Origin of the sequence: Streptomyces actuosus, from assembly GCF_016921115.1 — a bacterium.
Lineage (GTDB): Bacteria > Actinomycetota > Actinomycetes > Streptomycetales > Streptomycetaceae > Streptomyces > Streptomyces actuosus_A.
The window spans coordinates 1-55,959 of sequence record NZ_JAFFZS010000026.1 but is presented as its reverse complement, the minus strand read 5'-3'; the positions used below and the strand labels follow the sequence as shown (position 1 = coordinate 55,959).

Annotated in this window: 53 protein-coding genes (1 of these 53 only partly in view); 23 read left to right on the top strand and 30 right to left on the bottom strand. The window is 73.5% G+C overall.

The features are described 5' to 3' along the window. Together JS756_RS26075 and bioB are read right to left on the bottom strand one after the other, a co-directional pair. Positions 1-334 carry the start of an adenosylmethionine--8-amino-7-oxononanoate transaminase gene (locus JS756_RS26075; RefSeq protein WP_205385647.1) on the bottom strand. The gene continues 947 nt to the left of window position 1, outside the view, so 334 of the gene's 1,281 nt are visible here — the first part of the coding sequence; it begins with the start codon at positions 332-334; the stop codon falls past the left edge of the window. After that, the gene (gene bioB, locus JS756_RS26070; protein WP_205385646.1) at positions 327-1,544 is read right to left on the bottom strand and encodes a biotin synthase BioB; all 1,218 of its coding nucleotides are present in this window, start codon (positions 1,542-1,544) and stop codon (positions 327-329) included. The genes JS756_RS26075 and bioB overlap by 8 nt, the downstream gene beginning before the upstream one ends. Positions 1,545-1,693: 149 nt before the next feature. Between bioB and JS756_RS26065 the strand changes: the two genes are divergently transcribed. Continuing rightward, positions 1,694-2,821 carry an 8-amino-7-oxononanoate synthase gene (locus tag JS756_RS26065; protein WP_205385645.1) on the top strand — a complete coding sequence of 376 codons (1,128 nt, stop codon included), beginning with the start codon at positions 1,694-1,696 and terminating at the stop codon, positions 2,819-2,821. Between the two features lie 51 nt (positions 2,822-2,872). On the opposite strand, the gene JS756_RS26060 is transcribed toward JS756_RS26065, so the two are convergent. Beyond that, positions 2,873-3,103 (bottom strand): DUF397 domain-containing protein, encoded by a 231-nt coding sequence (locus JS756_RS26060; protein ID WP_205385644.1) that lies wholly within the window; start codon positions 3,101-3,103, stop codon positions 2,873-2,875. Positions 3,104-3,112: 9 nt separating this feature from the next. After that, positions 3,113-3,970, bottom strand: coding sequence for a helix-turn-helix domain-containing protein (locus JS756_RS26055; protein WP_205385643.1), 858 nt, complete (start codon positions 3,968-3,970; stop codon positions 3,113-3,115). A 214-nt stretch (positions 3,971-4,184) separates the two neighbouring features. Here JS756_RS26055 and JS756_RS26050 point away from each other — a divergent pair, with 214 nt between their 5' ends. Further along, positions 4,185-4,646 (top strand): ATP-binding protein, encoded by a 462-nt coding sequence (locus tag JS756_RS26050; protein WP_205385642.1) that lies wholly within the window; start codon positions 4,185-4,187, stop codon positions 4,644-4,646. 1,053 nt (positions 4,647-5,699) lie between these two features. On the opposite strand, the gene JS756_RS26045 is transcribed toward JS756_RS26050, so the two are convergent. Then, entirely contained in the window at positions 5,700-6,173 is a 474-nt protein-coding gene (locus tag JS756_RS26045) for a C40 family peptidase (RefSeq protein WP_205385641.1), read from the bottom strand. Positions 6,174-7,548: 1,375 nt separating this feature from the next. Here JS756_RS26045 and JS756_RS26040 point away from each other — a divergent pair. The 7 genes from JS756_RS26040 (at position 7,549) to JS756_RS26010 (ending at position 13,846) form a co-directional block, all read left to right on the top strand. Beyond that, complete coding sequence (locus JS756_RS26040) at positions 7,549-7,851, top strand: urease subunit gamma (protein ID WP_205385640.1); 303 nt, start codon at positions 7,549-7,551, stop codon at positions 7,849-7,851. An 11-nt stretch (positions 7,852-7,862) separates the two neighbouring features. After that, a complete protein-coding gene (locus tag JS756_RS26035) occupies positions 7,863-8,174 on the top strand; it encodes an urease subunit beta (protein WP_205385639.1) in 312 nt (103 codons plus the stop codon). After that, entirely contained in the window at positions 8,167-9,888 is a 1,722-nt protein-coding gene (locus JS756_RS26030; protein ID WP_205385638.1) for an urease subunit alpha, read from the top strand. Before JS756_RS26035 ends, JS756_RS26030 begins: the two co-directional genes overlap by 8 nt. A gap of 20 nt (positions 9,889-9,908) precedes the next feature. Further along, complete coding sequence (locus tag JS756_RS26025) at positions 9,909-10,583, top strand: urease accessory protein UreF (RefSeq protein WP_205385637.1); 675 nt, start codon at positions 9,909-9,911, stop codon at positions 10,581-10,583. 100 nt (positions 10,584-10,683) lie between these two features. Next, positions 10,684-11,361, top strand: coding sequence for an urease accessory protein UreG (gene ureG / locus JS756_RS26020; protein ID WP_205385636.1), 678 nt, complete (start codon positions 10,684-10,686; stop codon positions 11,359-11,361). Further along, positions 11,349-12,140, top strand: coding sequence for an urease accessory protein UreD (locus JS756_RS26015; protein ID WP_205385635.1), 792 nt, complete (start codon positions 11,349-11,351; stop codon positions 12,138-12,140). Before ureG ends, JS756_RS26015 begins: the two co-directional genes overlap by 13 nt. Before the next feature lie 110 nt (positions 12,141-12,250). Further along, complete coding sequence (locus JS756_RS26010; protein WP_205385634.1) at positions 12,251-13,846, top strand: alpha/beta hydrolase; 1,596 nt, start codon at positions 12,251-12,253, stop codon at positions 13,844-13,846. Positions 13,847-13,910: 64 nt separating this feature from the next. Here JS756_RS26010 and JS756_RS26005 read toward each other — a convergent pair whose 3' ends face one another. From JS756_RS26005 to JS756_RS25980, 6 genes are all read right to left on the bottom strand, one after another. Next, the gene (locus JS756_RS26005) at positions 13,911-14,630 is read right to left on the bottom strand and encodes a lysophospholipid acyltransferase family protein (RefSeq protein ID WP_205385633.1); all 720 of its coding nucleotides are present in this window, start codon (positions 14,628-14,630) and stop codon (positions 13,911-13,913) included. Between the two features lie 185 nt (positions 14,631-14,815). After that, positions 14,816-16,045, bottom strand: coding sequence for a PP2C family protein-serine/threonine phosphatase (locus JS756_RS26000; RefSeq protein WP_205385632.1), 1,230 nt, complete (start codon positions 16,043-16,045; stop codon positions 14,816-14,818). Positions 16,046-16,115: 70 nt separating this feature from the next. Further along, positions 16,116-18,560, bottom strand: coding sequence for a SpoIIE family protein phosphatase (locus JS756_RS25995; RefSeq protein WP_205385631.1), 2,445 nt, complete (start codon positions 18,558-18,560; stop codon positions 16,116-16,118). 409 nt (positions 18,561-18,969) lie between these two features. Beyond that, a complete protein-coding gene (gene rocD / locus JS756_RS25990) occupies positions 18,970-20,196 on the bottom strand; it encodes an ornithine--oxo-acid transaminase (protein WP_205385630.1) in 1,227 nt (408 codons plus the stop codon). Continuing rightward, the gene (gene ddaH / locus JS756_RS25985) at positions 20,193-21,014 is read right to left on the bottom strand and encodes a dimethylargininase (protein ID WP_205385629.1); all 822 of its coding nucleotides are present in this window, start codon (positions 21,012-21,014) and stop codon (positions 20,193-20,195) included. The genes rocD and ddaH overlap by 4 nt, the downstream gene beginning before the upstream one ends. Positions 21,015-21,134: 120 nt before the next feature. Next, on the bottom strand, positions 21,135-21,638 hold the full coding sequence (locus JS756_RS25980) for an Lrp/AsnC family transcriptional regulator (protein ID WP_205385628.1): 504 nt from the start codon (positions 21,636-21,638) through the stop codon (positions 21,135-21,137). An 88-nt stretch (positions 21,639-21,726) separates the two neighbouring features. On the opposite strand from JS756_RS25980, the gene JS756_RS25975 reads away from it, so the two are divergent. The 4 genes from JS756_RS25975 to JS756_RS25960 are packed head-to-tail and all read left to right on the top strand — an operon-like array spanning position 21,727 to position 25,772. Beyond that, positions 21,727-22,476 carry a LytR/AlgR family response regulator transcription factor gene (locus JS756_RS25975; RefSeq protein ID WP_205385627.1) on the top strand — a complete coding sequence of 250 codons (750 nt, stop codon included), beginning with the start codon at positions 21,727-21,729 and terminating at the stop codon, positions 22,474-22,476. Between the two features lie 2 nt (positions 22,477-22,478). Further along, on the top strand, positions 22,479-22,838 hold the full coding sequence (locus JS756_RS25970) for a hypothetical protein (RefSeq protein WP_205385626.1): 360 nt from the start codon (positions 22,479-22,481) through the stop codon (positions 22,836-22,838). Between the two features lie 16 nt (positions 22,839-22,854). After that, positions 22,855-24,570 carry a sodium/solute symporter gene (locus JS756_RS25965; RefSeq protein ID WP_205385625.1) on the top strand — a complete coding sequence of 572 codons (1,716 nt, stop codon included), beginning with the start codon at positions 22,855-22,857 and terminating at the stop codon, positions 24,568-24,570. Further along, positions 24,567-25,772, top strand: a complete 1,206-nt coding sequence (locus JS756_RS25960; RefSeq protein ID WP_205385624.1) for a sensor histidine kinase — start codon at positions 24,567-24,569, stop codon at positions 25,770-25,772. The genes JS756_RS25965 and JS756_RS25960 overlap by 4 nt, the downstream gene beginning before the upstream one ends. A gap of 6 nt (positions 25,773-25,778) precedes the next feature. Here JS756_RS25960 and JS756_RS25955 read toward each other — a convergent pair whose 3' ends face one another. The 7 genes from JS756_RS25955 to JS756_RS25925 all read right to left on the bottom strand — a co-directional run bounded on the left by JS756_RS25955 (position 25,779) and on the right by JS756_RS25925 (position 33,855). Beyond that, the gene (locus JS756_RS25955; RefSeq protein WP_205385623.1) at positions 25,779-25,949 is read right to left on the bottom strand and encodes a hypothetical protein; all 171 of its coding nucleotides are present in this window, start codon (positions 25,947-25,949) and stop codon (positions 25,779-25,781) included. 13 nt (positions 25,950-25,962) lie between these two features. Then, positions 25,963-27,846 carry a serine/threonine-protein kinase gene (locus JS756_RS25950; RefSeq protein WP_205385622.1) on the bottom strand — a complete coding sequence of 628 codons (1,884 nt, stop codon included), beginning with the start codon at positions 27,844-27,846 and terminating at the stop codon, positions 25,963-25,965. A gap of 29 nt (positions 27,847-27,875) precedes the next feature. Beyond that, a complete protein-coding gene (locus tag JS756_RS25945) occupies positions 27,876-29,288 on the bottom strand; it encodes a DUF6777 domain-containing protein (protein WP_307791076.1) in 1,413 nt (470 codons plus the stop codon). A gap of 133 nt (positions 29,289-29,421) precedes the next feature. Further along, positions 29,422-30,372, bottom strand: a complete 951-nt coding sequence (locus JS756_RS25940; protein WP_205385620.1) for a cytochrome c oxidase assembly protein — start codon at positions 30,370-30,372, stop codon at positions 29,422-29,424. Between the two features lie 177 nt (positions 30,373-30,549). Continuing rightward, the gene (locus tag JS756_RS25935; protein WP_205385619.1) at positions 30,550-31,575 is read right to left on the bottom strand and encodes a 6-phosphofructokinase; all 1,026 of its coding nucleotides are present in this window, start codon (positions 31,573-31,575) and stop codon (positions 30,550-30,552) included. A 295-nt stretch (positions 31,576-31,870) separates the two neighbouring features. After that, positions 31,871-32,599 carry a type 1 glutamine amidotransferase gene (locus tag JS756_RS25930; RefSeq protein ID WP_205385618.1) on the bottom strand — a complete coding sequence of 243 codons (729 nt, stop codon included), beginning with the start codon at positions 32,597-32,599 and terminating at the stop codon, positions 31,871-31,873. 17 nt (positions 32,600-32,616) lie between these two features. Then, positions 32,617-33,855, bottom strand: a complete 1,239-nt coding sequence (locus JS756_RS25925; protein ID WP_205385617.1) for a MurT ligase domain-containing protein — start codon at positions 33,853-33,855, stop codon at positions 32,617-32,619. Between the two features lie 147 nt (positions 33,856-34,002). On the opposite strand from JS756_RS25925, the gene def reads away from it, so the two are divergent. Next, positions 34,003-34,548 carry a peptide deformylase gene (gene def / locus JS756_RS25920; RefSeq protein ID WP_205385616.1) on the top strand — a complete coding sequence of 182 codons (546 nt, stop codon included), beginning with the start codon at positions 34,003-34,005 and terminating at the stop codon, positions 34,546-34,548. A gap of 44 nt (positions 34,549-34,592) precedes the next feature. Here the strand turns inward: def and JS756_RS25915 are convergent, their stop codons facing one another. Next, positions 34,593-35,237: a TetR/AcrR family transcriptional regulator gene (locus tag JS756_RS25915; RefSeq protein WP_205385615.1), complete on the bottom strand. Its 645-nt coding sequence runs from the start codon at positions 35,235-35,237 to the stop codon at positions 34,593-34,595. A 169-nt stretch (positions 35,238-35,406) separates the two neighbouring features. Here JS756_RS25915 and JS756_RS25910 point away from each other — a divergent pair, with 169 nt between their 5' ends. Beyond that, positions 35,407-36,636 carry an acyl-CoA dehydrogenase family protein gene (locus tag JS756_RS25910; protein WP_205385614.1) on the top strand — a complete coding sequence of 410 codons (1,230 nt, stop codon included), beginning with the start codon at positions 35,407-35,409 and terminating at the stop codon, positions 36,634-36,636. Between the two features lie 228 nt (positions 36,637-36,864). On the opposite strand, the gene JS756_RS25905 is transcribed toward JS756_RS25910, so the two are convergent. The 5 genes from JS756_RS25905 to JS756_RS25885 form a co-directional block, all read right to left on the bottom strand. Next, a complete protein-coding gene (locus JS756_RS25905) occupies positions 36,865-37,098 on the bottom strand; it encodes a DUF6213 family protein (protein WP_205385613.1) in 234 nt (77 codons plus the stop codon). 25 nt (positions 37,099-37,123) lie between these two features. Further along, on the bottom strand, positions 37,124-38,518 hold the full coding sequence (locus JS756_RS25900; protein ID WP_205385612.1) for an NADP-dependent succinic semialdehyde dehydrogenase: 1,395 nt from the start codon (positions 38,516-38,518) through the stop codon (positions 37,124-37,126). Between the two features lie 76 nt (positions 38,519-38,594). Then, positions 38,595-39,062 carry an NUDIX hydrolase gene (locus tag JS756_RS25895; protein ID WP_205385611.1) on the bottom strand — a complete coding sequence of 156 codons (468 nt, stop codon included), beginning with the start codon at positions 39,060-39,062 and terminating at the stop codon, positions 38,595-38,597. Then, on the bottom strand, positions 39,059-40,597 hold the full coding sequence (locus JS756_RS25890) for an ATP-dependent DNA ligase (RefSeq protein WP_205385610.1): 1,539 nt from the start codon (positions 40,595-40,597) through the stop codon (positions 39,059-39,061). The genes JS756_RS25895 and JS756_RS25890 overlap by 4 nt, the downstream gene beginning before the upstream one ends. Positions 40,598-41,105: 508 nt before the next feature. Further along, positions 41,106-42,098: an NAD(P)/FAD-dependent oxidoreductase gene (locus tag JS756_RS25885; RefSeq protein WP_205385696.1), complete on the bottom strand. Its 993-nt coding sequence runs from the start codon at positions 42,096-42,098 to the stop codon at positions 41,106-41,108. A gap of 239 nt (positions 42,099-42,337) precedes the next feature. Here JS756_RS25885 and JS756_RS25880 point away from each other — a divergent pair, with 239 nt between their 5' ends. The 5 genes from JS756_RS25880 to JS756_RS25860 all read left to right on the top strand — a co-directional run bounded on the left by JS756_RS25880 (position 42,338) and on the right by JS756_RS25860 (position 46,717). After that, positions 42,338-42,910, top strand: coding sequence for a helix-turn-helix domain-containing protein (locus JS756_RS25880; RefSeq protein WP_205385609.1), 573 nt, complete (start codon positions 42,338-42,340; stop codon positions 42,908-42,910). Between the two features lie 85 nt (positions 42,911-42,995). Further along, the gene (locus tag JS756_RS25875; RefSeq protein WP_205385608.1) at positions 42,996-43,967 is read left to right on the top strand and encodes an NADPH:quinone oxidoreductase family protein; all 972 of its coding nucleotides are present in this window, start codon (positions 42,996-42,998) and stop codon (positions 43,965-43,967) included. Continuing rightward, on the top strand, positions 43,964-45,145 hold the full coding sequence (locus JS756_RS25870; protein WP_205385607.1) for an acyl-CoA dehydrogenase family protein: 1,182 nt from the start codon (positions 43,964-43,966) through the stop codon (positions 45,143-45,145). Before JS756_RS25875 ends, JS756_RS25870 begins: the two co-directional genes overlap by 4 nt. Continuing rightward, positions 45,142-46,227, top strand: coding sequence for an acyl-CoA dehydrogenase family protein (locus JS756_RS25865; RefSeq protein ID WP_205385606.1), 1,086 nt, complete (start codon positions 45,142-45,144; stop codon positions 46,225-46,227). The genes JS756_RS25870 and JS756_RS25865 overlap by 4 nt, the downstream gene beginning before the upstream one ends. Positions 46,228-46,522: 295 nt before the next feature. Then, a complete protein-coding gene (locus tag JS756_RS25860) occupies positions 46,523-46,717 on the top strand; it encodes a hypothetical protein (RefSeq protein ID WP_205385605.1) in 195 nt (64 codons plus the stop codon). Positions 46,718-46,858: 141 nt separating this feature from the next. On the opposite strand, the gene JS756_RS25855 is transcribed toward JS756_RS25860, so the two are convergent. The 4 genes from JS756_RS25855 to xylB all read right to left on the bottom strand — a co-directional run bounded on the left by JS756_RS25855 (position 46,859) and on the right by xylB (position 51,554). Beyond that, a complete protein-coding gene (locus tag JS756_RS25855; RefSeq protein WP_205385604.1) occupies positions 46,859-48,115 on the bottom strand; it encodes a phosphodiester glycosidase family protein in 1,257 nt (418 codons plus the stop codon). A gap of 141 nt (positions 48,116-48,256) precedes the next feature. Further along, positions 48,257-48,652, bottom strand: coding sequence for a PaaI family thioesterase (locus JS756_RS25850; RefSeq protein ID WP_205385695.1), 396 nt, complete (start codon positions 48,650-48,652; stop codon positions 48,257-48,259). Between the two features lie 218 nt (positions 48,653-48,870). Beyond that, positions 48,871-50,079, bottom strand: a complete 1,209-nt coding sequence (locus JS756_RS25845; protein ID WP_205385603.1) for an ROK family transcriptional regulator — start codon at positions 50,077-50,079, stop codon at positions 48,871-48,873. An 8-nt stretch (positions 50,080-50,087) separates the two neighbouring features. Then, a complete protein-coding gene (gene xylB / locus JS756_RS25840; protein WP_205385602.1) occupies positions 50,088-51,554 on the bottom strand; it encodes a xylulokinase in 1,467 nt (488 codons plus the stop codon). Between the two features lie 119 nt (positions 51,555-51,673). On the opposite strand from xylB, the gene xylA reads away from it, so the two are divergent. Next, positions 51,674-52,840 (top strand): xylose isomerase, encoded by a 1,167-nt coding sequence (gene xylA / locus JS756_RS25835; RefSeq protein ID WP_205385601.1) that lies wholly within the window; start codon positions 51,674-51,676, stop codon positions 52,838-52,840. Between the two features lie 282 nt (positions 52,841-53,122). Here the strand turns inward: xylA and JS756_RS25830 are convergent, their stop codons facing one another. Both JS756_RS25830 and JS756_RS25825 read right to left on the bottom strand, forming a co-directional pair. After that, positions 53,123-53,971, bottom strand: a complete 849-nt coding sequence (locus JS756_RS25830) for a hypothetical protein (RefSeq protein ID WP_205385600.1) — start codon at positions 53,969-53,971, stop codon at positions 53,123-53,125. Between the two features lie 7 nt (positions 53,972-53,978). Beyond that, the gene (locus tag JS756_RS25825) at positions 53,979-54,464 is read right to left on the bottom strand and encodes a plastocyanin/azurin family copper-binding protein (protein WP_205385599.1); all 486 of its coding nucleotides are present in this window, start codon (positions 54,462-54,464) and stop codon (positions 53,979-53,981) included. Positions 54,465-54,586: 122 nt separating this feature from the next. On the opposite strand from JS756_RS25825, the gene JS756_RS25820 reads away from it, so the two are divergent. Both JS756_RS25820 and JS756_RS25815 read left to right on the top strand, forming a co-directional pair. Then, the gene (locus JS756_RS25820) at positions 54,587-55,171 is read left to right on the top strand and encodes an RNA polymerase sigma factor (protein ID WP_205385598.1); all 585 of its coding nucleotides are present in this window, start codon (positions 54,587-54,589) and stop codon (positions 55,169-55,171) included. Further along, positions 55,168-55,836, top strand: a complete 669-nt coding sequence (locus JS756_RS25815; RefSeq protein WP_205385597.1) for a hypothetical protein — start codon at positions 55,168-55,170, stop codon at positions 55,834-55,836. The genes JS756_RS25820 and JS756_RS25815 overlap by 4 nt, the downstream gene beginning before the upstream one ends. The last annotated feature ends 123 nt before the right edge of the window (positions 55,837-55,959 follow it).

Below are 55,959 nucleotides of genomic sequence, written 5' to 3'. Positions count from 1 at the left end.
AGACGTGCTCCAGGCCGTCCGGCGCGATGTCGACGAGCAGTTTCGCCAGCCGCACGGCGGGCTCGTGGGTGAGCCCGCCGAACATGACGTGGCTCATCCGCCCCAGCTGGTCGTGCGCCGCCTCGTTGAGCACCGGGTGGTTGTAGCCGTGGATCGCCGACCACCACGACGACATCCCGTCGACCAGTTCGCCCGAGCCGTCGGCGAGCTTCAGCCGGACCCCGCTCGCCGCCTCGACGACGAGTGGTTCGGCCTGCCCGGGCATGGGTCCGTACGGGTGCCACACATGCCGGCGGTCCAGGTCCAGCAACTCGGCCGTGCTCAGGTCAGGCATTGGGCGCGAGGTCCGTTCCGGCGCCGCGACGGCGGACGGCGACCAGGTCGGTGCGGGCGTCGCCCGCCGCCTGCGCGGCGGCCGGGGCGGAACCGCAGACGCCGCCCTCGTGCGATCCGCAGCCACCGGCCTCCTCGGACGCGCAGCTAGCGGCGCCCTCGTGCGATCCGCAGCCGGCCGCCTCGTGCGATCCGCAGCCGCCGGCCGCCCGGTGCTCGGGCAGGGTGACCTGGTCGGCGCCCTCCACCTCGAAGCCGGCGTCCGCGATCATCTCCAGGTCGGCCTTGCCGGCCTGGCCCTCGCTGGTCAGGTAGTCGCCGAGGAAGATCGAGTTGGCCAGGTGCAGGGCGAGCGGCTGCAGGGCGCGCAGGTGGACCTCACGGCCGCCGGCGATGCGGACCTCGACGTCCGGGCACACGAACCGGACCATCGCAAGGATCCGCAGGCAGCGCTGCGGGGTGAGGTTCCACTCGGTGGCCAGCGGCGTGCCCTCGAAGGGGATGAGGAAGTTGACCGGCACCGAGTCCGGATCCAGAGCGCGCAGCGAGAACACCACGTCGACCAGGTCCTCGTCGGTCTCGCCCATGCCGGCGATCAGACCGGAGCACGCGGACAGTCCGGCGGCGTGGGCCTTCTGCACCGTGTCGACCCGGTCGGCGTAGGTGTGGGTGCTCGTGATGTCCCCGTACGTCGCCTCGGACGTGTTGAGGTTGTGGTTGTAGGCGTCCGCGCCGGCCTCGCGCAGCCGCTCGGCCTGGCCGTCGGAGAGCAGCCCGAGGCAGGCGCACACCTCGACGCCCTCGTTCTGATCCTTGATGGCCCGGATGGTCTCGGAGACCCGGTCCACGTCCCGGTCGGTCGGGCCGCGCCCGCTGGCCACCAGGCACACCCGCTTGGCCCCACCGGCCAGTCCGGCCGCGGCCGCCTCGGAGGCCTGCCCGGGCTTGAGCCACGTGTACTTCAGGATGTCGGCCTTGGAGCCCAGGCGCTGAGAACAGTAGGAGCAGTCCTCGGGACACAGCCCGGACTTGAGGTTGACCAGATAGTTGAGTTTCACCCGGCGCCCGAACCACTGCCGGCGCACCCTTCCGGCCGCGGCCACCACGTCGAGCAGATCGTCGTCGGAGGTCGCGAGGACGGCGAGCGCCTCCTCACGGGTCGGCTGCTCGCGCCGCAGCCCCTTGTCCACCAGCGTCTTCAGCAGGTCCATGAGATCTGATCCTGTCCTACCCGACCGCCCGCGGCCAAGGAGGGATCGGACAACAGCAGACGCTTCGCCGTGTGGGTATTGCCACACCCTGGGCGGCTTGTCGGGCCGCTAGGGTCTGTGCGCTGCCTACAAAACGACCGGAGGGCCCCATGGCGTTCGGCTGGATCGACGAACAGGCGGAGCTGCGCCGCCGCGCCGGACTCGTACGGACCCTCAGGCCCCGTCCGTCGAACAGCCCGCTGCTCGATCTCGCGAGCAACGACTATCTCGGCCTGGCCCGCCACCCGGAGGTCACCGACGGCGCCGCCCGCGCCGCACGCGACTGGGGCGGCGGCGCGACCGGCTCCCGGCTGGTCACGGGGACCACCGAGCTGCACACCGAACTCGAGCGCGAGCTCGCCGACTTCTGCGGCGTCGAGGCCGCTCTGGTCTTCTCCTCCGGCTACGCCGCCAACCTGGCCGCCGTCACCGCGCTGGCCCCGCACGGCACCCTGATCGTGTCCGACGCCGGCAACCACGCCTCGCTCATCGACGGCTGCCGGCTGGCCCGCGGCACCACCCAGGTGGTGGCGCACGCGGACCCGGACGCCGTACGCAAGGCGCTGGGAACCCACGACGGGGCCGCCGTCACCGTCTCCGACACGGTCTTCTCCGTCGACGGCGACGCGGCCCCGCTGGCGGATCTGGCCGCGTCCTGCCGCGAGCACGGCGCCGGGCTGCTGGTGGACGACGCACACGGGTTCGGCGTCCTGGGCACCGGGGGCCGCGGGGCCGCGGAAGGGGCGGGACTCGCGGGCGCCGACGACGTCGTGGTGACGCTGACGCTGTCCAAGTCGCTCGGCAGCCAGGGCGGAGCCGTCCTCGGCCCCGCCCGGGTGATCGACCATCTGGTGAACGCCGCACGGACGTTCATCTTCGACACCGGTCTCGCCCCCGCCGCCGCGGGGGCGGCCCTGGCCGCCCTGCGCCTGCTGCGCCGCGAGCCGGAGCGGGCGGCGCGGGCGCGCGCGGTGGCGGGCGAACTGCACGCCCGCCTGACGGCCGCGGGCCTGGAGGCGGTGCGCCCCGACGCCGCGGTCGTCTCCGTGCGGGCACCGTCCCCGGAGGACGCCGTGCGCTGGGCGGCCGACTGCCGCGCCGCGGGGCTCGCCGTGGGATGCTTCCGGCCTCCTTCCGTTCCCGACGGCATCTCGCGGCTGAGGCTCACCGCCCGTGCGGACCTCTCCGAGGGGCAGATCGAACGCGCTGTACGAGTGATCGGCGAGACGCGACCTTGAGTCGGCGTACCACGGCCGTGCGCCGCCGGACGGGCAGGAACGGGGCCGGGGTCAGAGCCGGTTCGCCACGGCCGTGAACCATGTCCAGCTTTCCGGGGAGAAGAGCAGTGCGGGCCCGGCCGGGTCCTTGGAGTCGCGCACCGCGAGCAGTCCGGCGAGCGGGCCCGCGGCCGGCCGGGCCGTCTCGACGCAGTTGTTGGCTCCCGTGCTGTAGCTGCTGCGCAGCCACCGCACATCGGGCAGATCGGTCGTGGAAGGTACGTTCCGAGGCAGTGCGGTCATGGTGCCTCCTTACGCGCCGTCACCTGTTCCGGCGATGACATCCAACGAGTCCTCGGGGGAGAGGGCGTGGATCCTGAGGGAGTCGAAGGCCTCGGTGTAGGCCCGGAGGTCTTCTTTCCGTTCGAGGTAGAGGCTACTCGTCAAGTGGTCGAGAACAACCACGTCCAGATCGGAAGTGCTCGGAAATGAGAAGATGACGAAAGGGCCGGTGATGCCGATATGCGCCCCCGCGGAGAACGGCAGCACCTGGAGCCGGACCTGTGGCAGCCGCGCCGCCTCCACCAGCCGCGCCCGCTGACGGGCCATCACCTCCGGGCCACCCACCTCCCGGTGCAGCACGGCCTCGTCCAGCACCGCGTCGAGCGCCAGGGGCGGATCCGACCGCAGTACGTCCTGCCTGGCCAGGCGTACCTCCACCAGCGCGTCCAACCGGTCCTCGTCCACCGTGCCCACGGCGGCGCTCGTCACCGCGCGGGCGTACTCCGGGGTCTGCAGCAGCCCCGGAACGACGGAGGTCTCCAGTGTGCGCATCGCGCTGGCCTGCGACTCCAGACTGATGAAGTCGCGGTAGGTGGGTGGCAGCACCCCGCGGTAGGCGTGCCACCAGTGGTCCCGCCGGCCGTCCCGGACCCCGGACAGTACCAGCAGCAACTCCCGCAACTCGTCGTCCTCGACCCCGTACACGTCCAGGAGTAACCGCACATCGGGCGGTTTCACGCCGCTCGCGCCGGTTTCGATTCGGCTGACCTTCGACTGGTGCCAGCCCACCAGCCGGGCCGCCTCACCGCTGGTGAGCCCCGCGCCGGTGCGCAGGGCGCGCAGTTCGGCGCCGAGTTTGCGCCGGCGCACCGCGGGACCGTGCTGCATGGGTCCCTCCTTACTATGACCGGGCCGCCCAAATGCGCTCTGCCGTAGCAGAGTTCACCGCTTTGAGCGACAGATATATGCACATCTTGGTGGATCGCCACCCGCGACCGGCTCGGTGATGGCAGTCTGACGGGCGAAGCACCAGTCCGGGACCGTACTCGAACCATCCGCCTCGTGTCGGACCGCGGTCCCGCGGGAAAGGGACGACGTCGCCATGGCAGACCACCTGGAAGCATCCGTCACTCTGCCGAGCGATCCCGCCTCGGTCTCCGCCGCCCGCTCCTTCGTGATCGGCACGCTTGCGGAGTGGGGCCTGCCGGCGGACACGGACGCCGCCGACACCATCCGGTTGATCGTCTCCGAGCTCGCCACCAATTCCGTGCAGCACACCTTCGGGCAGTCACCCACCTTCACGGTCGACCTCGCCCTCGACCGTGACGAACAGCTGCGCATCGGTGTGACCGACAGCCACCCCCGCTTCCCCAAACGGCTGCCTGCCGCCGTCCAGCAGGACAACGGCCGCGGGATGGTGATCATCCGCTGGCTGGCCGCGGAGAACGGGGGCAAGCTCAGCGTCCGTCCCACCCGCGAGGGCGGCAAGACGGTCTCCATCGCCCTGCCGTGGACCGTCCCGGCCGAGCCGGTGGCGACGACGGTCGTGCAGCCGGACCCATGACCCGGCCCCGGCGAGCGTGAGTGCCCCGGCCGACCCGGCCCCCGGCGCCCCTGGGACCCGACGATGCGGACCCCGGCCGGTCCGAGGCGGCTCGCCGCTCCGGCCGGCCCGGCGCGCCCGGGCCCCGGCCCGCCGAGAGCACGGTGCCCGGCGAGCGCGACGCGCGGAGGACACCGGCGCGGTGCCGGCCCGGGGCGACGGGGAGTCACGACGGGCGGCCGGGCCGCGCGCGGGACCGGAACCGCCCTTGGCGGTCCGGGGGCCGTTCCGGGCGGGACCCCCTCCGTTCGAGTGGTGAGCCCTCCGGCCGGGAGGCCTCGTCCGCCGGACGGGCCTCGTCGGTCCGGCGACGGGTCCCTTCGATCGCCGGGCCTCCTCGCCTCCGCTCGGGTGGGTCGCGTCCGTCCGGTCTCGGGTGCTCCACCCGGAGGATCCTTCGCCGCCGGGTGCGGGCCGGCGCTCCGGCCGGCGGCGGTTCGGGGGCACCACGGCCTCGGTCCGACCGGGATCGACGACTCGTGACGCTGCCGGGCATCGGAGTGGTCCCACAGCTCTTCTTACGGCACGGGGGAGGGCCTGTCCCGCGGGTCGGCCCCCCGGGCCCGCTTCGAGGCGTCCACGGGCCTTGCTGCGGCCCCGGCCCCCACTGCCGCGGAGCGGCCCTTCCGGGACCCCCGCCGTGCGAGGGCACGGCACCCAGCGGTCCCGCCGCCCTCCCGGCCGCGGAAGGTTCCTCGGGCCAGCCGGGCCCGGCGGCGGAACAGGGTCCCCGCGCACCGGACCTGCCCCGCCCGCGGTACGGCCGCCCCGTCCGCTCGGCCGGAGGCGGGGCGCAGCCGCGTCCCGGCCATGGCCGCGGCCGGTTCCCGGGCCCGGTGGCCCACCGGCGGGGTCCACGTCCGCGGCACGGCGCCCGGACGCCGCCGTGCGGTCGTCGCGCAGAGCCCCCTGGGGGGCGCCTCCTGGGCCGCCCGGGCCTCCGCCGGCCTCTCAGGGCCCCGGGGCGGTGACTGCGCGTCAGGGAGCAGCCTCCGCCCCGGGGAGCTCAGGAGCTCAGCTCACGCGCCCGTACCAGACGCTCCTCGTCCAGATCTTCTGCAGTTTGACCACGTCCCCGGTCTTCGGGGCGTGCCAGATCTTCCCCCGGCCGGCGTAGATCCCCACGTGGTAGACGTTCCTGCCCGAGTGGAAGAACACCAGGTCACCGGCCTTGCGGTGGGTGGCGGAGACATGTCGGGTCGTGTTGTACTGCTGCGCCGCGGTCCGCGGAAGCCGCTTGCCCGCCTTCTTGAACGAGTACAGCGTCAGCCCGGAGCAGTCGAAGCGGTGGGGTCCGGTGGCACCCCACTTGTACGGTGCGCCCTTCTTGGAGGCCGCGATCTGGAGCGCCCTGGTGGCCGGCGTGGCGGCAGCGGCTTCGGTGGCCAGACCGGGGACGGCGATGGAGCCGCCGACGGCGGCGAGGGTGAGGGCCGAGGCGGTACCTGCCCGGGCCATCAGAGACGGGACACGATTGAGCGCAGTCATGCGCAACCCTTCGTCAGCCGCCTGTGAAGGATGACCTGTCGGATTCGGGCTGGCGAAGTAGCCCGGTCGCGTCACCGCGACTTCACCCCAAGGGCCGCTCGGAACTGACGTCCCGTCGGCCCGCCTTGCCTGGGTCCTCCACTCCTGCCGATCCACTCCTGTCGACCGGTCGTCCGGGCGGCGGCAGGACTCGGCGTCCGCCCGGACCGCCCCGCCGCTTGTGGCGGGGGCTTGCCGTCAGGAACGGATCTTCACTCACGTGTGTCCGAAAATCCCAATGGAACCGGCAATGTGTGTTGTTGCTCACCACTCACCCGTTCGGGTGGACACCTCCGCGTTCGATCCGGTGTCCACCCCTACGACCACCCCCGGACCAGCGGCGGAGGAGATCGTTCCGCTGTGCGGGCAGGCAGCGTGCGCAACCTCGATGCCCCCGAAATCGGGGGTCCGCCTACGCCGACGGAGGGACCGTCGTTCGGTCCGTTTCAAGCAGGGCCCGACCGTCCCGCTCCGGGGGTACCTGCGGCCACCGACACTGCCGGGGCGTCAACTGTCGGAGCGCTGAGGCAGGGTGACGCGCGCCGTGCGGCGCCCGCCGTCCCGCACGACGAGCGCCCGCGCGAGGGTGCCGGCGTGCGGTTCCGATTCACCCCGTCGGTGCATCGGTGCGAGCGTCTCGCGCAGCGCCACCGTCCTCCCGGCCGGCGCGCGGACCGCGGTGGGTGCCACCGTGGTGCGCCGAGTCGGTCCGGCCGGGCGGCCGACCGCCTCCGGACAACGGTCGATCGGCTCTCCCCCGGCTCTCGTCGGCGCGGGCAGGGGCGGCGGTGCGGAGGACCGTGCCGGCGTGCTCACCTCCCGCCGGTCGGCGGGGCGAGGGTGTCCAGGCGGCTCGGGACGGTCCGATCGGGAAGGCCCGGCCCACCGCCGCCCGGGCGTCGAAGACCCTCTCCGCTCGATGCCGCACCGGCCTCCTGCGGGCGGTGGCCGGTGTGCCGTCCCGCCGGGGCTCGCCGATTCCCCGTGCTGACCCGGGGACGCCGTCCGCACCCTCGTCCGCTTGTTCACTCGCCCGGTTCTCGCCGTCCGGTGCGGTCGGGTTCGGCGGCCGGCGCCGCGCGCACCCCGATCGTGTGCAATGTCCGGCGCGTGCCGCCGCGTAAGCCCGAGACCAGGGGCGGGTCATGTGACGATCAAGGTCTGGTTAACGTCGCTGAAACTCCGGCGAACTAGCCTGCGCATCCACGCCACCAGGGGTTTCTCTTTCCTGATCGCGCCGAATCGCGCCATCTGTCTGTGTGTTACACCTGTCCCCGTCGCGGTGGCTGCGGCAACCGGGCCCCGCACGGTCCGGAGCGAGGATGTGAGGTGGGACGTGCAACTGACCCCGCACGAGCAGGAGAGGCTGCTGATCCACGTGGCGGCCGACGTGGCCGAGAAGCGCCGGGCCCGCGGACTGAGGCTCAACCACCCCGAGGCGGTCGCCCTCATCACGTCGCACATCCTCGAGGGCGCCCGTGACGGCCGCACCGTCGCCGAGCTGATGTCCTCCGGACGCACGCTCCTCGCCCGGGACGACGTCATGGAGGGCGTCCCCGAGATGATCCACGACGTGCAGGTCGAGGCGACCTTCCCGGACGGCACCAAGCTCGTCACCGTCCACGATCCGATCGTCTGAGGAGGCCCCCGATGATCCCCGGAGAGTTCCTCTTCGCCGACGACCCCGTCACCTGCAACGAGGGACGCGAGGTCACCCGGCTCACCGTGCTCAACGCCGCCGACCGGCCCGTCCAGGTGGGCTCCCACTACCACTTCGCCGAGGCCAACCCCGGCCTGGAGTTCGACCGCGCCGCGGCGCACGGCAAGCGGCTGAACGTCGCGGCCGGCACCGCCGTGCGCTTCGAACCCGGGATCCCCGTCGACGTCGAACTCGTCGCGCTGGCCGGCGCCCGCATCGTGCCCGGACTGCGCGGACTGACCGGAGGTGCCCTCGATGCATGAGGTCTCCCGCGCCGCGTACGCCGACCTGTTCGGCCCGACCACCGGCGACCGCATCCGGCTCGCCGACACCGACCTGCTCGTCGAGATCGAGGAGGACCGCAGCGGCGGGCCCGGCCGGGCAGGCGACGAGGCGGTCTTCGGAGGCGGCAAGGTCATCCGCGAGTCCATGGGGCAGTCGCGTGTCACCCGCGCAGAGGGCGCCCCCGACACGGTCGTCACCGGGGCCGTGATCATCGACCACTGGGGGATCGTCAAGGCCGACGTGGGCATCCGCGACGGACGCATCACCGGCATCGGCAAGGCGGGCAACCCCGACACCATGGACGGGGTCCACCCGGACCTCGTCATCGGCCCGGAGACGGAGGTCGTCGCGGGGAACGGGCGGATCCTGACCGCCGGCGCGATCGACGCCCACGTGCACTTCATCTGCCCGCAGATCGCCGACGAGGCGCTGGCGTCCGGCATCACCACCCTCGTCGGCGGCGGCACCGGTCCCGCCGAGGGCTCCAAGGCCACGACCGTGACCCCCGGCCCCTGGCACATCGCGCGGATGTTCGAGGCGATGGAGCAGTACCCGCTCAACATCGGCCTCCTGGGCAAGGGCAACACCGTCTCGCACGAGGCGATGCTGTCCCAGATCCGCGGCGGCGCCCTGGGACTGAAGCTGCACGAGGACTGGGGATCCACGCCGGCCGTCATCGACGCGGCGCTGACGGTGGCGGACCGGACCGGCGTCCAGGTCGCCATCCACACGGACACGCTGAACGAGGCCGGTTTCGTACAGGACACCCTCGCCGCCATCGCCGGCCGGGGCATCCACGCCTACCACACCGAGGGCGCGGGCGGCGGGCACGCGCCGGACATCATGACCGTCGTCTCCCAGGCGCACGTGCTGCCCAGCTCCACGAACCCGACCCGGCCCTTCACCGTCAACACCGCCGAGGAACACCTCGACATGCTGATGGTGTGCCACCACCTGAACCCGACGGTTCCCGAGGACCTGGCGTTCGCCGAGTCGCGGATCCGGCCGTCGACGATCGGGGCCGAGGACATCCTGCACGACCTGGGGGCGATCTCCATCATCTCCTCCGACTCCCAGGCCATGGGGCGGGTCGGCGAGGTCGTCCTGCGGACCTGGCAGACCGCGCATGTCATGAAGCGGCGCCGGGGGGCGCTGCCCGGCGACGGGCGGGCGGACAACCTGCGCGTACGGCGCTACGTCGCCAAGTACACGATCAACCCCGCGCTCGCCCAGGGGCTGGCCCGGGAGATCGGGTCCGTGGAGAGCGGCAAGCTCGCCGACCTGGTGCTGTGGGAACCGGCGTTCTTCGGCGTCAAGCCGCACCTCGTCCTCAAGGGCGGGCAGATCGCCTACGCGCAGATGGGCGACGCCAACGCCTCCATCCCGACCCCGCAGCCCGTCCTCCCGCGGCCGATGTACGGGGCGATCGGACGGGCCCCCGCGTCGAACTCGTTCAATTTCATCGCCCCGTCCGCGATCGAGGACGGACTGCCGGAGCGGCTGCCGCTCGGGAAGCGGTTCGTCGCCATCGAGTCGACGCGGCGGGTCACCAAGGCCGACATGCGCCAGAACGACGCGCGGCCCGAGGTGCGGGTCGATCCCGACAGCTTCGCCGTGCACATCGACGGCGAGCTGGTGGAGACGGAACCGGCGGTGGAACTGCCCATGGCGCAACGCTACTTCCTCTTCTGAGGCCGGGGCGGGTCCTTTCGATGTCACGAGCAGCACTACTGGTCCTGGCCGACGGCCGGTTCCCCGCCGGCGGGCATGCCCACTCCGGCGGGGCCGAGGAGGCCGTCAAGGCCGGGCGGATCACCGGGGCGGCGAGCCTGGAGGACTTCTGCCGGGGGCGGTTGCACACGACGGGGCTGGTCGCGGCCTCCCTCGCCGCGGCGGCGGCCGTCGGCGTCCCCGCCGTGGAACTGGACGCCGCGGCGGACGCCCGGACGCCCTCGCCCACGCTGCGGCTCGCCGCACGACGGCTCGGGCGCCAGCTGATGCGAGCCGCGCGCGCCACCTGGCCGTCGGACGAACTCGACGCCCTCGCAGGGGAGTTCCCCAAGGGGGCGCACCAGCCGGTGGTGCTCGGCGTCGCCGCGCGCTCGGCGGGGCTGGGCGGGGACGACGCGGCGCACTGCGCGGCGTACGAGAGCGTGAGCGGGGCGGCCACGGCGACGGTGCGGTTGCTGAGTCTCGACCCCTTCGAGGCGACCGCGGTGCTGGCGCGGCTGGCGCCGGAGGTCGACCACGTGGCGGACCTCGCCGTCGAGGCGGCGGCCGGGGCGCTGGAGCAGGGGGCCGGTGCGCTGCCCGCGGCGTCGGCACCGTTGCTGGAGATCGGGGCGGAGGCGCACGCGGGATGGGCGGTGCGGCTGTTCGCGTCGTAGCGCGCGCCCGCCCCCGCGCCCGCCCCGCCGGGCGCGTGCCCCGCCACTCCGCGCCCGCCCCTTCCCTTCTCCTGCCCACCTACGGAAAGGATCACCTCCCATGCACCTCGACCACACCCACGGCGGCCCCGGCGCCGTCAGCGCCGACGCCCGGCGGGCCGACGGGAGTCGGAGGGCTCTGCGGATCGGGCTCGGCGGACCGGTCGGTTCCGGGAAGACGGCGACTGTCGCGGCGCTGTGCCGGGCACTGCGGGACGAGAGGTCGCTGGCCGTCGTCACCAACGACATCTACACGCGGGAGGACGCGGAGTTCCTGCTGAAGGAGGCCGTGCTGCCGCCGGAGAGGATCAGCGCGGTGGAGACGGGAGCATGCCCGCACACCGCGATCCGGGACGACATCTCGGCCAACCTGGAGGCGGTGGAGGACCTGGAGGACGAGGTCGGGCCGCTGGACCTCGTCCTCGTGGAGTCCGGCGGGGACAATCTCACCGCCACCTTCTCCAAGGGCCTCGTCGACGCGCAGATCTTCGTGATCGACGTGGCCGGCGGGGACGACATCCCGCGCAAGGGCGGGCCCGGGGTGACCACCGCCGACCTGCTGGTCGTCAACAAGACCGACCTCGCTCCCCACGTCGGCTCCGACCTCGGTCGCATGGCCGCCGACGCCGCGGCGCAGCGCGGCGCCCTGCCCGTGGTCCTGCAGTCGCTCAGGAGCGAGCGGGGCGTCGCGGACGTCGCCGACTGGGTGCGGGCGCAGCTGGCCGCGTGGACGGCGTGAGCACGACGCCCGGCGGTGTGCGGGCCCGTGCGCGGATCGTCGCCCGGCAGGACGGCAGGGGCGGCACGTCCCTGCCGGTGCTGGAGAGCGACGGCCCGCTCGCGCTGCGCCGGACACGCGGGAGCGGGACGGAGGCACGGGTCGTGCTCGTCGGAGCGATGAGCGGGCCCCTCGGCGGGGACCGGTTCGGCGTCGACGCGCATGCGGAGGAAGGCGCCCTGCTGCGCGTGCAGTCGGCCGCCGCCACCATCGCCCTGCCGGGGCAGAGCAAGGGCGAGGCGCACTACGACGTGCGGGTGCACGTCGCCGACCGGGCGGAGGTGAGCTGGTTGCCCGAGCCGCTCATCTCCGCCCGCGGGAGCGATCTGCGCGTCCGCACCGAGGCCGACGTCGCGGCCACGGGCCGGCTGGTGCTGCGCGAGGAACAGGTGCTCGGCCGCGCCGGTGAGGAAACCGGGCGTCTCTCCAGCCGTCTGGCCGTGCGGGTCGGCGGGCGCGTCGTCCTCGACCAGGAGCTGGCGTGCGGGCCGGGCGCGCCGGGCGGCTGGGACGGACCCGCCGTGCTGGCCGGGCACCGGGCCGTGGGCCAACTGGTGCTCGTCAGGCCCGAGTTCCAGGAGCGCCCGGTCACTCCCCGGCGCATCGGCGACGCCTGTGCCGTCGTCCCGCTGGCCGGTCCCGCCGCGCTGGTCAGCGCCGTGGCGGCGGACGGGCTGCGGCTGCGGAGGGCCTTGGACGAGGCCCTCGCGGCGCTGGACCGACGTCCGATGAACGGGTGATCGTCTCCGGTTATCGGATTGGCAAAGAAGGATCGCCGGGGCTGTCCACAGCCGACCCGCAGCGGCAAGGATCCCCTTACCTGTCACAACTAGGTACGGGGAGAAGCGACTTGAGGGACAGTAGCCCGAAGAGGCTTACGGCGGCGCTCGGTTCGGCCGGTGTGCTCGTCGCCGGAACGCTCATAGCCGGCGCGGTCGCCGCGCCCACCGCGAGCGCGAGTGGGCGCACCGGCCTGGACCGTGAGGCGCGCGGCGCCGTGATCGCCGCGACGCGGGCCGCGGGGGCCGGCATCGACTGGCAGGCCTGCCCGGCCGAATGGAGCCTGCCCGCGCCCGTCCAGTGCGGCTGGGTCAGCGTGCCGCTCGACTACACCAGGCCCTTCGGCAAGCAGATCAGACTGGCCGTCGACCGCATCGGGAGCACCGGGACCGAGGAGGAGCACCAGGGCGCCCTCGTCTACAACCCGGGCGGGCCCGGCGGCTCCGGCCTGTACTTCCCGCGCCGGGTCACCACCGAGAACCCCGTGTGGGCCCGCATCTCCCGGGCGTACGACTTCGTGGGCTTCGACCCCCGCGGCGTCGGCCACTCCGCGCCCATCTCCTGCGTCGACCCGCAGGAGTTCGTCAAGGCGCCCAAGCCCGACCCGGTGCCCCGCTCCGAGGACGACAAGCTCGCCCAGCGGGTGCTCGCCCGCAGCTACGCCGAGGGCTGCGCCGCACGCAGCGGCGAGATGCTGCCGCACATGACGACGCCGAACTCCGCGCGCGACCTCGACGTCATCCGTGCCGCCCTCGGCGAGAGGAAGCTCAACTACCTGGGCGTCTCCTACGGCACCTACCTCGGCGCGGTCTACGGAACGCTCTTCCCGGGCCACGTCCGGCGCATGGTCGTCGACAGCGTCGTCAACCCCTCGCGGGAGAAGATCTGGTACCGGGCCAACCTCGATCAGGACGTCGCCTTCGAGGGCCGCTGGAAGGACTGGGAGGACTGGGTCGCCCGCAACGACGCAACCTACCACCTCGGCGCCACCCGCGACGCCGTCCAGGCCGCGTGGCTGGAGCTGCGCGCCACCGCCGAGAAGAGCCCCATCGGCGGGGTCGTCGGCCCGGCCGAGCTGATCTCCTTCTTCCAGAGCGCCCCGTACTACGACTCGGCGTGGGGGCGGACCGCCACGGTGTTCGGCAAGTACGCCGCCGGTGACACCCAGGCCCTCGTGGACGCCGCCGCCCCCGACCCGTCGGACACCGCGGGGAACATCTCCGCCGAGAACGGCAACGCCGTGTACACGGCCGTCGAGTGCACCGACGCGAAGTGGCCCACCGACTGGAACACCTGGGACCGCGACACCACCCGGCTGCACCGGGACCACCCGTTCATGACCTGGGCCAACGCCTGGATGAACCTGCCGTGCGCCACCTGGCCGGCCAAGCAGCGCAACCCGGTCGACGTGCGCTCCCGCCCGGGGCTTCCGCCGGTGCTGCTCGTGCAGTCCACCCGCGACGCCGCCACTCCCTACGCCGGTGCCGTCGAACTCCATCGGCGCTTCACGGGCTCCCGCCTGATCACCGAGCGGGACGCGGGCTCCCACGGCGTGACCGGCCTGGTCAACCCCTGCATCAACAACCGGGTCGACGCCTACCTGCTCACCGGCGCGCTCGACGGCGCAGACGTGATCTGCGCGCCGCACGCCACCCCCCAGCCGTAGGGGCACGGCACCGCACCACCGGGGGCGGGCGGGGGCATCCCGCCCGCCCCCGCCCGCCGGTGACTCAGCTCATCGGCATCCGCGGGAACCGGCGCTCCTTCTCCTCGGCCGCCAGTTCGGCCTTGACGTCGGCCGCGTACTGGTCGACGTACTCCTGCTCGGACAGCGACAGGATCGCGTACATGATCTCGTCGGTGACGGCCCGCAGAATCGCCTTCTCGTTCTCCATCCCGGCGTAACGGGAGAAGTCGAGGGGCTTGCCGAAGCGGATGACGACGGGGCGCAGGTTCGGGACCACCTTGCCGGGCGGCTGCGCCTCGAACGTGCCGATCATCGCGCAGGGGACGACGGGGACCTGCGCCTTCAGCGCCATCACCGCGACACCGACCTTGCCCTTGTACAGACGGCCGTCGTGCGAGCGCGTGCCCTCCGGATAGATGCCGAGCAGCTCACCCTTGCGCAGCACCCCGAGCCCCTCGCGGATGGCCGCGCGCCCGGCGTCCTTCCCGGAGCGGTCCACGGGGATCTGCCCGGCGCTGCGGAAGAACGCCGCGACCAGCCGGCCCTTGATGCCCGAGCCGGTGAAGTACTCCGCTTTCGCGAGGAAGGTGATGCGGCGTTTGAGTATGGCCGGCATCAGGAAGTGGTCGGAGAACGACAGATGGTTGCCCGCCACGATGGCCGGTCCCGACTCGGGCACACGGTCCAGCCCCTCGATCCGGGGGCGGAAGAGCAGTCGCAGCAGCGGTCCCAGGAGAACGTACTTCAGCAGGTAGTAGAACAAGGGGGTCGCTCCTCACTCGGGCGGATCGGCAGAGCCGCCGCGTCCTCGCAGGTCAACCGGCCTGTCATGGGGTGCCAGTGTAGGGGGAGTCGGCGCAGTCGGGGATGGCTGCGGCACCAGCCAACCGCTCCCCACGGGGCGTCATCAACCCCGGCAGCCCAGCCTGGCGCGATCTCTCCCACGGGTCACAGCCGCACGATCACCAGCGCCGTGTCGTCGGTCGCACCGCCGGGCGGCAGCAGTTCCGCCAGCACCGCGTCGGCGAGGACCTCGGGATCGGTCGACCGGTGGCGGCGCAGGGAGTCGGCCAGACGGTCCAGGCCGACGTCGATGTCCTCGCGCCGGCGCTCGATCAGCCCGTCGGTGTACAGCGCGAGCGTGGCGCCCTCGCCGTAGCCGGTGGTGGCCTCGATGCGGGGCATCGGGTTCGGGTGGGCGTCCAGCGGCGTGTCGGTCGCCTGGTCGAGGAACTCCACCCGGCCGTCGGCCTGCACCAGCAGCGGCGGCGGGTGTCCGGCGCTGCTGTAGGCGATGGTGCGGTCGTCGAAGTCGATGAACGTGGTGACCGCGGTCGCCGACTCGGCGCCGTCGACGACGTGCGCGTAGCGGCCCACCACGTCCAGGGCCTGCGCGGGGCCCGCGGCGACCCGGGACGCGGCGCTGAGCGCGCTGCGCAGCTGGCCCATGACGCAGGAGGCCTCCAGGCCGTGCCCGACCACGTCGCCGACCGACACGCCGAGACGGTTGCCGTCGACCAGGTCGACCAGGTCGTACCAGTCCCCGCACACGTTGAGCGCGCCGACCGCCGGCCGGTAGCGCACCGCGGTCCGCCGGTGGCGCACCTGCCGCCGGGTCGGCAGCATCGCCTCCTGCAGGGCCAGCGCCACCTCGCGCTCGCGGGCGTGGGCCCGGCGCAGGCGCTCGTTGAGGTCCTGGAGCTCGCGGGCGCGTGTGTACAGTTCGGCCTCCAGGAGCCGCGGCCGGCCCGCGCCCGGTCTGCCGCGGGCCCGGATCAGCTCGGTGACCTCCTCCACCCGGTGCACCAGCAGCAGAACCTTGCCGTCCGGCCCGCGGACCGGGGCGTTGACCGGGCTCCAGTAGCGCTCCTCCCAGTGGCCCGGGCTCTCGGGGTGTTCGAGGTCGTAGCGCTGAAGGGCCATGGTGTCGCGTTCGCCGGTGGCCAGCACCCTGTACAGGGACGCCTGCAGGTTGCGTCTGCCGGTGGCCGACGGGTCGTTGGGGTTGTCCGGGAAGACGTCGAAGAGGTGGTGGCCGACGACCTGCTCGCGGCGGCGGCCGGTGGTGCGCAGGAAGTCCTCGTTGGCGTCGGTGAACACCAGGTCGGGCGTCAGGACCGCCACCATGCCCGGCAGGGCCTGGAACACCGCCCGGTAGTCGATCGACGTATCACTCATGACCCATGCCCTATCCGCCGTGTTTGTATCATTTTGCCAGGTGGTCGGATGTGTCGGATGCGGGGGACGGTCACGGCCCGGCATCCGTCAGTGCCTGCTCGGCCCAGAGGATCTTCCCGTCGGGGACGAAACGCGTGCCCCAGCGCTGGGTGAACTGCGAGACCAGCAGCAGCCCGCGCCCGCCCTCGTCGTTGGCACGTGGATGGCGCAGATGGGGTGCGGTGGCGCCGGCGTCGAAGACCTCGCAGACCAGGCTCCGCTCCCGGATCAGCCGGAGCCGGATCGGGCCGCCGGTGTACCGGACGGCGTTGGTGACCAGCTCGCTGACGACCAGCTCCGTGGTGGACGCCAGCTCGTCCAGCCCCCACTCGGCCAGTTGCCGCACCGCGGTCCTGCGGGCGTCGGCGACCACGGCGGGATCGTGCGCCAGCTCCCAGGTGGCGACCTGGTGCGCGCCCAGCCGCCGGGTGCGGGCCATCAGCAGTGCCACGTCGTCGTGCGGGCGCGACGGCACCAGGCCCTCGACGACGGCCCGGCAGCGCTGCTCCAGCGAGTCCGCCCGGCGTCCCAGCGCCCGCCCCAGCCGCTCCCGATCCGCGTCCACGGCCCACTGCTCACCGCGCGCCAGCAGCCCGTCGGTGTGCAGGGCCAGCGTGCTTCCCTCCACCAGGTCCAGCTCGACCGACTCGAACGGCGGACCGCCCGCGCCCAGGGTCGGGCCCTGGGGCAGCTCCACGAACGTCACCGCGCCGTCGGGCCCGATCAGTGCGGGCGCCGGGTGACCCGCCGCGGCCATGCTGCACCGCCCGTCGACCGGGTCGTAGACGACGTACACACAGCACGATCCGACGGCCTGGGCGTCGGCGCCCTCGGCGTCCGGCCGCATGCCCTCCTCCCAGGCCGTGCTGGAGACCAGGTCGTCGAGGTGCGCCAGCACCTCCTCGGGCGGCAGATCGAGCGCGGCCAGCGTGCGTACGGCCGTCCGCAGTCGGCCCATCGCCGCCGCGGCGCCGATGCCGTGGCCCGGCACCTCGCCCACCACCAGGGCGACCCGCGCCCCCGACAACGGGATCAGGTCGTACCAGTCGCCGCCCAGGCCGATCAGCTCGTCGGCCGGCCGGTAGCAGGCGGCAGCCTCCACCGCCTCCAGCTCGGGCAGCCGGTGGGGCAGGAGGTTGCGCTGGAGGACCAGGGCGGCGTCCCGCTCACGGGTGTAGCGGCGGGCGTTGTCCATGCAGACCGCGGCGCGCGCGACCAGGTCCTCCGCGAGATCCAGGTCCTCCTCGTCGAAGGGTTCCTGGCGGCGGCGCCGGAAGAACGTGGCCACGCCCAGCGTCACGCCCCGCGCCCGGATCGGCACGATCATCACGCTGTGCAGGCCCAGCTGAAGGAAGGTCGCCTCCCGGCCGACGGGTAGGTGCGTCGCCCACCTCCGGTCCCGCGGTTCCAGCCGCTCCTTCCGCCAGGACCGCCCCGAGACCAGGGCGCGGACCGGCGGGGAGTCCGGCAGGTAGGACGCCACCTCGCCGACGCCGACCATCGCCTCGGGCACCTCAGGGTGCACCGACTGCTGGCCCGCCCGGCGCAGCGGCACCGTCTCCGCGGGGCCCGAGGCCTCCGCGCCGCGCAGCACGCAGTCCAGCAGGTCGACGGCGACGAAGTCCGCGAACGCGGGCACGGCCACCTCGGCCAGCTCCTGCGCGGTGCGCGTGACGTCCAGGGTGCGGCCGAGCTGCTCGCCGGCCCGGTCCAGCAGGGCGAGCCGGCAGCGGGCGCGGTACCGGTCGGTGACGTCGGCGACGGTGTAGTAGACCCCCATCGGCCGGCCGTGATCGTCGTCGAGCCGGGTGAACGACATCATGTGCGCGGTCTCCCGGCGCGGCGCGGACCGCACCCGCCCCAGGTGTTCGTAACCGACGACCGGTTCGCCGCTCGCCAGCACCCGGCGCATCTGCGCCTCGATCCCTTCGGCGTCCAGGCCGGGTTGCACATCCCGCAGACGGCGCCCCAGCCGCTGATCGGGCGATCCGCCGCCGAAGCGGGTCAGGGCCTCGTTGGACCACACGTACCGCAGGTCCGTGTCGACGACCGCGATGCCGACCGGGGATCCGGCCACCATCTGCTCCAGCACCGGGCGGCTCATGGCCCAGCCGGGCGCGCCGCCCGTCTCCGACAGCAGTACGAGGCAGCGGGCGGGGCCGCCGCCCTCCAGTGCCGGGGTGATCCTCGCCATCACGCGCAGCGCGCCGCCGTCCCGGCGGCGCGCGGTGAGCAGCCCGGCCCAGCCGCCGTCCGAGCGGCACCGCCCGACCAGTTCCGGGAACCGTTCCGCGTCCGTGTCCACCAGCAGGCCGGCGAAGGCCAGGCCGACCGCCTCGGCCGCCCCGTATCCGAGCAGGCGCCCGGCGTCCCCGGTCCACGCGGCCACCACGCCCCGTTCGTCCAGCAGCAGGGGCGCGGCGTGCGCCACGTCGAACCGTCGGTGGACCGCGTTCTGCTCCTCGAAAGCGCCCACGGTGGACCTCTCTGTCGCTGAGAGTGGTCTACCACCACTTGTCCCCGTCTTCACCCCGCGCGATCCGGAGCGCGGGTGGCGTCCACCGGCCCGCATCCACTGCGGCCCGGGTCCGGCCGCGACCACGGGAGGGGACGAAGCCGCCCGGCAACGCCCTGCGGCGGGGCCTCCCCGGGCACCGGACGCCGGGTGCGAGGGGCGGCGCGGGGGCGTCGAAACGCAGAGAAGCCCCGTCTCCGGTCCCCCGGACGCCGCCGCGACGACGCCCTGAGGACCGGGGACGGGGGCCGGGTGCGGGAAGCGGTGCGCGAGAGCGCAGGCGCGGGGCAGCGGCGCTTCGTCCGCCCGGCCGGCGGAGCGGCCCCCGCGCCGACCGGGGCACCGCACCCGCGCCTCGCGCCGGTGCCTGTCAGACCCCCCGCGCCAGCACCTTCTCCAGGGTCTCCAGCGCCGACTCCAGCTCCGCCCCGGTGATGGTCAGCGGCGGGGCCAGCCGGATGGTCGAGCCGTGGGTGTCCTTGACCAGGACGCCCTCGCGCATCAGGCGCTCGCTGATCTCGCGGCCGGTGCCGATGGCCGGGTCGATGTCGACGCCCGCCCACAGCCCGCGGGCGCGGAAGTCGACGACACCCCGGCCGACCAGGGACTTCAGCCCACCGCGCAGCACCACGCCCAGTTCCGTGGCCCGGCGCTGGTACTCACCCGACTCCAACAGCCCCACCACGGCCGACCCCACTGCGGCGGCCAGCGGGTTGCCGCCGAAGGTCGACCCGTGCTCGCCCGGATGCAGCACGGACAGCACCTCGCGGCGCGCGACCACCGCGGAGACCGGCACGATGCCGCCGCCGAGCGCCTTGCCGAGCAGCAGGACGTCCGGCACGACCCCCTCGTGCTCCACGGCGAGGGTGCGGCCGGTACGGCCCAGCCCCGACTGGATCTCGTCCGCGATCAGCAGGCAGCCCGTCCGGCGGGTCAGCTCGCGGACGCCGGCCAGGTAGCCGTCGTCCGGGATGATCACGCCGGCCTCGCCCTGGATCGGCTCCAGGAGCACCGCGGCCGTGGACTCGTCGACCGCCGCCTCCAGCGCCGCCAGGTCGTTGTACGGCACGATCCGGAACCCGGGGGTGAAGGGGCCGAAGCCGGCCCGTGCCGTCTCGTCGGTGGAGAAGCTGACGATCGTCGTCGTCCGGCCGTGGAAGTTCTCGGCCGCGACCACGATCGTCGCCCGGTCGGCGGGCACGCCCTTCACGTCGTACGCCCACTTGCGGGCCACCTTGATGCCGCTCTCCACGGCCTCCGCGCCCGTGTTCATCGGCAGCATCATGTCCAGGCCGGTCAGGGCGACCAGCCGCTCGGCGAACTCCGCCAGCTGGTCGTTGTGGAACGCGCGCGAGGTGAGCGTGAGCCGGTCCAGCTGCCGGTGGGCTGCCTCGATCAGCACGGGATGCCGGTGGCCGAAGTTCAGCGCCGAGTAGCCGGCCAGCATGTCGAGGTACCGGCGGCCCTCGACGTCCTCGACCCAGGTGCCCTCGGCACGCGCCACGACCACGGGCAGCGGGTGGTAGTTGTGTGCGAGGACCGGCTCCTCCGCACGGATCAGGTCGGCGGAAGAGCGGGCACGGGCGGGTGCGGTCATGAGCGGATCTCCTGGGTGCAGCACTTGATGCCGCCGCCGGCCTTGAGGAACTCGGACAGGTCGACGGGGACGGGGACGTAGCCGTGGGCGTCGAGACGGGCGGCCAGCGCCTCGGCCTGCGGCGCGATGAAGACGTGGCGGCCGTCGGAGACGGAGTTCAGCCCGAAGGCGAGCGCGTCCTCACGGGTGGCGAGCACCGCGTCCGGGTACAGCCGCTCCAGGACCTCCCGGCTGCCCGGGGAGAACGCCTCCGGGTAGTAGGCGATGTTGCCCTCGCCCTCGTCCTCCAGCACGAACAGGGCCGTGTCCAGGTGGTAGAAGCGGGGGTCCACCAGGGCCAGGCTGACCACCGGGTGACCGAAGAACTCCTGCGCCTCCCGATGCGCCTCGCGGGTCGTGCGGAATCCGGTTCCGGCCAGCACGTAGCGGCCCGTCCAGACCAGGTCCCCCTCGCCCTCGCAGACGTTCTCGGGCCGGTACACGTCGTAGCCCGCCGCCTTGAACCACGTCTCGTAGTGCGCCGACTCCGGACGCCGCTCGGGTGCGTGGAACAGCGAGCCGAAGACCCGTCCCGCGACCACGACCGCCGAGTTGGCGGCGAACACCATGTCGGGCAGGCCGGGCACCGGCGCCACCGCGGCGACGTCGTGGCCATGGGCCCGGTAGGCGCGGATCAGAGCCTGCCACTGCTCCTGGGCGAGGTCGACGTCGACGGGGGTGTCGGGATGCATCCAGGGGTTGATCGCGTACTGCACGCCGAAATGTCTGGGTTCGCAGACGAGGAAGCGCCGTCGGCGCGGCACACGGCTGTCGGTCACAGAGGGTTGCCTCCGCTTCCTGATGTCGATGGGATTGACACAAAGGTAGGAAGTGACCGAGACGAGCGACAAGGAACAATGGCTGCGTGTTCGTGCATCAACGCTGCGTCTTGCCGCTGCTCAGCGCACGTCTGCTGCGCTCTGCGGCGCGGGCTGGCTCGCGCCCGCCTCCGGACTCTCCGGGATGAGATGGGACAGCACCATCACGCTGATCGTCTTCCGGATGAACGGCACGGTACGGATCCGCTCCAGCACCTCCTCGAAGTGGTCCACGTCCCGCGCCCGCACGTGCAGCAGCGCGTCGGCACCACCGGTCACCGTCATCGCAGCGGTGATCTCCGGATGGTTGCGCACCACCTCCGCCAGCCGCCGCGGCGGCGCCGCCCCCTCGCAGTACACCTCGACGTACGCCTCCGTGCGCCAACCCAGCGCCGACGGCCGCACCGTCGCGGTGAACCCGGTGATCACGCCCGTGTCCCGCAACCGGTCCACACGCCGTTTCACGGCGGTCGAGGAGAGTCCGATCGCCGTGCCGATCTCGGCGAAGCTCGTGCGGGCGTTCGCCATCAGGGCAGTGATGATCTTCCGGTCGAGCTCGTCGAACGGGGCGGTCCTGCTGTTCATGCGGGCACTGTATCCAGCGCGCATCCTGCGGGAACGGCAGCGGTACGCGCATGTCCAGCGCCGCTGATTGCTCCTACACTCACCGTTCATGCTGCGCGCCCTCGCCGTCGACGACGAACTCCCCTCGCTGGAGGAACTCCTCTACCTGCTGAGCGCCGACCCGCGGATCGCCGGCGTGGAAGGCGCCGGCGACGCCACCGCGGCCCTGCGCCGCATCAACCGGGCCCTGGAGTCCGGCCCCGGCGGGCCCGACGCCGTCGACGTCGTCTTCCTCGACATCCAGATGCCCGGCCTGGACGGCCTCGACCTGGCCCGGCTGCTCACCGGGTTCGCCCACCCGCCGCTCGTCGTGTTCGTCACCGCACACGAGGACTTCGCCGTGCAGGCCTTCGACCTCAAGGCCGTCGACTACCTCCTCAAACCCGTCCGCAAGGAGCGACTCGCCGAGGCCGTCCGGCGCGCCGCCGAACTGCGCGGCACCGCGTCCCGCATCCCCGTGCACGAACCCGACCCCGACCACATCCCGGTCGAACTCGGCGGAGTGACCCGCTTCGTCGCCGTCGACGACATCACCCATGTCGAGGCGCGGGGCGACTACGCCCGCCTGCACACCGACAAGGGCAGCCACCTCGTCCGCATCCCGCTGTCCACCCTGGAGGAGCGGTGGCGCGCCCGCGGCTTCGTCCGCATCCACCGCCGCCACCTCGTCGCCCTGCGCCACATCGGGGAGCTCCGCCTGGACGCCGGCACCGTCAGCGTCGTCGTCGGCGGCGAGGAGCTCCAGGTCAGCCGCCGCCACGCGCGCGAACTGCGGGACCTGCTGATGAGGAGGACCTGACCGTGCCGCAGGACCGCACCGAGCGCCGCGTCGTCGTCACCGGCCCGCCCCGGCACACCCGCGGCACCCTCGGGCCGCACCGCCCGCGCACCGAGATCGACGAGCAGACCACCCTCGGCCACACCTACGTCCGCTCCCTGATGCGCACCCAACTGCGCGCCGCCCTCACCGTCCTCGCCGTCCTCGGGCTGCTCGTCGGCCCGCTGCCGCTGCTGTTCGCGGCCATGCCCGGCACCCGCCGCCTGGAATGGGCGGTCCTCGGCTTCTGCCTCTACACCCCGCTGGTCCTGCTGGGCCGCTGGTACGTCCGCCGCGCCGAGCGCAACGAGCGGGACCTCGTACGCCTGGTCGAGGACAGATGAGCCCCACCGAGGAACGATGAACCCCGGCTACGCCGTACCCGCCGTCGCCCTCGTCGTCGTGGCGACCGTCCTGGTCGGCGCCTTCGGCCTGCGGATGTCCCGGACGACCTCCGACTTCTACGTCGCCTCCCGCACCGTCGGCCCCCGCCTCAACGCCGCCGCCATCAGCGGCGAGTACCTCTCCGCCGCCTCCTTCCTCGGCATCGCCGGCCTGCTCCTCGCCCAGGGACCCGACATGCTCTGGTACCCGGTCGGCTACACCGCCGGATACCTCGTCCTGCTGCTCTTCGTCGCCGCCCCGCTGCGCCGCTCCGGCGCCTACACCCTCCCCGACTTCGCCGAGGCCCGGCTCGCCTCGCGCCCGGTACGGCGGCTCGCGGGCACCTTCGTCGTCGGCGTCGGCTGGCTCTACCTGCTGCCCCAACTCCAGGGCGCCGGGCTGACCCTGACGGTCCTGACCGGCGCGCCGGACTGGCTCGGCGGAGTGATCGTCGCCGCCGTGGTCACCGCGACGGTCGCCGCGGGCGGCATGCGCAGCATCACCTTCGTCCAGGCCTTCCAGTACTGGCTCAAGCTCACCGCCCTGCTCGTCCCGGTCCTCTTCCTGGCCGCCGCCTGGCACGCCGACGGATCCCCGCGGCACGCCTTCGAGGAACCGGCCGCATTCCGTGACCAGCGCACGGTCCGCGTCGGCGACCGCCTGGACCTGAAACTGGACCACCCGCTCACCGTCACCGTCGACGGCACCGTGGACGGCCGCCCCCACCAGGACACCCGGCTCACCCTGCCCGCCGGAACCCACCGCATCGAGCACGGCACCCGGCTCACCTTCGCCCCGGGCACCCCCGTCCCCGCCGCCCACCGCGCCCCGGGTGACGCCCTCACCCCCTCGCACGCCGAGAGCCGCGGCGAACGCCCGCTGTACGCCACCTACGGGCTGATCCTCGCCACCTTCCTCGGCACCATGGGCCTGCCCCATGTCGTCGTCCGCTTCTACACCAGCCCGCACGGTGTCGCCGCCCGCCGCACCACGGTCGCCGTCCTCGCCCTGATCGGCGCCTTCTACCTGCTCCCGCCCGTCTACGGTGCCCTCGGCCGCCTCTACGCCCCCGAACTCACCCTCACCGGCGACGCCGACGCCGCCGTCCTGCTGCTGCCGGGCCGGATGATCGGCGGCGTCGGCGGAGACCTGCTCGGCGCGCTGGTGGCCGGGGGCGCCTTCGCGGCGTTCCTGTCCACCGCCTCCGGGCTCACCCTGGCCGTGGCCGGCGTCCTCACCCAGGACGTCCTGCCCTCGCGCGGCGTCCGGCACTTCCGCCTCGGCACGCTGATCGCCATGGCCGTGCCGCTCGGGGCGAGCGCCCTGGTCGGCGGGCTGCCCGTGGCCGACGCCGTCGGCCTGGCCTTCGCGGTGTCCGCCTCCTCGTTCTGCCCGCTGCTCGTCCTCGGCATCTGGTGGCGCAGACTCACCCCGCCGGGCGCGGCGGCCGGCATGCTGATCGGCGGCGGGTCGGCGTTCGCCGCGGTCGCCGCGACCATGGCCGGCTTCCCCGGCACGGGCACGGCGCACGCCCTGCTCGCCTGGCCGGCTCTCTGGTCGGTCCCCCTGGGCTTCCTCACCATGGTGCTGGTGTCCCTCGCCACCCCGGGCCGCGTCCCGGTGGGCACCGCGGCGATCCTGGCCCGCTTCCATCTGCCGGAGGAACTGCACACGGAGGTGACGACGGCGTGAGCGGCTTCCTCGCCGGACTGCTGATCGCGGCGCTTCCCCTGCTCGCCTCCGGGTTCTGGCTCGGCCGGCGCACCGCTCGCCCCACCGGTCTCGGCGGACTGGGCACGCCGGTGGAGCACGCCACCTTCGAGACCCTGCACACCGCCTCGCTCGCCGCGCCGCCGCTGCGGGCGGGCCTGACCGAGGAGACGGCCCGCAGGTCGGCCCGCCGGCTGCGCTCACTCCTCGGCACGGACGCCCTGTGCCTGGCCGACGACCGGCAGGTGCTGGTCTGGGACGGGGCGGGCGCCCATCACCGCGCGGAGGTCATGGAACGGCTGGCGGGCCCCCTGGCGACCGGCCGCGGCGAGGCCTTCCCGCTGGGCTGCCACACCCCCGACTGCCCGGTGCGCTGGGCGGTGGTCGCCCCGCTCACCGTCGACGACCGCGTGCACGGTGCGCTGGTCGCCTGCGCGCCCCGCGAGTCGGCGGTACTGGTCCGGGCCGCGGGCGAGGTGGCCCGCTGGGTCTCCGTACAGCTGGAGCTCGCCGATCTGGACGCCTCCCGCACCCGCCTGATCGAGGCCGAGATCAGGGCTCTGCGCGCCCAGATCTCCCCGCACTTCATCTTCAACTCCCTCGCGGTGATCGCGTCGTTCGTCCGCACCGACCCCGAGCGTGCCCGCGAACTCCTGTTGGAGTTCGCCGACTTCACCCGCTACTCGTTCCGCAGGCACGGCGACTTCACCACCCTCGCCGACGAGCTCCACGCCATCGACCACTATCTGGCGCTGGTCCGGGCCCGCTTCGGGGACCGGCTGTCGGTCACCCTGCAGGTCGCCCCCGAGGTGCTGCCCGTCGCGCTGCCCTTCCTCTGCCTCCAACCGCTCGTCGAGAACGCGGTGAAGCACGGCCTCGAAGGCCGCACGGACGACTGCCGCATCCAGATCACCGCGCAGGACGCGGGCGCCGAGGCCCTCGTCGTCATCGAGGACGACGGCACCGGCATGGACCCCGTCCTCCTGCGCCGCATCCTCGCCGGAGAGGTCAGTCCGTCCGGCGGCATCGGCCTGTCCAACGTCGACGACCGGCTGCGCCAGGTGTACGGCGACGACCACGGCCTCGTCATCGAGACCGCCCCCGGCGCGGGCATGAAGATCACCGCCCGGGTGCCGAAGTACCAGCCGGGCGTGCACTCCGCCGGCCGGCCCACCGGGACGTGAGCCGGGTCAGGCGTTGCGCGTGGCGATCATCCCCAGGGTGATCAATCCCAGCACGACCCAGCCGAACCACAGCCAGCCGTTGCTGCCCAGGGCCACCGTGTAGGCCGTCACGACGACGAGCCCTCCGATGGTGAGCGCTCCCATGGTCTTGGTGGAACCGGGCGTGGGTCCGGGCATCGCGACACCCTCCTCATGGCTCGTCTCCCTCCATGGTGCCCCCGTTCTGCCTCCGCACCGTGCAGACGGCGAAATGCGTCCCGGACTTCCACGGGCCCTCGCTGGTCCAGGACCCCGACCCGTAGACGGAAGGGTCGAATCCGTAGTCGGCCGGCGGCACGTCCCGCGCACATGCGTCGTCCGACGCGGTACGGGCCCGCGCGAACGTCATCGCATCCCCCATCCGGGTGAACCCGAGCACCATCTCGTCGTGCGCGCCCGCGCAGGACACCAGCCGGGCGCCCCGCCCGGACCGTGTCTCCAGGCAGTCCCGCCGTTGCATCGTCTCGACCTCGGTGAAGGCGGAGCCCAGCCTGCGGTGCCCGCCCAGCGGGCCGTAGACCGGCCCGTGGGCGCCCAGCAACAGGCACGCGGTCCGCCGCCCGGAGGCCACGAAGCCCTCGGCGGTGGGCACGACGGCGACACTGCGCACGTCCGCAAGCCCCTCCCGCACCCCCCGGGTCCGCTCCTCGCACCGCTGCGGCCCCAGCCTGCGCGCCTCCGCGGCCGTCCCGGCGGCGACGAACGCCATCACCTGCCCGTCGGGCGCCTTGTCCCGGCAGGTGGGGTCCAGCGTCAGCCGGGGCGTCCCGGTGAACCGGACCCCGCCGCTCCAGGAGGCCAGCACGCAGTCGCCGTCCCGCAGCGGCGCGGTGAGCCCCACGACGTCGCCGTACGGCCCGACCGGCCCGCCGGGTACCTGGTGCGTCAGGGCGTACCAGGTACCGCCCAGCACGAGCGCCGAGCCGAGCAGACCGGCGAGGACGGCCAGGACGGCCTGCCGAACGCGCCCCCGCCTCCGGGCCGGGCGCGGCCCGGAACCCCGCGGGGACGGTGGCCCGGGCGCCGGTCCGGGCGCCGGTCCGGGAGAGGGTGGCGGTGGCCCGGGCGCCGGTCCGGGAGGCGGCGGCGACGGCGGCCCGGGCGCGCTCCAGTGCGGCTGCGAGCCGAGGTCCGTCGCCGTCCGGGCGTACGGCTCCGGCTGCGGCTGCGGCGCCACGATCAGCGCCAGCGCGGCCTCCGCCTCCGCCGCGCCGATCCGCTGCGCCGGGTCCTTGGTGAGGAACGCGGTCAGGACCGGGCCCAGCGCGCCGGCCCGCACCGCCGGGCGCGGCTCCTGGGTGACGACCGCCGTGATCTCCGCCAGGTGCGACGCGCGCTCGAACGGTCCGCAGCCCTCGACACCGTAGTAGAGGGTGCAGCCCAGGGAGAACAGGTCCGCGGCGGGGGTGGGCGGCCCGCCGGTGGCCCGCTCGGGCGCCAGGTACCCGGCTGTGCCGACGAGCATCGAGCTCATCGTGTAGCGGGTCTCCCCGGTGTCGGGCTGCAGGGAGATGCCGTAGTCGGCGAGCAGGACCCGGCCGTGGGGCGCGCCGGTGCGTTCGGGGGCGAGCAGGATGTTCGCGGGTTTCACGTCCCGGTGCAGCACGCCCCGCTCGTGGCCCGCGGTGAGGGCGTCCAGCACGGCCAGTCCGACGCGGGCGCACTCGGCCGGGGAGAGCGGCCCGTGCCGGGCGACCAGCTCCCGCAGATCGACGGCACCGGGGACGTACTCCATGACGATCCACGGAAGCCCCTCGTGCTCCAGCACGTCGTGCACGGTCACCACGTGCGGGTGACCGCGGAGCCCCGCCGCGTGCCGGGCCTCCGCCCGGGCCCGCGCGACGCGCTCCTCCCGCTCGGCCCCCGCCTCGTCCGGGTCCCGGAACGCGATCTCCTTCAGCGCGACGTCGCAGGCAAGTCTCCGGTCGTGGGCGAGCCAGACATGACCCATCCCGCCGCTGCCGAGCCGGTTCAGCAGCAGATACCGGTCGGCGACGAGCCGGCCCACTCCCGATGTCGGTGATCCTGGGGGCATCCGGTGACCTCCGGTGTCTGCGGCGGGTGCTACGGCCGTGGGGCGGGACCGGTGGGGACGGCCGTCCCCCCGGCTCCGGTGGAGTCCGGAGGGGGCTGCGCGGGCCCGGAGCCCGGCCCCGACGTTCCGCCGGTGCGCTCCGGGCCGCTGCCGTCACCCGGCGGGGCAGAGCCCCTCCCGCGCGCCGGGCCGCCGGTGACGGTGGCCGTCCGCTCCGGAGACCGGCCCGCGGGGGGTGGACCCGGCTCCGGCGGACCGCCGGACGGGGGCGGCGCAGGGGACGCCGTCGGCTGGCCGGGGGTGGAGCCGAAGGCCGTGGGCAGGGCCGTGGGCGGAGTCGGCGACGGGGGGCTCGTCGGAGGGGTCGAACCCGGCGATCCTTCCGACGGCGACCCGCTTCCCGGCCCCGGTGAGCCGGGGCTGTCCGTTCCCGGGCCCGGCGAGTCGGGGCCGGGTGTGCCGGGGTCGGTCGTGCCGGGGTCCGGCGAGTCGGGGCTGTCCGTTCCCGGGTCCGGTGAGCGGGGGCTGCCCGTCCCGGTTTCGGGGGGCCACGAACCGGCCGGGGGAGGGGAGGTGGAGGCGTCGTCCGACGGGACCACGCTCAGGGTGACGTACTCCCCGAACCGCAGGGAGGTCCCCGCCGGGGGGTCGGACCCTGTGACCCGCGTGGAGTCGGACGGCGGCTCGCGGCCTGCCCAGGCCACGGCCAGCCCCGCATCCGTCAGTTCGCGGCCGGCGCGACCGAACGTGGTCCCGGTCACGTCCGGCACGGCACGGCGCTGCCGCGTGTCGAACGCCGAGTCGTCCTCGCCCGTCGATCCCACCGGCCGCTCGATGCCGCGGTCCGGCTCGTCGACGTCGACGAGAGCCAGGCGCTCCAGCTGGTGCGGGGCCGGCCGCACGGCGACCACCGAGGAGGGATCGTAGTCCCGCCATTTCCTGTTGCCGTCCGTGAAACGAACGGATATCCGTCCGGTGTCACCGGCGAAGGGGCGCAGCGGATTTCCGCACGAACACTTCACGGCCGGAAGTCCCTGCCGGTCGACGAGCACGGCGATTCCGGCCTGGAGAAGGGAGTCGAAGGGGACGGCTTTTCCCTGCTTGTAGTCGTGGTTCTTCACGAGAGTGTCGTGGCGCAGGAGGACGGGAGTGAGCCGGTCCAGATATTCCGGGATCTCGCCTGTCCGGATTCCCAGGACCGCTGCCCACACCTGCGCCTTGCGGCGCTGGGCGGGATCGGTGAGGAACCGTTCGAGTCTGTCGACGTCGCAGGCCGTGGGCTGCCTGCTGCCGCCGTAGAGACCGGGCGTGTCCCCCTGCTGCAGGGTGCCTCCGGGCGCGGGGCGCGCCCGCACGCCGGCGTCCCGGCCCAGTTTGTCGTTCTCGTCGAAGAAGGGCGCGAGAGAGGGCACACCGGAGGCCACGGCTTTCACCGCGGACACGGGATCGACCCGATCGCACCCGCTCAGCATCAGAATGCAGACCAATATCGTGGTCCGGACCGCACGCAATGTCATCCCCGCTCCCCCCGGCGGTTCCCGCATTGCGCTTCATGCTACTGAATGGAAAAGCCTTTCACTGCCCGCGCGCGTTCAATGAGGCCAAATAGGCGTTGTACGCCTGGAGTTCCTTGTCGCCGTCGCGGTCGGCGGCCCGGTCGGAGCGCCGGGCCTGCCGCTGCTCGGAGCGGTACCACTGGAACAGCAGGGCGATCAGCACGAGCACCGACGGCACCTCGCTGAACGCCCAGGCGATGCCGCCGGCCGCGTTCTGGTCGGAGAGGGCGTCGATGCCGAGCGAGGCCGGGGGGTTGTCGAAGGTCTCGACCATCACCGTCGACGCCATCATCAGGGCGATCCCGAAGAACGCGTGGAACGGCATGCCCGCGAACAGCTCCAGCATCCGCATGAGGTGGCCCGGCCGGTGCGGGCCTGGGTCGACGCCGATGATCGGCCAGAAGAACACCACGCCGACGGCGAGGAAGTGCACCATCATCGCGACGTGCCCGGCGCGCGAGCCCATCAGCAGGTCGAACAGCGGCGTGAAGTACAGCCCGTACAGGCTCGCGATGAACATCGGGATCGTGAACAGCGGGTGCGTGACGACCCGCATGTAGCGGCTGTGCAGCAGCGCCAGCAGCAGCTCGCGCGGCCCCTTCCGCCCGCGCCCGGCCACCGGCAGGGCCCGCAGCGCCAGCGTGACCGGGGCGCCGAGCAGGATCAGGATCGGGGAGAGCATGCTGATCACCATGTGCTGCACCATGTGCACGCTGAACATGGCCATCCCGTAGTCGTTCAGCCTGGTGCACATCATCAGCCAGATGGTGAGCACACCGATGACGTACGACACGGTCCGCCCCACGGGCCAGCTGTCCCCGCGCCGCCTCAGCCGCACGACGCCCCAGCCGTAGAGGGCCAGTCCGAGGAGGCAGGCCACCAGGAAGAACGGGTCCGCCGAGAAGCCCAGAGCCCGCCCGAGCGTGAACGGCGGCAGATCCATGGTCATGCCGTGCCCGCTGTGATCCATCCGCCGGCTCCTGATTCGTGGGGGGTTGTGCTGTGTGTCCGGACCAAGACTAGAACTGCCCCCGGTCACGCTCGTGACCGGGGGCAGGGGCGATCGGCCCCGGGGGCGGGGTCCGGGGCGTGGTCGGACATGCGGGCGCCCGCCCGGTGACCGGGCGGGCGTTCTGGGCGCGGGGCCCTACAGCACGCACTCCGCTTCGGCGTACCGCTCCGTGGGAACGGTCTTCAGCGTCTCCACGGCCTCGGCCAGCGACACCATCACGATGTCCGTGCCGCGCAGGGCCGTCATCATCCCGAACTCCCCGCGGTGCGCGGCCTCCACCGCGTGCCATCCGAAGCGCGTGGCCAGCACCCGGTCGTACGCCGTGGGCGTCCCGCCCCGCTGCACGTGCCCGAGGATGACCGGCCGCGCCTCCTTGCCGAGCCGCTGCTCCAGCTCCACGGCGAGCTGGCGGGCGACCCCCGCGAACCGCTCGTGACCGTAGATGTCCTTGCCGCCCTCGTCGAAGGCCATGGTGCCGGGCTCGGGCTTGGCCCCCTCCGCCGCGACGACGATGGCGAACCGCTTGCCCGCCTCGAAGCGCTCGCCGACCTTGCGGGTCAACTCGCCGATGTCGAAGGGCCGCTCGGGTACGACGACGGCGTGGGCGCCGGCCGCCATGCCCGAGTGCAGCGCTATCCAGCCGGTGTGGCGGCCCATGACCTCCACGATCAGCACCCGCTGGTGGGACTCGGCTGTGGTCTTCAGCCGGTCCAGGGCCTCGGTGGCGACTCCCACGGCCGTGTCGAAGCCGAAGGTGACGTCGGTGACGGCGATGTCGTTGTCGATGGTCTTCGGGACGCCGACGATCGGCAGGCCGTTGTCGGAGAGCAGCCGGGCCGCCTTCAGCGTGCCCTCACCGCCGATCGGGATGATCGCGTCCAGGCCGAGTTCCGCGACGTGGCCGCGGGCCCGCTCCACGCCGTCCCGCAGGTGCTCGGGGCGGACCCGGGAGGAGCCGAGGATGGTGCCGCCGCGGGCGAGGATGCCGCCCACCGCGTCGAGGTCGAGCTTGAGGTAGTCGCATTCCAGGAGACCTTTCCAGCCGTCCCGGAAGCCGATGACCTCGTCGCCGTGGTCGACGACGGCGCGGTGCACGACGGACCGGATGACGGCGTTCAGGCCGGGGCAGTCGCCGCCGGACGTGAGGACACCAATGCGCATAGCCCGAAAAACCTTCTCCACAGGGGGCCGGGACCGGACCGCGCTGTCCGGCTCGATCCCCGCCACCCTAGCGGCAACGGGCGGGGGTGCCGAACCATGCGTCCGCCTGCTGGACCAGGCCGCTCACCTGTGCGGATGAGGCATCAGACGGGCCACGCGGATCCTGCGGCACGGCTGTGGACGAGGCGGCTGCGGCTGCGGGGGAGGCGGGTGCCCGCACGCCTGGTGCGGTGATCGGAGAGGTCCGCCGGCCCCTGTGGGCCGGCTCACCTCCCGGTCACCGCACGGTGCCGCGTCAGGCGGGCTGCTGCGCAGCGGCGATGCGCTCGCTGCGCAGCGCGTCGTACCAGCGGTCGTCGGTCGGGGGCAGCGCGTTCACGTCGAGGGCCAGCTTCAGCAGCAGGTCCGCGACGAGCGGGTTGCGGGCGAGCACCGGCCCGTGCATGTACGTGCCGAAGACGGTGCCGTTGTACGCCCCTTCGGTGCCGTCGCCCGCGCCGTTGCCGTTGCCCAGGCGCACCTGGGCGAAGGCGCGGGCGGTCGGGCCGAGGTGGGTGACGCCCTGGTGGTTCTCGAAGCCCGTCAGCTGCGGCAGGCCGAGCTGCGGGTCGATGTCCCCGAGGACGTCGCCGACGCACCGGGCGCCCTCGCCGCGCACGGAGACCACGTCGAGCAGGCCGAGGCCGGGCTCGCGCTGGCCGAGGTCGTTGATGAACTCGTGGCCGAGGATCTGGTAGCCGGCGCAGACGGAGAACACGATGGCGCCGTTGTCCACCGCCCGGTGCAGACCGCCGTCGCGGCGCAGCCGCTCCGCCGCGAGGCGCTGCGGGCGGTCCTCGCCGCCCCCGACGAGATAGATGTCGCCGGAGGTCGGGATCGGCTGGTCGCTGCGCACGTCGAGCCGGGCCACGTCCAGGCCGCGCTGACGCGCGCGGCGTTCCACGACGAGGACGTTGCCCTGGTCGCCATAGGTGCTGAGCAGGTCGGGGTACACCCATACGACCCGCAGGCTGTTGTCGCTCACGAAAGTCCCCTGGTGTCTCAGTTGCCGACCCGGCGGCGCAGGTCCTGGAAGGCGGTGTAGTTGGCGATCACCTCGATGCGCCCCGGCGGGCACATCTCCACGGCCTGGTCGAGGTTGTCGCAGACCTGGAAGTGCTGGTCGGCGACCTCCAGGCGGACCGCGAGGTCGAGTTTGCGGTCACCGATGACGAAGATCGGGTGGCCGGTCAGACGGGTGTAGTCGACGTCCCACAGCCAGGAGGTGTCGGTGCCGTCGGCGCCGCGCGCGTTGACCGACAGCACGACCGGTGCGGGCGGCCCGTCGATCAGTGAGAACGTCTCCAGCCAGCCGGCCGGGTTCTTCGCGAGCAGCAGCCTGAGGTCGCGGTTGTGGAACTGGACCACGTCGTAGCGTCCGGCGACGGCCTGCACCTGGTACATGCGCTCCAGCGCGACCTGCGGCGGTACGCCGAAGACGGCGGCGACGGCCGCGGAGCTGGCGGCGTTGGCCTTGTTGGCGCGGCCGGGCAGCTGCAGGTGGATCGGCCAGGCCGAGCCGTGCGGGTCGAGGACGTGTTCGCCGTTGAGCACCCAGCTCGGGGCCGGGCGGCGGAAACCGCAGTCGCCGCAGAACCAGTCCTCGCCGGGCCGCTGCATCACGCCGCCGCACGACGGGCAGGACCAGGCGTCGTCCTTCCACATCTGCCCCGCGGCGACCCAGATCACGTTGGGGGAGGAGGACGCGGCCCAGACCACCAGCGGGTCGTCGCAGTTGGCGACGATGACCGCCTTGGAGCCCGCGAGGCCCTCGCGCCAGTTCTCCGCGAGCATGCGGGTCTCGGCGGCGCGGTCCAGCTGGTCTCGGGAGAGGTTCAGCAGGGCGATGCACTTGGGCTCGGTGTCCCGGGCGACCCCGGCGAGGTACTTCTCGTCGACCTCGATGACCGCGAACTTCGCCTCCGTACCGCCCGCGAGCGCCGATGTGATGCCGGCGGGCATGTTGGCGCCGAGGGCGTTGGAGACGACCTCGCCCGCGGCGCGCAGTGCCTCGGCGATCAGGCGTGTGGTGGTGGTCTTGCCGTTGGTCGCCGACACCAGGACGACGTCCAGGTGCTGGGCGAGCTTGGCGAGGAGGTCGGGATCGAGCCTGAGCGCCACCCGGCCCCCGATCACCGAACCGCTGCCGCGTCCCGCGGCGCGCGATGCCGCAGCGACCGCCTTGCCCGCGGTCACGGCCAGCTTGGCCCGTGGCGTGAGCGGGTCCGAGTTGCCTGCCATCAGTTCTCGATCCTCCTTGCGTACGCGCCGCGCCTGAAGCCTGACGGCCACGTGGTGTGGACCTCAGCCTATCGAGATCCCTTCGCACCGCTGAACCTCGGTCCACGTGCGGCGGGCGTGGACCGATGGCACCGTACCCTTGCCGCCATGCGACACGGCCCGATCCCGGGCGCCCGCGGGCGCGTCCGGCCCCTCACCCTGCTCGGCGACCCGATGCTGCACCGGCCCTGCCAGGAGGTCACCGACTTCGGCCCGGAACTTGCGGCGCTGGTCGAGGACTTGTTCGCCACGATGTACGCGGCCCGCGGCGTGGGGCTGGCGGCGAACCAGGTCGGCGAACCCCAGAGGGTGTTCGTGTACGACTGCCCGGACGACGACGATGTCCGGCATATCGGTCATGTGGTGAATCCGCGGCTGGTCGAGGCCGACGGTGTGGCGGTGAGGGGGCCGGAGGGCTGTCTGTCCCTGCCGGGGCTGGAGGCGGGGACGGAGCGCTACGACCACGCGGTGGTCGAGGGGCGCACGGTGGCCGGGGAGCCGGTCACCGTGCACGGGACGGGTTTCTTCGCCCGGTGCCTGCAGCACGAGACCGATCACCTGGAGGGCAGGGTCTACGCGGACCGGCTCACCGGGCTGCGCCGCCGCAGGCTGATGCGGCAGATCGGCCGGGCCCCCTGGCGTCGGGCGGACTGACCGGCCGCCGGCGCGCGGCCGGTCCTCGTGCGGGGGGATCCCGGTCAGAACCCAGGGCCGCCCACCCTGTCCCCGGCCGCGGCGAGCCGGCCCCACAGCAGGTCGGCCAGACTCCGCACCAACTCGGCGCGCGAGCAAGGGCGTTCGCCGAGCCACCAGTCCCCGGCGGCGTGCATCATGCCGACGATGCCGTGCCCCCACACCCGGGCGAGCCGCTGGCCCTCCGGGCCGAGGTCGAGGCGTTCCTCGATGACGGTGGCCAGCTCCTCGCCCATCCTGCGCAGCAGCGGCGCCGAGTGCTTGCCGACGTCGAAGCCCTGTTCCCCGCTCTGGCCGCCTTCCGCCGGATGCATCAGGAAGCGGTAGACCTGGGGGCGGGCCTCGATGGCGCCGAGATAGGTGTCGAGGGTGGACTCGACGCGTTCCCTGCGGTCCGCGGGGGCGTCCAGTGCCGCCCGTAGCGAGTCGAGCAGTGCGTCCGTGTGCCGTTGGGCCAGGGCCGCGTACAGGCCGCCCTTGTCCCCGAAGTGCCGGTAGAGGATCGGCTTGGTGATGCCCGCCTCCGCCGCGATGGCGTTCATCGAGGCCTGCGGTCCGTCGCGCAGCACCACCCGGTCGGCGGCCTCCAGCAGTTCGCGCCGTCGGCGATCGGCGGACCGCTGCTGCTCGGTCCGCTGTGTGGTGTCCATGTGCTCTCCCCACCCGTGCTGTTTCGGTGACGCCTGCGCAAACTAACACTGACGGTCCTGTCCAGCTCGAACGGGCTGCCGACGAGTCATCAGGAGTTGACATTTCCTACCGGCCGGTAACACACTCGTGTTACCGCAAGTAACATGCATGTGCGCCGCTGGAGGGGACATGGCCGAATTCACCATGGAGCTCAACGACGAACAGAAGGAGGTCCGGGACTGGCTGCACGGCTTCGCCGCCGACGTCATCCGTCCCGCCGCCGCCGAATGGGACGAGCGTGAGGAGACTCCCTGGCCGGTCATCCAGGAGGCCGCCAAGGTCGGCATCTACTCCCTGGACTTCTACGCCCAGCAGTACTTCGACCCCACCGGTCTCGGCATCCCCATGGCCATGGAGGAGTTGTTCTGGGGTGACGCGGGCATCGCCCTCTCCATCGTCGGCACCGGCCTCGCCGCCGTCGGCGTGCTCGCCAACGGCACCGAGGAGCAGATCGGCACCTGGATCCCCCAGATGTACGGCGACGTCGACGACGTCAAGGTCGCCGCCTTCTGCTCCTCCGAGCCCGACGCCGGCTCCGACGTCGCCTCCATGCGCACGCGTGCGGTGTACGACGCGGCCAAGGACGAGTGGGTGATCGACGGCACGAAGACCTGGGCGACCAACGGCGGCATCGCCAACGTCCACGTCGTCGTCGCCGTCGTCGACCCGGAGCTCGGCTCCAAGGGCCACGCCTCCTTCATCGTGCCGCCGAACACGCCGGGGCTGTCCCAGGGGCAGAAGTTCAAGAAGCACGGCATCCGCGCCTCGCACACCGCCGAGGTGGTCCTCGACGGCGTACGCGTCCCCGGCTCCTGCCTGCTCGGCGGCAAGGAGAAGCTGGACGAGCGGCTGGCGCGGGCCCGGGAGAGGGCGAAGGCGTCCGCGGGGGAGCGGGTGAAGAACGCGGCGATGGCGACGTTCGAGGCCTCGCGGCCCGCCGTGGGGGCCATGGCCGTCGGCACTGCCCGTGCGGCCTACGAGGTCGCTCTCGACTACGCCGGGACCCGCCTGCAGTTCGGCCGCCCGATCATCGACAACCAGGGCATCGCCTTCCAACTCGCCGACATGCGCACCCGGATCGACGCGGCCCGGCTGCTGGTCTGGCGCGCCTCCTGGATGGCGGTCAACGGCAAGCCGTTCACCGCCGCCGAGGGGTCGATGTCCAAGCTGTTCGCGAGCGAGACGGCGAAGGCGGTCACCGGGCAGGCGATCCAGATCCTGGGCGGCAACGGCTACACCCGGGAGTACCCGGTGGAACGGATGCACCGGGACGCGGCGATCTACACGATCTTCGAGGGCACGAGCGAGATCCAGCGGCTGGTGATCGCACGGACCCTGTCCGGGATGCCCATCCGTTAGTGCCGCGACCGGCCGGCCCGGCGGTCCCCGCCGGCCGTGCCCCAGCCCGTGCGCGGCGTCCCTGTTCCGCAGCGGGGTGAGCCGGTCGACGGTGTGGTGCCGCCGGCGTGCCGCGGGACGGCCCGAGCGGGCTGCGGTGCAGGGTTACCGGGCGGCCGTCCGCGGTGATCCGGGCCGGGGAGGAGAGGTGGGCGGAAGGGCTGAGCGGACGGCGGTAGGTGGCGCCCCCTACGGCGCTCCGCTGCTGTGCGCGATGCAGGCCACGTCGATACGGTCGGCCAGCTTGGCCAGTTCGATGGCGAGGGCCGCGACGGTGTCCTCGTCGAGCCCCTCCTCCCCGTTCTCCACCAGCCGAAGCCAGCGCCCGCCCAGTGTGCGCAGCAGGTTGCTCACGTCGGAGGCGGCCACCTGCAAGGCTCCGCGGTCGTCGACGATCAGAGGCAGAGTCACTTCGCGGTTCACACCCGCGATCGTAGCTGCGGAGCGCTCACGCACCGTGCCAAACCGTGGTGATGTTGCAGAACTCGCGGATTCCGTGCCCGGACAGCTCACGCCCGTACCCCGACCGCTTGACCCCGCCGAAAGGGAACGCCGGATGGGAGGCGGTCATGCCGTTGACGAACACACTGCCCGCCTCCATGTCCCGTGCGAACCGGTCCACATCGGCCTCCTCCCGCGTCCATACGTTGGAACTCAGGCCGAAGGGCGAGTCGTTGGCGATCAGCACCGCCTCGTCCACGTCGCCCGCCCGGTACAGCGTGGCGACCGGTCCGAAGGCCTCCTCGCGGTGGATGCGCATCTCGCGGGTGATGCCGGCCAGCACGGTCGGCGGGTAGTACCAGCCGGGCAGTTCGGGCCGGCGGAGCCGGTGCCCGCCGCACAGCGCGGTCGCGCCGCTGCGCAGGGCGTCGTCGACCAGCTCCTCCAGGTCGTCCCGCCCCTGCTCGCTCGCCAGCGGGCCGACGTCGGTCTCCTCGTCCATCGGGTCGCCGACCCTGAGTGCCTTCATCCCGGCGACGAAGCGCTCGGCGAAGGCGTCGTACACATCGGTGTGCACGATGAACCGCTTCGCGGCGATGCACGACTGCCCGTTGTTCTGCACCCGGGCCGTCACGGCGATCTGCGCGGCCCGGTCGAGGTCGGCCGAGGGCAGCACGACGTACGGGTCGCTGCCGCCGAGCTCCAGCACCGTCTTCTTGATCATTTCTCCGGCGGTGGAGGCGACGGCCCGGCCGGCGGGCTCGCTGCCGGTCAGGGTGGCCGCCTTCACGCGGTCGTCCCGCAGGATCTCGTCGACCTGCGCGGAACCGATCAGCAGGGTCTGGAAGCAGCCCTCGGGACAGCCCGCCCGGTGGAACAGGTCCTCCAGGTACAGGGCGGTCCGGGGGACGTTCGAGGCGTGCTTCAGCAGGCCGACGTTGCCGGCCATCAGCGCGGGCGCGGCGAAGCGGATCACCTGCCACAGCGGGAAGTTCCAGGGCATGACGGCCAGCACCGGTCCCAGGGGGCGGTAGCGGACGCGTACCCGGGAGGCGCCGGTGTCCCGGACGTCGGACTCCGCGGGCTCCTCGTCGGCGAGCAGGGCCTCGGCGTGGTCGGCGTACCAGCGCATCGCCTTGGCGCACTTGGTGACCTCGGCCCGCGCCTGCCGGATGGGCTTGCCCATCTCGGTGGTCAGCATCCGGGCGGCATCCTGCACGTCCTCGTCGAGGAGGTCCGCGGCCCGGTGGAGCAGACCGGCGCGTTCGGCGAAGGTGCTGGTCCGGTACGTGCGGAAGGTGGCCTCGGCGAGCTGGAGCCGGCGTTCGAGCTCCTCCTCGCCCATGGCCTCGTACGTCTTGAGCGTCTCGCCGTTCGCCGGATTCACCGTCGCGATGGGCATGACCGACCTCCCTGGGAGCGGGCTGTGTCTCGACCTTCGCGCGCGGCGCGGGCCACCGCAACGCGTGGACGTCCTGTCAGGGCGAGTGCTCCGCCAAGCGGTCGAGAAACGCCGCCTGGGCGGTGACGATCACGGCACGCGCCCGGTCCAGGTCGAACCACGCCACCCGGTCCAGCTCGGGGAACTCCTGCAGCCGCCCCGACCGCGGCGGCCACTCCATCCGGAAGGTGCCGGGCACGACCGCCGCCGGGTCCAGGTCGGCCTCCATCGCCCAGGCCGTGACCACCTTGCCGTTCCTCTGCCGCACCTCGCCGAGCGCGACGGCGGCGCCGTCGGGCGGCTCCAGGCCGAGCTCCTCCCGGAACTCCCGGCGGGCAGCGTCCCAGGCCGTCTCCCCGTCGTCGTACTCGCCCTTGGGGATCGTCCAGGCCCCGGCGTCGCGGCGGGCGAAGAACGGGCCGCCCATGTGGCCGAGGAGCACGTGGAGGCCGTCCCCCGCACGCCGGTACAGCAGCAGCCCCGCACTCCGCCTCGGTGACGTCACGGCCGCACCTCCGGGTGGGCGGCGAGCAGCGTGGCGACCGTGTCGGCGTCCTCGGGCCGCTTGTCCTCCCGGTAGCGGACCACGCGGGCGAAGCGGAGCGTGACACCGGCCGGGTAGCGGGTGGAGCGCTGGAGGCCGTCGTAGGCGATCTCGACGACCAGCTCGGGCCGTACGGTGACCACGTGGCCGTCGTCCCCGACGGCGAGCCGGCCCAGGCGCTCGGTCTGCCACGCGAGCATCGCGTCGGTCATGCCCTTGAACGTCTTGCCGAGCATGGCGAACCCGCCGTCGGCGGTTCGGGCGCCCAGGTGGAGGTTGGACAGCAGGCCCGCGCGGCGGCCGTGGCCCCACTCGGCGGCCAGGACCACCAGGTCGAGGGTGTGGACGGGTTTGACCTTCAGCCAGGACGCCCCGCGCCGCCCCGCGCTGTAGGGGGCGTCGAGCGCCTTGACGACGACGCCCTCGTGCCCGCGGGCCAGGGTCTCGGCGAGGAAGCGTTCCGCCTCGGCGGCGCCGCCGGTGCCCGAGGCCACCGTGCGGCGCACCCGCATCGGCTCCGGCACCAGCCGGGCCAGCCGCGCGTGCCGTTCGGCGAAGGGCAGGTCCAGCAGGTCCTGCCCGTCGACCGACAGCACGTCGAAGAAGACCGGGGCGACGGGCACCTCCCGGGCCGCCCGCGCCACATCCACCCGGGAGCCGACCCGGCCCGCCGTCTCCTGGAAGGAACGGGGCCGGCCGCCCGCGTCGAAGGACAGCACCTCGCCGTCCAGGATGAACCGCTCGCCCGCCAGCCCCAGCGCGGCGGCGCCGACCTCGGGCAGCCGGTCGGTGATGTCGTCCAGCGTGCGGGTGTGGATCCGCACGGTGTCGCCGTCCCGGTGGACCTGCACGCGGATGCCGTCCAGCTTCTCCTCCACCGCACAGGAGCCCAGCTTCTCCACCGCCTCGGCGACCGAGGAGGCGCTGTGCGCCAGCATCGGCAGCACCGGACGGCCGACGGTCAGCCGGAACCCCTCCAGTGCCCCGGGCCCGTCGGCGAGCAGTGCCCGCGCCACCGCCTGGAGCGATCCGGCCAGCATCACCGCGCGGCGGACCGCGGCCGGGTCCGCACTTGTCGCCCGGGCCAGCCCCTCCACGGCGACGGCGTCCAGGGCGCCCTGCCGCACCTCCCCCGTGAGCAGGCCGAGCAGGAAGCGCTGCTCGGTCGCGGTGGCCGCGCCCATCAGCTCGCCGACGATCCGGGACCGCTCCGCCTGGGATCCCGGCCCCGACACTTTGCCCAGCTCGGTGAGGCGCGCGTCGACCTCACGCACCGTGAGGGAGGGCTCGGCGGCCGGCGGGACCGGGCGCCCGAGCACTCTCCGACCGACCCCGAGCCGTCCCTGCGGCAGCCGTCCGGCCAGATACGGGATCACGATCGGCACGTCGTCGGCCTCCGCGTCCCCGAACAACTCGGCGAGCAGAGCCGTCTTGCGGGAGCGCGCGGCGGTCGCGGCGACCTCCCCGGACACCTCGGCGAGCCGGTGCAGCAGCATGCAGCCATGGTGCAACGCCGCGGGCCGGGGCACACCCGGGCCACGCGGACGGGTCGGAGTGTGCCGCTGCGACGGCTGGGTCGCAGCCCTCGCAGCCCTCGCAGCGGCCGGCCGGGCTGCCGCCGTCGTCCGGTCGGTGCCGTGCCCGTCGTCCGGTCGACTGTGCCGTGTGTGTCGTGCGGCCCGGTGTCTCGTCCCCGTCCGGCGCGCCGCGTCACCGCCCCCGTCCGTCCGGCCGCGTCGCGCCCTGGGAGGCGCGGCGCAGCTCCCGCCCGGTGGCCCGATGCCCTGCCTCGGCGGTCAGGCACCCTCACGCCGCGTGGTCCGGTGCCCGCGCCCGGCGGTCCGGACGCCGCGTCCGGCGGTCCGGTTCTCCCCGCGGACGCCGTACGGCGTCGGCGCGTCCGGCGTCGGGGCGCCCGTTCTCCGTTGGCGGCGTGGGCGGTTTCCGGGCCCGGGCCGCTTCCCTGGCGGCGACGCCGACCTCCGGGCGAGAGCCGTCCCCGTCTCAGGCCCGTTCGGCCTGTTGGGCCTCAACGGCCGCGTCCAGGTCGGCGAACAGCAGCTCCCCGTTGATCGCCGCGCCCGCCCGACAGCCGCGGCTCGCGGCGTTGACGACCTGTTCGGCGAAGCCGGACGCGTTGCCCGCCGCCCACAGCCCCGGCACGCTCGTCAGGCCTCGCTCGTCGATCACGGGGTACGCGCCGAACGGCGTCTCCCGCATCTCGGCGCCCAGTCGCTCCAGCAGGCTCGTCTGCGGGACGGCGCGCGGCGCCGTGAACACCGCCTCGCGCCGGTGCACCGTCCCGTCCGCCAGCCGTACTCCGGTCAGCCGGTCCTCCTCCGTCACGAGCCCGGCCACCTCACCCGGTACGACCGTCACCCCGGCCACCGCCAGCCGTCGCCGGTCCTCCTCGGGGAGTTCCTGCTCCGCGACCGTGTGCAGGAACAGCGTCACGTCCTTGGACCACTGGGTGACCATCAGTGCCTGGTGCACGCTCAGCGGGCTCGTCGCGAGCACCCCGAACGCCTGGTCGCGCACCTCCCAGCCGTGGCAGTACGGGCAGTGGAGGACGTCCCGCCCGAACCGCTCGGCGACGCCCGGCACGGTGGGCAGCTCGTCCTTGAGCCCGGTCGCGACCACCAGGTGCCGGGAGCGGACCGACCGACCGCTCGCCAGCGTCACGGTGAAGGGCGTGCTCCCGTCGGACCGGCTCACGTCCACCGCGCTCCCGCGGCGCAGCTCCACGCCGTAGCGGGCCACCTCCTCGCGCCCCGCGGCCAGGAACTGCGCGGGCGGCATCCCGTCCCGCGAGAGAAGGCCCTGCATGTGCGCCGCCGGCGCGTTGCGGGGTTCGCCCGCGTCGACGACCAGGGTGCGGCGGCGTGCCCGGCCCAGGACGAGCGCGGCGGACAGCCCGGCCGCTCCGCCTCCCACGACGATCACCTCGTACCGGCCGCTTCCGGCCTGCGGGCCGGTCGTGTCGCGGGCTTCTGCCATGTCCAGGGGTCCTGCCACGGGGTGCGCTCCTGTCGTGTGGTGCGGTCCGGCCGTGTCGTGCGGCTCGGGTGTGCGGTGCGGTCCGGTCGTGCGGTGGGTGACGGTCGGGCCGTGCGGTGTGCCGGCGCCCGGGGACCCCGGCGGTCGGCCGCCTCCGCCGTGCCCACCACCTCCTCCAGGGAGGCTCGCCCACGCACCGCGGGATTGACAATCGAAGTTGCCGAACCTGCAATACGCCCATGACCACGGACGAGGTACTCGCGGGCGTGGGCCCGAGGCTGCGGCGGATACGCAAGGAGCGGGAGGTGACGCTCGCGGCGCTGTCCGAGGCGACCGGCATCTCCGTCAGCACCCTGTCGCGGCTGGAGTCCGGCCTGCGCAGGCCGAGCCTGGAGCTGCTCCTGCCGATCGCCCGGGCCCACGGCCTGCCGCTGGACGAACTGGTCGGCGCGCCCGCCGTGGGTGACCCCAGGGTGAGGGCCGAGCCGATCCAGCGGTACGGGCGGACCGTGTTCCCGCTGACCCGCCAGCCGGGCGGGCTCCAGGCCTACAAGATGGTCGAGCCGCGGCGCAGGGCGGAGCCGGACCCGCGTACTCACGAGGGGTACGAGTGGCTGTACGTGCTGTCCGGGAAGCTGCGGCTCGTGCTGGGTGAGCACGACGTCGTGCTCACCGCCGGGGAGGCCGCGGAGTTCGACACCCGGGTGCCGCACTGGTTCGGTTCGACCGGTGAGGGACCGGTGGAGTTCCTCAGCCTGTTCGGGCCGCAGGGGGAGCGGATGCACGTCCGGGCGCGGCCGGCGCGCACGTGACCCACGCGACTGTTCCCTGATGGGCAAGCGACCGCTTAGTATGCCCAGAGACCCGTCGGACGAAGCAGTCGCGTGGAGGCACCGCATGCAGGCATGGCAAGTGCACGTGAACGGCGAGCCGGGCGAGGTGATGCGACTCGAGGACGTCCAGCGGCCCACGCCCGGTGACGGCCAGGTCCTGCTCAAGGTGCGCGCCGCCAACATCAACTTCCCGGACGCGCTGCTGTGCCGGGGTCAATACCAGATCCGACCCCCGCTGCCGTTCACGCCCGGCGTGGAGATCTGCGGCGAGACCGAGGACGGCCGCCGCGTGATCGCCAATCCGGCTCTGCCCCACGGTGGCTTCGCCGAGTACGCCGTCGCCGACGCCGCCGCCCTCCTGCCCGCGCCCGAGACGCTGGACGACGCCGAGGCCGCCGCCCTGCACGTCGGCTACCAGACGGGCTGGTTCGGCCTGCACCGCCGGGCCCACCTGGAAGCCGGCGAGACCCTGCTGGTCCACGCCGCCGCCGGAGGGGTCGGCAGCGCGGCCGTGCAGCTGGGCAAGGCTGCGGGCGCGACCGTCATCGGGGTCGTCGGTGGGGCGGAGAAGGCCGCCGTCGCCCGGGAACTCGGCTGCGACGTCGTGATCGACCGGCGCGGCGAGGACGTCGTCGCCGCGGTGAAGGACGCCACCGGGGGCCGGGGCGTCGACGTCGTCTACGACCCGGTCGGTGGGACGGCCTACGCCCAGTCCGCCAAGGTCGTCGCCTTCGAGGGCCGGATCGTGGTCGTCGGCTTCGCCGGCGGCACCATCCCCAGCCCGGCTCTGAACCACGCCCTGGTCAAGAACTACTCGATCCTGGGCCTGCACTGGGGCCTGTACAACACCAAGAACCCGAAGCTGGTCCGGCACTGCCACGAACAGCTCACCGAACTGGCCGCCCGGGGCGCCGTCAAGCCGCTGGTGAGCGAGCGCGTGCCCCTGGACGCCGCCGCGAGCGCCGTGCAGCGCGTCGCCGACGGCGTGACCACCGGCCGGGTCGCCGTCGTCCCGGAGAAGGGAGCCGCGGCATGACCGATGCCGAGGAACTGCGCAGCCGGACCAGGGAGTTCCTGGCCGCCCATCCGCCCGCCACCACCGACCGCCTCGACTTCCTGCGCGCCCGGTTCGACGCGGGACTGGCCTGGGTGCACTTCCCCGAGGGGCTCGGCGGGCTGGGGGCCTCACGGACCCTCCAAGCCGTCGTGGACGCCGAACTCCAGGCCGCGGGAGCCCCCGACAACGACCCGCGGCGCATCGGCATCGGCCTCGGCATGGCCGCCCCGACCGTCCTGCGCTACGGAACCGAGGAACAGAAGCGCCGCTACCTCAGGCCCCTGTGGACCGGGGAGGAGGTCTGGTGCCAGCTCTTCAGTGAACCCGGAGCCGGCTCCGACCTGGCCGCCCTGGGTACGCGCGCCGTGCGCGAGGGCGACACCTGGGTGGTCAACGGGCAGAAGGTGTGGACGTCCAGCGCCCACGTGGCGCGCTGGGCCATCCTCATCGCCCGCACCGACCCGGACGTACCCAAGCACCGGGGCATCACCTACTTCATCTGCGACATGACCGACCCGGGCGTCGAGGTCCGCCCGCTGCGGCAGATCACCGGTGAGGCCGAGTTCAACGAGGTCTTCCTCACCGACGTCCGCATCCCCGACGACCGTCGTCTCGGCGAGATCGGCGACGGCTGGCGCGTCGCACAGACGACCCTGATGAACGAGCGCGTCTCCATCGGCGGCATGCGCATCCCCCGCGAGGGCGGCATGATCGGCCCGATCTCCGCCACCTGGCGGGAGCGTCCCGAGCTGCGCACCCACGACGCGCACCAGCGACTGCTGAAGCTCTGGGTCGAGGCCGAGGTCGTCCGACTCACCGGCGAGCGGCTGCGCCAGCAACTCGCCGTCGGCCAGCCCGGCCCCGAGGGTTCCGGGATGAAGCTCGCCTTCGCCCGCCTCAACCAGGAGATCAGCGGCCTGGAGGTGGAACTCCTCGGGGAGGAGGGCCTGCTGTACGACGACTGGACCATGCGCCGCCCGGAGCTGGTCGACTTCACCGGCCGCGAGGCCGGCTACCGCTACCTGCGCTCCAAGGGCAACAGCATCGAGGGCGGGACCAGCGAGGTCCTGCTGAACATCGTCGCCGAACGCGTCCTCGGCCTGCCCGCCGAGCCGCGCACCGACAAGGACGTCGCCTGGAAGGACCTGGCCCGATGAGCACCCAGCCCGACCTGCTGTACACGGAGGAGGAAGAGGCGCTGCGCGCCGCCGTGCGGGACCTGCTCGCGGACCACTGCGACGCGGCAGGGCTGATCGCCCGTACGGAGTCGGACGCGCCGCACGACGTCGCGGCGTGGAAGGCGCTCACGGAGGGCATGGGCCTGGCCGGCCTGCTGATCCCCGAGGAACTGGACGGCCAGGGTGCCACGCACCGGGAGGCCGCCGTCGTCCTGGAGGAGCTGGGCCGGTGGGCCGCGCCCGTGCCGTTCCTGACGAGTGCTGTCGTGGCCACCGAGGCGCTGCTGGAGTGCGGAGCGGACGACCTGCTGTCCCAGCTGGCGACCGGAACCGTGGTCGGCGCGCTCTGCGTCTCCCTGCACACCGCTCCCGGAGCCTCCTTCCCGACCGCACGGGTCGAGGACGGCGTCCTGCGCGGGGAGCTGACCGGCATCGCGGACGCGGCCTTCGCCGACCTGCTGCTCGTCCCCGGGGACGACGGCGGGTTGTACGCGCTGTCCGCCGGCAGTGCGACCATCGTCCCGCAGACGTCGCTGGACCTGACCCGTCCGGTGGCCCGGGTGGTCCTGGACGGTGCAGCGGGTGCGCGTCGCCTCGGCGACGCCGCCCCGGCCGTCCACCGCGCCCTGCGCGCCGGCGCCGGCCTGCTCGCCTCCGAGCAACTCGGCCTCGCCGACTGGGCGCTGACCGAGACGGTCCGGTATCTGAAGGAGCGCAAGCAGTTCAACCGGCCCGTCGGCGGCTTCCAGGCCCTCAAGCACCGGCTCGCCGAGCTGTGGCTGGAGGTCGTCGGTCTCCGCGCCGCCGCCCGCAATGCCGCCGACGCCCTGACGACCGGCGACGACACCGATGTCGCGGTGGCGGTCGCCCAGGCCTGTGCCGGCCCGGTCGCCGTCCGCGCCGCGGAGGAGGCGCTGCAACTGCACGGCGGGATCGGCATGACCTGGGAGCACCCCGCCCACCTCCATCTGAAGCGGGCCAAGGCCGACTCGATCGCGTACGGCACCGCGGGCGCCCACCGTGAGGCCCTGGCCGAACTGGTCGACCTCCGCGCCCCCTGACGTCCCCGACGACGTCTCCGCGAAGCCCGTCCGGCGACTTCGGGCGGGCCTTCCCGGTTCTGGCGCGGGGATCGGGGGCCGGGACGCTCAGTGGGATGCCGGGGCGCCGACCTCGTGGTGCGGGGTGTGCCGACCGCGCGCGCCGGTGCCGGGTCTCTCCGGCGCGTGCGGCCGGTCGGCGTGGACATCACACGTTCGGGGGACAGGTCAGCCGCCCGGACGAACCCTTCGCTACGCCACACTTGCGGCCGAACACCGTGAACCGGACGTGCCGGCGTGGCGGAGGAGGTTGACGATGGCTGTGTCCATCTCTGTGGTGGTGCTGCTCCTGATCCTTGCGGTGATCTTCCTGCGCAACGGGGGACTGAAGTTCTCCCACGCGCTGGTCTGCCTGCTGCTCGGCTTCTACCTGGCGAGCAGCAGCATCGCACCCACCATCCACAGCGGTCTCACGGCCACCGCGGACATCGTCTCCAGCCTGCATCCCTGACCCGATGCCGGGGGGCCGGCAGGGCGGGCCCCGGGCGCCACGGTTCGTCGGCTGGACGGCCGTGGGGCGGACGGGTCCGGGGTGTTCGTCGGCCGGCCGGTGCCCGGCGGTCCGGACGGTGGCTGCCCCGACGGGGCCGGGTCACCCGGCGGTGAAGACGCCGATGCCGTTGGGCACCGACCGCTCGGTGCCCCCGGAGGGGTGATTGCGGACGGCGGCCGCCGCCGCGCCCGGCTCGCGGGCGACGAGTGTGGAGGACCCCCCGCCGTCCAGACCGAAACCGTCCTGCGCACCCAGGTCGCGGAGGGTGTCCGCGACCTCGGCGATCGTCAGCCCGGCCCGGTACGCGGGGGCACCGTCCAGGGCGAGCAGCAGCACACGCCGTCCGCCGTCGGCGATGCCGACGGCCGTCCGCACCGCGGTCGCCCGATCGTCCAGGCCCGGCAGTGGTTCGCCGTCGGCGAGCAGCGGACAGCCCCCGAGCGCGAAGCGGTACGGCAGCGGGGAGTCCGTGGCCACCAGTCGGTGCCGTACCGTCACCGGCTCACCCTCGGACAGCTTCCGCAACTGCTGTGCGCCCGCCTCCCGGCCCACGAGCACAGTGGCGTCCGGCGGGATCGGGCCGCTGCCCGGGGTGTCGGCCGCGGCGACCACGCGGCCGTCCCGGACGGTCACCTCGTAGGTGTCGGTGCTGCACGGGGCGGCCCGGTCGGTGTCCGTGCCGCACACGGCGCGTGCCCGTGAGACGCCGCCCCAGTCCGAGGTGAAGGCACCGACGGAGCCGAACGGCAGCGCGTACTGGTTCAGCCCGCGCAGGGGCAGCAGTCCCCCGGGCGTGCCGACGGAGCCGTCGAGGGTGAGGCCGCCCATGCGGGCCCGCCCGTCCGTGCCGACACCGAGCACGTCCTCGGTGCCGGTGCCCGGCGGCGGCGCGGGGCCGAAGCGCTGGCCGACCGGTACCGCCGCCTTCAGCTCCCTGCCGTCCACGATCGCCGGGCCCACCGTCGCGCCGGTCGGCGCCACGCCCGGGTGCTGCACCTCCGTGATGTCGAAGAAGTCCCCGTTGACCCCCGCCACGGCGCCCTGGGCGTCGGCCAGGCGGGAGACGGGGGCCCGTGCGGCCACCGTTCCGGGGTACAGCAGGCCGAGGTGCACCCGCGGGTCGCGCAGATCCACGCTCAGGACATGGGCGTGGGCCACGCCCGCGACCCCAGTGATGTCGAACTGCCCGTACTCCACGCCCGGTGCGAGGGCGACGGCCCCCTGCAGCGCACTGGCCGGTGCCGCCCCCGTGAGGCCCGCACCGGCCAGTGCGCCGAGCGCTGCGAGGATCGTCAGCGCGGACCGGCACGCGCCGGACGGCGCGACCGCGCCGAACCGGCCTTGACGTAGCGTCATCGCTGCCCCTGAGGTGTCGTCACATGACCCGGGTCTCAGGGGAAGTGGAGCAGAACGCGGTGAGGGGCGCGGTAGCCGCGTGCCGGCGCCACCGGAAAGGGTGAGCGATTGCCGCCTGGCGGACGGTGGGGCGTCCCCCGGTCAGTCGGCGAGGACCGCGATCGTGCCCTGCGCCACCGCGCACAGCGTCTGCGGCCCGTCGGCGTCGCCCGTCGTCACGTCGCAGCGGCAGGCGACGCGGGTGCGGCCGGCCCGCACGACGTGGGCGTGTGCCCGCAGCAGCGTGCCCCGGGCGGGGCGCAGGAAGTCGATGCTGAATCCGGCCGTGGCCACCCGGGAACCGACCGCGCTGCCGGCGGCGAAGGCCAGCGCGTTGTCCGCGGCGTAACTGAGCACGCCGCCGTGGACGCTGCCGAACTGCTGGCGGAGTTCGTCGCGAATGTCCAGCTCCACTGCCGCCTCGCCGTCGCCGAAGGCGGTCAGGCGGGCGTCGAGCAGGACGCTGAACGGCTGAGCGGCCAGCACCTTCCGGGCCAGATGGGCGTCGGCGTTTCCCGGGTTCGACCGCGCCGAGTTGTCCCGGCCCGGGTCGATCCGGCGGCGGGCACGGCGGCACCCGCCCGTCCCGCCGGTTCTGATTCCTCGGTCCGGGGCGTCGAGGAAGGGCAGGACCGCTTCTGTCGGCAACGGCGAGGTCGGGACGCCGTCCTGGGTGACGGCCGGCAGGACGGCCGGGCGCCCGGACCCGCAGCCGGTCACACGGGTGCGGGCACCGCGGCCGGATCGTCGAGGACACCCCGCACCACCGAGTGGGCGGCGCCCAGCAACGGTCCCTCGGACCCCAGCCGGGACACGGACACCGGGCAGGCCGGGCCTGCCGTCCGCCGGGCCAGTTCCGCGCGCAGGGACGGCAGCAGCCACGGCGCGAGTCCGGCCAGCGCACCGCCGAGCACGACCATCTCGGGGTCGAGGAGGTTGACCGCCCCGGTCAGTGCGATGCCGAGCGCCACACCCGCGTCGTGCAGGGCCCGTCGTACGGTCTCTTCGCCCTCGGCGGCCCGGTCGGCCAGCACCTCCACCCGGTTCCCGGCCGATGCCAGGCCGGCCGCGCGCAGCACCGCCTCCTCGCCGGCGTACTGCTCCAGGCAGCCTTGTCCGCCGCACGCGCACGGCGGCCCGTCGGGACGGACCGGCACATGTCCCAGTTCGCCCGCGAAGCCCCGCGTCCCGCGCAGCAGCCGTCCGTCCACGACGACGGCCGCACCGATGCCGATCTCGGCAGAGACGTGCAGGAAGTCGTGCGGGGCCGCCTCACCGAGCCAGAGTTCGGCGAGGCCGCCGAAGTTGGCCTCGTTGTCGACGGTCAGCGGCAGGTGCGCGGGAAGGAGGGTGCCCAGGTCGGTGTCGTGCCAACCGAGGTTCGGTGCGTGGACGACGGTGCGGCCGTCGCGGGCGACCAGGCCGGGCACGGCGACGGCGAGACCGGCCGGCCACAGGCCCTCGCCCTCGATCTCGGCGACGACCTGCCGCACCAGGTCGGTGACGTCCGCCGTCACGTCCTCGGGGGAGCGGTCGCGGTTGTCGGCCTGCCGTACGGCACGCGCGCGTACCTGCCCGCGCAGGTCCACGGCGCACACGGCGAGGTGGTCGACCCCGATCTCGGCGCCGATCCCCGCGGGGCCCCGCCCGCTGACGGCGAGCGCGGAGCCGGGCCGGCCCACTCTGCCGGGGCGCTCCGGGCCCAGTTCCTCCAGCAGCCCCGAGCGTATGAGTTCGTCGACGAGGGTCGACACGGCGGCACGGGTGAGGCCGATGCGCGAGGCGACGGCGGCGCGGGACAGCGGGCCCTCGGCGCTCACGGTGTGCATCACCCGGGCCAGGTTGCGCCGGCGCATGCCCTGCTGGGTGTCGGGCAGTGCGCGTCCGGGAGCCGCCGGGCGGGCCTCGTGCAGCGGTGCGGTCATGCCTGAACTCAGTCCTCGGTCGATGTCCCTCGGCGGGCTGCCGTGCCCCGCGTCAACAGCGGGGTCGCGTCGGAGAGTACCCCGGAGATCCTGGCCAGTGCGGCCTCGTCCCGCTCCACGGCCTCCAGCACGGGGCCGTTCGCGGTGTTCCAGCGCCGGGCGATCGCCGCCGGATCCTCGCCGGTCAGCAGTCCGGCGGCCTGTGCCGCGGCGCCCAGGGCGACCAGTTCCCCGGCCGCCGGGATCTGCACCGGGCGCCCCGACAGGCGCCGCACGGTCTGCTGCCAGGCCGTGCCGCGGGCGCCGCCTCCGATCAGCAGCAACGGTGCCGCGGGGTCCGCGTCCGCGTCGAGGACCAGGTCGAGCGCCCCGAGGAGCGCGTGCACGGCGCCGTCGTAGGCCGCCTGCAGCAGTTGCCCCGCGGTCGTGTCGTGGCGCAGGCCGTGCAGCAGTCCGGCGGCGTTCGGCAGGTTCGGGGTGCGCTCGCCGTCCAGGTAGGGCAGGAAGGTGACGCCCGCGGCGGGCTCCACCGCTTCGCGGTCCCGGCCGAACAGGGCGGCGACGCGGTCCACGGCGAGTGTGCAGTTCAGGGTGCAGGCCAGCGGCAGCCAGTCGCCGCGCGCGTCGGCGAAGCCCGCCACCGTGCCGGTCGGGTCGGCGGGGCGCTGCCGGGAGGCGGCGTACACCGTGCCCGACGTGCCCAGACTCATCACGGGCGTGCCCGGGCGCAGCCCCAGGCCCAGCGCGGCGGCGGCGTTGTCGCCGGTGCCCGCCGCGACCAGGGTGCCCTTGGAGAACGGCAGGTCGTGGCTGTCACGGACGGTGCCGGCCACCTCGCCGGGCCGCACGACCCGGGGCAGCAGCGCCGGGTCCAGGCCCACGTGCGCCAGGACCTCCTCGTCGTACGCCTCGGACCGGGACGCCCACCAGCCCGTACCGGAGGCGTCGCCGCGATCGGTCGTGCCCTGGCCCGTGAGGCGTTCGGTGAGGTAGTCGTGGGGGAGGCGCACGGCCTTCGTCGCGCGGACCGCCTCGGGTTCGTGCTCACTCAGCCATGCCCACTTCGTGACGGTGAACGAGGCGCCGGGCACGCTGCCCGCGCGCTCCGCCCAGGCCTTCGCCCCGCCCAGTTCCTCGGTCAGCCGGCCGGCCTGCGGAGCGGAACGCACGTCGTTCCACAACAGGGCCGGCCGGACCGGCTCGCCCCGGCCGTCGAGCGTGACCAGGCCGTGCTGCTGGCCACCGACCGACACCGCGGCAGCCTCGCGCGCGGCGTCACCGCACTGGCGCAGTGCCTCGCACAGCGCGTCCCACCACTGGCGTGGGTCGCTCTCCCGGCCCGGCCCGGACGACACCGTGTGCGGCGCCTGTCCGCCGGCGACGACCTGCCCCGTGGCGACGTCGACGACCAGCGCCTTCGTGGACTGGGTGGACGAGTCCACGCCGACGACGAGTGGTCCCTCGGCTGCTGACATCGGGCTCTCCCTCAACTTTTTTCGGCGGCTCTGCGGGATCTGTCTTCCCAGAGAAGCGCTCGCATACTAATTTGTAAACCGCCATGACGAAATAGTCGGAGCAAGCAAGGAGCCGCGGCATGAGCTACCAGCCCACCCCTGAGGACAGGTTCACCTTCGGACTGTGGACCGTCGGCTGGCAGGGCAGGGACCCCTTCGGTGACGCCACCCGGCGCGCCCTCGACCCCGTCGAGTCGGTGCAGCGGCTGGCCGAGCTGGGGGCCTACGGAGTGACCTTCCACGACGACGACCTGATCCCCTTCGGATCCTCGGACACCGAGCGCGAGGCGCACATCAAGCGGTTCCGGCAGGCCCTGGACGCCACCGGGATGACCGTGCCGATGGCCACGACCAACCTCTTCACCCATCCGGTCTTCAAGGACGGCGCCTTCACGGCGAACGACCGTGACGTACGCCGCTACGCACTGCGCAAGACCATCCGCAACATCGATCTGGCGGTCGAGCTGGGTGCGCGGACGTACGTCGCGTGGGGCGGCCGCGAGGGCGCCGAGTCCGGCGCCGCCAAGGACGTCCGCGTGGCCCTCGACCGCATGAAGGAGGCCTTCGACCTCCTCGGCGAGTACGTCACCGCCCAGGGCTACGACCTGCGCTTCGCCATCGAGCCCAAGCCCAACGAGCCCCGCGGCGACATCCTCCTGCCGACCGTCGGTCACGCGCTGGCCTTCATCGAGAAGCTGGAGCGGCCCGAGTTGTACGGCGTCAACCCCGAGGTCGGCCACGAGCAGATGGCCGGGCTGAACTTCCCGCACGGCATCGCCCAGGCCCTGTGGGCGGGCAAGCTGTTCCACATCGACCTCAACGGCCAGTCCGGCATCAAGTACGACCAGGACCTCCGCTTCGGCGCCGGTGACCTGCGGTCCGCCTTCTGGCTCGTCGACCTGCTGGAGAGCGCCGGTTACACGGGACCGCGCCACTTCGACTTCAAGCCCCCGCGGACCGAGGACTTCGACGGCGTGTGGGCCTCGGCGGCCGGCTGCATGCGCAACTACCTCGTCCTGAAGGAGCGCGCCGCCGCCTTCCGCAGCGACCCCGAGGTCCAGCAGGCCCTGACCGCCGCACGGCTGGACCAGTTGGCCCGGCCGACGGCCGCCGACGGGCTCGAGGCGCTCCTGGCCGACCGGACTGCCTTCGAGGACTTCGACGTCGAGTCCGCCGCAGCCCGCGGAATGGCGTTCGAACGCCTCGACCAGCTCGCCATGGACCACCTGCTGGGGGCTCGCGAATAGGTGTGTCGCCGGGACGCGGTCGGCGGGTGCTGTGCCTTCGAGCCCGGTGTGCCCGCGGTGGTGATCGTAGGTGTGCGGCCACCGGGGAAGGCAATGCGCCGTTCCTGCTCTCAGCGGTAGCGGGCGCAGGCCGATGCGTCGAGCGGGGTGCGGTCGTGCGGTCGAAGCATCCGGCCCCGCCGTTGATCTGCGGCCGGTGGGGCCGGGTGCGCTTGTGAGCGGTCCCGGCCACTGCCGGCACGTCTCGCCGGTCGCGGAGGTCCGGGCAGGAGCCGTTGCCGGTCAGGACCCGGTGGCCGCCCTCTGGACGAGGAGCGAGCCGTGGAGCAGAGGCATCACCGTCGCGCCGGGCGATTCCCCGAACGCCGTCGCCCTGCACGGCCATGTCCACCGCAGGGACGTTCTCCGGCGGGCGCCGGCCGGGGCGCGCGCGAACCCGGGCGCCCCGGGCGTCGACGGTGCGACCGTCGATGCGGTGGCGTCCCCGGGGGCGGTGGCGTTCTTCCAGGACCCGGCCGATCGGCTGCGGACGTCCACGTATCGTCCGTCGCTGCTCCGGGTGCTCCGGGTGCTCCGGGTGCTCCGGGTGCTCCGGCTGCTCCGGCTGCTCCGGGTGCTCCGGATCGCCGGGCCGGGGCGGCCGGGGGAGCTCCGGCCGCTGACGTCCCGCCCGGCCCGCGGCGCCCGGTGCGCCCTTCGGAGGACGCCCGTGCGTTTCCGCTGACAGTGCCGGTGGTGACGGGGGCGGTGGAGGGAGGCCACCGCCAGGATGGTCAGGACCGCCACGCCCGACGTCTCGACGTACACGGTCGGGCGGACCAGCTCCGCGTCGAGCGACTCGCCGAAGCCGAACAGGCCCGTGGTGAGGCTCAGGAACAGCGCGCCGAGCGTGCCGGCCGTGAACAGCGCGGTGGCAGCGGCGATCGGCCCGAGCCGGCGCACAGGCGTGACGAGCAGTGTCACGGCGAGCAGGATGCCGACGACGCCGTCGAGCAGGAAGAGCGGCCCGATGGTGGCGAGGTCCCGGTAGCCCTCGGCCCACAGGCGCAGATGGATCGCGGCCATGGCCGCCGTCAGGCCCGCGCCGGCAAGGCGCAGGGCGAACCGCACGGCCGCTGCGTTCGTGGTCATGGCCGCCTCAGTAACCGCTGCCCGGGGACTGGTCGTTGTTCGACGGCTTGTTCGTGGATGGCGCCGGGGCTCCGCCGACCGTGACAGCGGTCTTCATCCCGAGGTCCTTGTGTCCGTCGATCGGACAGTAGACCTCGTAGGTGCCGGACTTCAGCGTCACCGTGAGGGCGGTGGACTCGCCGGGCGAGACGGTCTTGCTGCGGTTCTGGCCGCCGGGGCCCTGGACCACCAGGGCGTGGTCGTGGTTGCCCGTGTTCTTCGCGGTGAAGGTGTAGGTGCCGGCCGTGAACCTCTCCGTCGAGAGCTTGATGTGGAAGTCGGACAGCTCCGCCGTGACCTGCCTCGCCGAGGTGCCGGACTGCGGCGGGGGCGGCGCCGTCGTGGTACCGCCGCCGCTGCCGTTGTCGCTGCTTCCGCAGGCGGCGAGCAGGGCGGTCAGGCCCCCGGCGGCCACGCCGAGGAGCATGCGTTGTCGGGTGCTTGGGATGGTCATGAGTCGGTCCTCCGGTTCGTCCCTCGGTAGGGGATACGGAGGTGACGGGCCCGGGGATTGCGTCGCGGGCGCGACAATGGCCGTGAGGCAATCCCTTCGGGGCGGCGAGGCGTATCCCTGGTATGTGGCGCATGGGTCTTCCTCTCGGGTGGGTGTCCGACGAGGCCTTGCTCGCCGGTCTGACGACGGGCGATCCAGAGCTCGCGGTCGCCTTCGTGCGCCGCTTCCAGCGCACGGTCTTCGGCGTGGCCGTCGCCGTCCTCGGCGACACCCAGCTCGCCGAGGACGTCGCCCAGCAGACCTTCGAGCGTGCTTGGCGGCACGCGCAGGTGTACGACCCGCGGCGGGGCTCCGTTCGGGCGTGGCTGACGGCCATCGCGCACAACCTGGCGATCGACGCGGTCCGGGCCCGACGAGCGAGCCCGATGGTCCCGGAGGACCTGGACGCGCTGCTCGGCGTGGTCACCGAGACACCCGAGCGGCGGGCGCTCGCCGACGACAGCGCGGAGCGGGTGCGGCGGGCGGTGGCGGAGCTGCCCCGGGAGCAGGCGCGGGCGCTGGTGATGGCCGGGATCTACGGGATGACGGCGCGCGAGGTCGCGGCGGCCGAGGGCGTTCCGCTGGGCACGGCGAAGACCCGGATCCGGACCGGGACGATCAAGGTGCGGGTGCTCCTCCAACCGGCGGAGGAAGGGGGAGGGCGGTGAGCGGCGTGGAGTGCGAGCGTTTGCGGGAGCTGGGCGCCGAGCTGGCGCTCGGAGTCCTGCCGGCCCGCGAGCGGGCCGAGGCGGTCGCCCACCTGGACCGCTGCCCGGAGTGCCGGGAGCACGTCGAACGGCTGACGGCGGTCGGTGACGGGCTGCTCGCGCTGCTGCCGGGGGCCGAGCCGCCGGTCGGTTTCGAGTCGCGGGTGGTACGGGCGCTGGGCGCGGCACCCGTGCGGACGTCGCGCGCGCACCGGCTGCGGCTGACGGCTGCCGGGCTGGCCGCTGCCCTGGCCTGCGGGTTCGGCGGGTGGGCGGTCGGCGCTGCCGTCGTCGGGGGTGCGCCTGCGGCGGTCGCGCAGCGGACCGGGCTCGTGGAGGCGGCCCTGGTGTCCGGCGGCCACGACGTGGGCCGGATCTACGCGCACTCCGGCGGCGCGGGCTGGGTGTACATGTCCGTCGACCTCGGCCGGTCGGCCGTCGACGGGCCGGTCCGCTGCGTGCTCGTACACGCCGACGGGTCGACGGTCCCGGTGGGCTCGTTCCCGCTCAAGGACGGCTACGGGTACTGGGGGGCGCCGACCGGCGCCGATCCGACGACGGTGACCGGCGCCCGTCTGGTGTCCGCTGACGGAAGCGTCCTGGCCACGGCACGGTTCCCCGGCTAGTGCCGCACCAGGCAACGTTCGCCCCGTCGCGACGCCCGGCACGCACTCTCGCTGCACCGGACGAAAGCCCGAGTACATCCAGTACGAGGGCTTCCGGCCGGCACACCGAGAGCACGCACCGGA

What these genes read in the sequence shown, in the direction of transcription:
- JS756_RS25870 (WP_205385607.1), top strand. Translation starts at nt 43,964, where the DNA reads ATGACCGATGCCGAGGAACTGCGCAGCCGGACCAGGGAGTTCCTGGCC.
- rocD (WP_205385630.1), bottom strand. Translation starts at nt 20,196, where the DNA reads ATGACCGCACCCGCCCGTGCCCGCTCTTCCGCCGACCTGATCCGTGCG.
- bioB (WP_205385646.1), bottom strand. Translation starts at nt 1,544, where the DNA reads ATGGACCTGCTGAAGACGCTGGTGGACAAGGGGCTGCGGCGCGAGCAG.
- JS756_RS25980 (WP_205385628.1), bottom strand. Translation starts at nt 21,638, where the DNA reads ATGAACAGCAGGACCGCCCCGTTCGACGAGCTCGACCGGAAGATCATC.
- JS756_RS25860 (WP_205385605.1), top strand. Translation starts at nt 46,523, where the DNA reads ATGGCTGTGTCCATCTCTGTGGTGGTGCTGCTCCTGATCCTTGCGGTG.
- JS756_RS25950 (WP_205385622.1), bottom strand. Translation starts at nt 27,846, where the DNA reads ATGCCCCCAGGATCACCGACATCGGGAGTGGGCCGGCTCGTCGCCGAC.
- JS756_RS25855 (WP_205385604.1), bottom strand. Translation starts at nt 48,115, where the DNA reads ATGACGCTACGTCAAGGCCGGTTCGGCGCGGTCGCGCCGTCCGGCGCG.
- xylB (WP_205385602.1), bottom strand. Translation starts at nt 51,554, where the DNA reads ATGTCAGCAGCCGAGGGACCACTCGTCGTCGGCGTGGACTCGTCCACC.
- JS756_RS25865 (WP_205385606.1), top strand. Translation starts at nt 45,142, where the DNA reads ATGAGCACCCAGCCCGACCTGCTGTACACGGAGGAGGAAGAGGCGCTG.
- JS756_RS25880 (WP_205385609.1), top strand. Translation starts at nt 42,338, where the DNA reads ATGACCACGGACGAGGTACTCGCGGGCGTGGGCCCGAGGCTGCGGCGG.
- JS756_RS25935 (WP_205385619.1), bottom strand. Translation starts at nt 31,575, where the DNA reads ATGCGCATTGGTGTCCTCACGTCCGGCGGCGACTGCCCCGGCCTGAAC.
- JS756_RS26050 (WP_205385642.1), top strand. Translation starts at nt 4,185, where the DNA reads ATGGCAGACCACCTGGAAGCATCCGTCACTCTGCCGAGCGATCCCGCC.
- JS756_RS25845 (WP_205385603.1), bottom strand. Translation starts at nt 50,079, where the DNA reads ATGACCGCACCGCTGCACGAGGCCCGCCCGGCGGCTCCCGGACGCGCA.
- JS756_RS25940 (WP_205385620.1), bottom strand. Translation starts at nt 30,372, where the DNA reads ATGGATCACAGCGGGCACGGCATGACCATGGATCTGCCGCCGTTCACG.
- JS756_RS26035 (WP_205385639.1), top strand. Translation starts at nt 7,863, where the DNA reads ATGATCCCCGGAGAGTTCCTCTTCGCCGACGACCCCGTCACCTGCAAC.
- JS756_RS26030 (WP_205385638.1), top strand. Translation starts at nt 8,167, where the DNA reads ATGCATGAGGTCTCCCGCGCCGCGTACGCCGACCTGTTCGGCCCGACC.
- JS756_RS25925 (WP_205385617.1), bottom strand. Translation starts at nt 33,855, where the DNA reads ATGGCAGGCAACTCGGACCCGCTCACGCCACGGGCCAAGCTGGCCGTG.
- JS756_RS25890 (WP_205385610.1), bottom strand. Translation starts at nt 40,597, where the DNA reads ATGCTGCTGCACCGGCTCGCCGAGGTGTCCGGGGAGGTCGCCGCGACC.
- xylA (WP_205385601.1), top strand. Translation starts at nt 51,674, where the DNA reads ATGAGCTACCAGCCCACCCCTGAGGACAGGTTCACCTTCGGACTGTGG.
- JS756_RS25910 (WP_205385614.1), top strand. Translation starts at nt 35,407, where the DNA reads ATGGCCGAATTCACCATGGAGCTCAACGACGAACAGAAGGAGGTCCGG.
- ureG (WP_205385636.1), top strand. Translation starts at nt 10,684, where the DNA reads ATGCACCTCGACCACACCCACGGCGGCCCCGGCGCCGTCAGCGCCGAC.
- JS756_RS25885 (WP_205385696.1), bottom strand. Translation starts at nt 42,098, where the DNA reads ATGGCAGAAGCCCGCGACACGACCGGCCCGCAGGCCGGAAGCGGCCGG.
- JS756_RS25975 (WP_205385627.1), top strand. Translation starts at nt 21,727, where the DNA reads ATGCTGCGCGCCCTCGCCGTCGACGACGAACTCCCCTCGCTGGAGGAA.
- JS756_RS26025 (WP_205385637.1), top strand. Translation starts at nt 9,909, where the DNA reads ATGTCACGAGCAGCACTACTGGTCCTGGCCGACGGCCGGTTCCCCGCC.
- JS756_RS26055 (WP_205385643.1), bottom strand. Translation starts at nt 3,970, where the DNA reads ATGCAGCACGGTCCCGCGGTGCGCCGGCGCAAACTCGGCGCCGAACTG.
- JS756_RS26045 (WP_205385641.1), bottom strand. Translation starts at nt 6,173, where the DNA reads ATGACTGCGCTCAATCGTGTCCCGTCTCTGATGGCCCGGGCAGGTACC.
- JS756_RS25820 (WP_205385598.1), top strand. Translation starts at nt 54,587, where the DNA reads ATGTGGCGCATGGGTCTTCCTCTCGGGTGGGTGTCCGACGAGGCCTTG.
- JS756_RS26065 (WP_205385645.1), top strand. Translation starts at nt 1,694, where the DNA reads ATGGCGTTCGGCTGGATCGACGAACAGGCGGAGCTGCGCCGCCGCGCC.
- JS756_RS25965 (WP_205385625.1), top strand. Translation starts at nt 22,855, where the DNA reads ATGAACCCCGGCTACGCCGTACCCGCCGTCGCCCTCGTCGTCGTGGCG.
- JS756_RS25900 (WP_205385612.1), bottom strand. Translation starts at nt 38,518, where the DNA reads ATGCCCATCGCGACGGTGAATCCGGCGAACGGCGAGACGCTCAAGACG.
- JS756_RS26000 (WP_205385632.1), bottom strand. Translation starts at nt 16,045, where the DNA reads ATGAGTGATACGTCGATCGACTACCGGGCGGTGTTCCAGGCCCTGCCG.
- def (WP_205385616.1), top strand. Translation starts at nt 34,003, where the DNA reads ATGCGACACGGCCCGATCCCGGGCGCCCGCGGGCGCGTCCGGCCCCTC.
- JS756_RS25915 (WP_205385615.1), bottom strand. Translation starts at nt 35,237, where the DNA reads ATGGACACCACACAGCGGACCGAGCAGCAGCGGTCCGCCGATCGCCGA.
- JS756_RS25825 (WP_205385599.1), bottom strand. Translation starts at nt 54,464, where the DNA reads ATGACCATCCCAAGCACCCGACAACGCATGCTCCTCGGCGTGGCCGCC.
- JS756_RS25955 (WP_205385623.1), bottom strand. Translation starts at nt 25,949, where the DNA reads ATGCCCGGACCCACGCCCGGTTCCACCAAGACCATGGGAGCGCTCACC.
- JS756_RS25830 (WP_205385600.1), bottom strand. Translation starts at nt 53,971, where the DNA reads ATGACCACGAACGCAGCGGCCGTGCGGTTCGCCCTGCGCCTTGCCGGC.
- JS756_RS25875 (WP_205385608.1), top strand. Translation starts at nt 42,996, where the DNA reads ATGCAGGCATGGCAAGTGCACGTGAACGGCGAGCCGGGCGAGGTGATG.
- JS756_RS26060 (WP_205385644.1), bottom strand. Translation starts at nt 3,103, where the DNA reads ATGACCGCACTGCCTCGGAACGTACCTTCCACGACCGATCTGCCCGAT.